Source organism: Mycobacterium sp. 852002-53434_SCH5985345 (assembly GCF_001667155.1).
In the GTDB taxonomy this organism is placed as follows: Bacteria; Actinomycetota; Actinomycetes; order Mycobacteriales; family Mycobacteriaceae; genus Mycobacterium.
The window spans coordinates 1-55,592 of sequence record NZ_LZIE01000080.1; the positions used below are offsets into that span (position 1 = coordinate 1).

At 67.1% G+C, this 55,592-nt stretch carries 58 protein-coding genes and 2 pseudogenes (1 of these 60 running past the window's edge); 33 read left to right on the forward strand and 27 right to left on the reverse strand.

The window, feature by feature from the left end; translation table 11 throughout:
• A pseudogene (locus A5756_RS26305) lies at positions 1-111 on the forward strand (cutinase family protein); the annotation flags it as partial.
• Positions 112-123: 12 nt separating this feature from the next.
• Here the strand turns inward: A5756_RS26305 and A5756_RS20515 are convergent.
• The 3 genes from A5756_RS20515 to A5756_RS20525 form a co-directional block, all read right to left on the reverse strand.
• Positions 124-807 (reverse strand): Rv3717 family N-acetylmuramoyl-L-alanine amidase, encoded by a 684-nt coding sequence (locus A5756_RS20515; RefSeq protein ID WP_082960067.1) that lies wholly within the window; start codon positions 805-807, stop codon positions 124-126.
• Positions 808-895: 88 nt separating this feature from the next.
• Entirely contained in the window at positions 896-1,552 is a 657-nt protein-coding gene (locus A5756_RS20520) for an enoyl-CoA hydratase-related protein (RefSeq protein WP_066956745.1), read from the reverse strand.
• Positions 1,549-2,175: a TetR/AcrR family transcriptional regulator gene (locus A5756_RS20525; protein ID WP_066956748.1), complete on the reverse strand. Its 627-nt coding sequence runs from the start codon at positions 2,173-2,175 to the stop codon at positions 1,549-1,551. The genes A5756_RS20520 and A5756_RS20525 overlap by 4 nt, the downstream gene beginning before the upstream one ends.
• 119 nt (positions 2,176-2,294) lie before the next feature.
• Between A5756_RS20525 and A5756_RS20530 the strand changes: the two genes are divergently transcribed.
• The 3 genes from A5756_RS20530 to A5756_RS20540 all read left to right on the forward strand — a co-directional run bounded on the left by A5756_RS20530 (position 2,295) and on the right by A5756_RS20540 (position 4,220).
• Positions 2,295-2,504: a three-helix bundle dimerization domain-containing protein gene (locus A5756_RS20530; protein WP_231989216.1), complete on the forward strand. Its 210-nt coding sequence runs from the start codon at positions 2,295-2,297 to the stop codon at positions 2,502-2,504.
• A gap of 69 nt (positions 2,505-2,573) precedes the next feature.
• Positions 2,574-2,990, forward strand: coding sequence for a DUF6636 domain-containing protein (locus A5756_RS20535; RefSeq protein WP_066956751.1), 417 nt, complete (start codon positions 2,574-2,576; stop codon positions 2,988-2,990).
• A 60-nt stretch (positions 2,991-3,050) separates the two neighbouring features.
• A complete protein-coding gene (locus A5756_RS20540) occupies positions 3,051-4,220 on the forward strand; it encodes an acyl-CoA dehydrogenase (RefSeq protein WP_066956754.1) in 1,170 nt (389 codons plus the stop codon).
• On the opposite strand, the gene A5756_RS20545 is transcribed toward A5756_RS20540, so the two are convergent.
• The gene (locus A5756_RS20545; RefSeq protein ID WP_066956757.1) at positions 4,217-4,774 is read right to left on the reverse strand and encodes a TetR/AcrR family transcriptional regulator; all 558 of its coding nucleotides are present in this window, start codon (positions 4,772-4,774) and stop codon (positions 4,217-4,219) included. The genes A5756_RS20540 and A5756_RS20545 overlap by 4 nt on opposite strands.
• Before the next feature lie 203 nt (positions 4,775-4,977).
• Between A5756_RS20545 and A5756_RS20550 the strand changes: the two genes are divergently transcribed.
• Both A5756_RS20550 and A5756_RS20555 read left to right on the forward strand, forming a co-directional pair.
• Positions 4,978-6,243, forward strand: a complete 1,266-nt coding sequence (locus A5756_RS20550; RefSeq protein WP_232005373.1) for a hypothetical protein — start codon at positions 4,978-4,980, stop codon at positions 6,241-6,243.
• 46 nt (positions 6,244-6,289) lie between these two features.
• The gene (locus A5756_RS20555; RefSeq protein WP_066956760.1) at positions 6,290-7,138 is read left to right on the forward strand and encodes an SDR family NAD(P)-dependent oxidoreductase; all 849 of its coding nucleotides are present in this window, start codon (positions 6,290-6,292) and stop codon (positions 7,136-7,138) included.
• On the opposite strand, the gene A5756_RS20560 is transcribed toward A5756_RS20555, so the two are convergent.
• Complete coding sequence (locus tag A5756_RS20560) at positions 7,135-8,187, reverse strand: SMP-30/gluconolactonase/LRE family protein (protein ID WP_082960065.1); 1,053 nt, start codon at positions 8,185-8,187, stop codon at positions 7,135-7,137. The two genes, A5756_RS20555 and A5756_RS20560, sit on opposite strands and share 4 nt — an antisense overlap.
• Before the next feature lie 102 nt (positions 8,188-8,289).
• Between A5756_RS20560 and A5756_RS20565 the strand changes: the two genes are divergently transcribed.
• Entirely contained in the window at positions 8,290-8,751 is a 462-nt protein-coding gene (locus A5756_RS20565; protein WP_369828709.1) for an FIST N-terminal domain-containing protein, read from the forward strand.
• Between the two features lie 1,135 nt (positions 8,752-9,886).
• Positions 9,887-11,296, forward strand: coding sequence for a serine/threonine-protein kinase (locus A5756_RS26740; RefSeq protein ID WP_369828710.1), 1,410 nt, complete (start codon positions 9,887-9,889; stop codon positions 11,294-11,296).
• A 359-nt stretch (positions 11,297-11,655) separates the two neighbouring features.
• On the opposite strand, the gene A5756_RS20575 is transcribed toward A5756_RS26740, so the two are convergent.
• Positions 11,656-12,108, reverse strand: a complete 453-nt coding sequence (locus A5756_RS20575) for a VOC family protein (RefSeq protein ID WP_066956772.1) — start codon at positions 12,106-12,108, stop codon at positions 11,656-11,658.
• A gap of 84 nt (positions 12,109-12,192) precedes the next feature.
• Here A5756_RS20575 and A5756_RS20580 point away from each other — a divergent pair, with 84 nt between their 5' ends.
• From A5756_RS20580 to A5756_RS20590, 3 genes are read left to right on the forward strand one after another with little or no spacing between them, the layout of a single operon-like run.
• Positions 12,193-13,446, forward strand: a complete 1,254-nt coding sequence (locus tag A5756_RS20580; protein WP_066956775.1) for a cytochrome P450 — start codon at positions 12,193-12,195, stop codon at positions 13,444-13,446.
• Positions 13,447-14,607, forward strand: a complete 1,161-nt coding sequence (locus A5756_RS20585) for a S9 family peptidase (protein WP_066956778.1) — start codon at positions 13,447-13,449, stop codon at positions 14,605-14,607. It begins immediately after the preceding gene.
• Positions 14,604-15,605 carry a tocopherol cyclase family protein gene (locus A5756_RS20590; protein ID WP_066956781.1) on the forward strand — a complete coding sequence of 334 codons (1,002 nt, stop codon included), beginning with the start codon at positions 14,604-14,606 and terminating at the stop codon, positions 15,603-15,605. Before A5756_RS20585 ends, A5756_RS20590 begins: the two co-directional genes overlap by 4 nt.
• On the opposite strand, the gene A5756_RS20595 is transcribed toward A5756_RS20590, so the two are convergent.
• From A5756_RS20595 to A5756_RS20630, 8 genes are all read right to left on the reverse strand, one after another.
• Complete coding sequence (locus A5756_RS20595; protein ID WP_066956784.1) at positions 15,606-17,039, reverse strand: serine/threonine-protein kinase; 1,434 nt, start codon at positions 17,037-17,039, stop codon at positions 15,606-15,608.
• A 78-nt stretch (positions 17,040-17,117) separates the two neighbouring features.
• A complete protein-coding gene (locus tag A5756_RS20600; protein ID WP_066956788.1) occupies positions 17,118-17,465 on the reverse strand; it encodes a hypothetical protein in 348 nt (115 codons plus the stop codon).
• 120 nt (positions 17,466-17,585) lie between these two features.
• Positions 17,586-17,999: a hypothetical protein gene (locus tag A5756_RS20605; RefSeq protein ID WP_156659729.1), complete on the reverse strand. Its 414-nt coding sequence runs from the start codon at positions 17,997-17,999 to the stop codon at positions 17,586-17,588.
• Between the two features lie 45 nt (positions 18,000-18,044).
• Complete coding sequence (locus A5756_RS26540) at positions 18,045-19,262, reverse strand: hypothetical protein (protein ID WP_232001954.1); 1,218 nt, start codon at positions 19,260-19,262, stop codon at positions 18,045-18,047.
• Between the two features lie 2 nt (positions 19,263-19,264).
• Positions 19,265-19,561 carry a hypothetical protein gene (locus tag A5756_RS20615; RefSeq protein WP_231989219.1) on the reverse strand — a complete coding sequence of 99 codons (297 nt, stop codon included), beginning with the start codon at positions 19,559-19,561 and terminating at the stop codon, positions 19,265-19,267.
• Positions 19,562-19,680: 119 nt separating this feature from the next.
• Positions 19,681-20,817: a serine/threonine-protein kinase gene (locus A5756_RS20620; RefSeq protein ID WP_066956794.1), complete on the reverse strand. Its 1,137-nt coding sequence runs from the start codon at positions 20,815-20,817 to the stop codon at positions 19,681-19,683.
• Between the two features lie 141 nt (positions 20,818-20,958).
• On the reverse strand, positions 20,959-22,788 hold the full coding sequence (locus tag A5756_RS20625) for an alpha/beta fold hydrolase (protein ID WP_232005377.1): 1,830 nt from the start codon (positions 22,786-22,788) through the stop codon (positions 20,959-20,961).
• Positions 22,788-23,411 carry a TetR/AcrR family transcriptional regulator gene (locus A5756_RS20630; RefSeq protein ID WP_066956797.1) on the reverse strand — a complete coding sequence of 208 codons (624 nt, stop codon included), beginning with the start codon at positions 23,409-23,411 and terminating at the stop codon, positions 22,788-22,790. The genes A5756_RS20625 and A5756_RS20630 overlap by 1 nt, the downstream gene beginning before the upstream one ends.
• 84 nt (positions 23,412-23,495) lie before the next feature.
• On the opposite strand from A5756_RS20630, the gene A5756_RS20635 reads away from it, so the two are divergent.
• Positions 23,496-24,146 carry a polysaccharide deacetylase family protein gene (locus tag A5756_RS20635; protein ID WP_066956984.1) on the forward strand — a complete coding sequence of 217 codons (651 nt, stop codon included), beginning with the start codon at positions 23,496-23,498 and terminating at the stop codon, positions 24,144-24,146.
• A gap of 16 nt (positions 24,147-24,162) precedes the next feature.
• Positions 24,163-25,587: an FAD-binding oxidoreductase gene (locus A5756_RS20640; protein WP_066956800.1), complete on the forward strand. Its 1,425-nt coding sequence runs from the start codon at positions 24,163-24,165 to the stop codon at positions 25,585-25,587.
• Here the strand turns inward: A5756_RS20640 and A5756_RS20645 are convergent.
• Entirely contained in the window at positions 25,544-26,359 is an 816-nt protein-coding gene (locus tag A5756_RS20645; RefSeq protein WP_066956802.1) for a 1-acyl-sn-glycerol-3-phosphate acyltransferase, read from the reverse strand. The two genes, A5756_RS20640 and A5756_RS20645, sit on opposite strands and share 44 nt — an antisense overlap.
• 460 nt (positions 26,360-26,819) lie before the next feature.
• Positions 26,820-27,455: a TIGR03085 family metal-binding protein gene (locus A5756_RS20650; RefSeq protein WP_066956987.1), complete on the reverse strand. Its 636-nt coding sequence runs from the start codon at positions 27,453-27,455 to the stop codon at positions 26,820-26,822.
• Positions 27,456-27,697: 242 nt separating this feature from the next.
• On the opposite strand from A5756_RS20650, the gene A5756_RS20655 reads away from it, so the two are divergent.
• From A5756_RS20655 to A5756_RS20665, 3 genes are read left to right on the forward strand one after another with little or no spacing between them, the layout of a single operon-like run.
• Complete coding sequence (locus A5756_RS20655; protein WP_066956804.1) at positions 27,698-29,365, forward strand: nitrite/sulfite reductase; 1,668 nt, start codon at positions 27,698-27,700, stop codon at positions 29,363-29,365.
• 17 nt (positions 29,366-29,382) lie between these two features.
• On the forward strand, positions 29,383-30,120 hold the full coding sequence (locus tag A5756_RS20660; protein WP_066956808.1) for a phosphoadenylyl-sulfate reductase: 738 nt from the start codon (positions 29,383-29,385) through the stop codon (positions 30,118-30,120).
• Entirely contained in the window at positions 30,117-30,833 is a 717-nt protein-coding gene (locus A5756_RS20665) for a sirohydrochlorin chelatase (protein WP_066956810.1), read from the forward strand. Before A5756_RS20660 ends, A5756_RS20665 begins: the two co-directional genes overlap by 4 nt.
• Here A5756_RS20665 and A5756_RS20670 read toward each other — a convergent pair.
• Entirely contained in the window at positions 30,830-31,762 is a 933-nt protein-coding gene (locus A5756_RS20670) for a LysR family transcriptional regulator (protein WP_066956813.1), read from the reverse strand. The two genes, A5756_RS20665 and A5756_RS20670, sit on opposite strands and share 4 nt — an antisense overlap.
• A 103-nt stretch (positions 31,763-31,865) precedes the next feature.
• Here A5756_RS20670 and fdxA point away from each other — a divergent pair.
• Together fdxA and A5756_RS20680 are read left to right on the forward strand one after the other, a co-directional pair.
• A pseudogene (fdxA, locus tag A5756_RS20675) lies at positions 31,866-32,191 on the forward strand (ferredoxin).
• Positions 32,192-32,212: 21 nt separating this feature from the next.
• Complete coding sequence (locus A5756_RS20680) at positions 32,213-33,487, forward strand: alpha/beta hydrolase (RefSeq protein WP_066956817.1); 1,275 nt, start codon at positions 32,213-32,215, stop codon at positions 33,485-33,487.
• On the opposite strand, the gene A5756_RS20685 is transcribed toward A5756_RS20680, so the two are convergent.
• Positions 33,484-34,098, reverse strand: a complete 615-nt coding sequence (locus tag A5756_RS20685) for a TetR/AcrR family transcriptional regulator (RefSeq protein WP_066956820.1) — start codon at positions 34,096-34,098, stop codon at positions 33,484-33,486. The two genes, A5756_RS20680 and A5756_RS20685, sit on opposite strands and share 4 nt — an antisense overlap.
• A gap of 61 nt (positions 34,099-34,159) precedes the next feature.
• On the opposite strand from A5756_RS20685, the gene A5756_RS20690 reads away from it, so the two are divergent.
• Together A5756_RS20690 and A5756_RS20695 are read left to right on the forward strand one after the other, a co-directional pair.
• Positions 34,160-34,588: a DUF1707 domain-containing protein gene (locus tag A5756_RS20690; protein ID WP_066956823.1), complete on the forward strand. Its 429-nt coding sequence runs from the start codon at positions 34,160-34,162 to the stop codon at positions 34,586-34,588.
• Between the two features lie 10 nt (positions 34,589-34,598).
• Positions 34,599-35,360: an SDR family oxidoreductase gene (locus A5756_RS20695; RefSeq protein WP_066956826.1), complete on the forward strand. Its 762-nt coding sequence runs from the start codon at positions 34,599-34,601 to the stop codon at positions 35,358-35,360.
• Positions 35,361-35,381: 21 nt separating this feature from the next.
• Here the strand turns inward: A5756_RS20695 and A5756_RS20700 are convergent, their stop codons facing one another.
• The 4 genes from A5756_RS20700 to A5756_RS20715 form a co-directional block, all read right to left on the reverse strand.
• Positions 35,382-35,861: a hypothetical protein gene (locus tag A5756_RS20700; RefSeq protein ID WP_066956830.1), complete on the reverse strand. Its 480-nt coding sequence runs from the start codon at positions 35,859-35,861 to the stop codon at positions 35,382-35,384.
• A gap of 54 nt (positions 35,862-35,915) precedes the next feature.
• The gene (locus A5756_RS20705) at positions 35,916-36,350 is read right to left on the reverse strand and encodes a protease inhibitor I42 family protein (RefSeq protein ID WP_066956990.1); all 435 of its coding nucleotides are present in this window, start codon (positions 36,348-36,350) and stop codon (positions 35,916-35,918) included.
• A 189-nt stretch (positions 36,351-36,539) separates the two neighbouring features.
• Positions 36,540-37,349 carry an SDR family oxidoreductase gene (locus A5756_RS20710; protein WP_066956833.1) on the reverse strand — a complete coding sequence of 270 codons (810 nt, stop codon included), beginning with the start codon at positions 37,347-37,349 and terminating at the stop codon, positions 36,540-36,542.
• A 4-nt stretch (positions 37,350-37,353) separates the two neighbouring features.
• Positions 37,354-38,262, reverse strand: coding sequence for an RNA polymerase sigma-70 factor (locus tag A5756_RS20715; protein ID WP_066956836.1), 909 nt, complete (start codon positions 38,260-38,262; stop codon positions 37,354-37,356).
• 59 nt (positions 38,263-38,321) lie between these two features.
• On the opposite strand from A5756_RS20715, the gene A5756_RS20720 reads away from it, so the two are divergent.
• From A5756_RS20720 to A5756_RS20730, 3 genes are all read left to right on the forward strand, one after another.
• Positions 38,322-39,371 (forward strand): DUF5685 family protein, encoded by a 1,050-nt coding sequence (locus A5756_RS20720; RefSeq protein ID WP_066956839.1) that lies wholly within the window; start codon positions 38,322-38,324, stop codon positions 39,369-39,371.
• A 161-nt stretch (positions 39,372-39,532) separates the two neighbouring features.
• Entirely contained in the window at positions 39,533-41,125 is a 1,593-nt protein-coding gene (locus A5756_RS20725; protein WP_066956842.1) for a Na+/H+ antiporter, read from the forward strand.
• Between the two features lie 33 nt (positions 41,126-41,158).
• Positions 41,159-42,316, forward strand: coding sequence for an AAA family ATPase (locus tag A5756_RS20730; RefSeq protein WP_066956845.1), 1,158 nt, complete (start codon positions 41,159-41,161; stop codon positions 42,314-42,316).
• Positions 42,317-42,334: 18 nt separating this feature from the next.
• Here the strand turns inward: A5756_RS20730 and A5756_RS20735 are convergent, their stop codons facing one another.
• Complete coding sequence (locus A5756_RS20735) at positions 42,335-42,748, reverse strand: VOC family protein (RefSeq protein ID WP_066956993.1); 414 nt, start codon at positions 42,746-42,748, stop codon at positions 42,335-42,337.
• Between the two features lie 140 nt (positions 42,749-42,888).
• Between A5756_RS20735 and A5756_RS20740 the strand changes: the two genes are divergently transcribed.
• Positions 42,889-43,536 (forward strand): TetR/AcrR family transcriptional regulator, encoded by a 648-nt coding sequence (locus A5756_RS20740; protein WP_066956851.1) that lies wholly within the window; start codon positions 42,889-42,891, stop codon positions 43,534-43,536.
• On the forward strand, positions 43,529-45,052 hold the full coding sequence (locus tag A5756_RS20745; protein WP_066956854.1) for an FAD-dependent monooxygenase: 1,524 nt from the start codon (positions 43,529-43,531) through the stop codon (positions 45,050-45,052). Before A5756_RS20740 ends, A5756_RS20745 begins: the two co-directional genes overlap by 8 nt.
• Here A5756_RS20745 and A5756_RS20750 read toward each other — a convergent pair.
• Positions 45,049-45,678, reverse strand: a complete 630-nt coding sequence (locus A5756_RS20750) for a TetR/AcrR family transcriptional regulator (protein ID WP_066956859.1) — start codon at positions 45,676-45,678, stop codon at positions 45,049-45,051. The two genes, A5756_RS20745 and A5756_RS20750, sit on opposite strands and share 4 nt — an antisense overlap.
• A gap of 38 nt (positions 45,679-45,716) precedes the next feature.
• Positions 45,717-46,898: an SRPBCC family protein gene (locus A5756_RS20755; RefSeq protein WP_066956862.1), complete on the reverse strand. Its 1,182-nt coding sequence runs from the start codon at positions 46,896-46,898 to the stop codon at positions 45,717-45,719.
• Between the two features lie 289 nt (positions 46,899-47,187).
• Here A5756_RS20755 and A5756_RS20760 point away from each other — a divergent pair, with 289 nt between their 5' ends.
• The gene (locus A5756_RS20760) at positions 47,188-48,330 is read left to right on the forward strand and encodes a glycosyltransferase (RefSeq protein ID WP_066956865.1); all 1,143 of its coding nucleotides are present in this window, start codon (positions 47,188-47,190) and stop codon (positions 48,328-48,330) included.
• 55 nt (positions 48,331-48,385) lie between these two features.
• Here A5756_RS20760 and A5756_RS20765 read toward each other — a convergent pair whose 3' ends face one another.
• The gene (locus tag A5756_RS20765) at positions 48,386-48,865 is read right to left on the reverse strand and encodes a hypothetical protein (protein WP_231989222.1); all 480 of its coding nucleotides are present in this window, start codon (positions 48,863-48,865) and stop codon (positions 48,386-48,388) included.
• A 98-nt stretch (positions 48,866-48,963) separates the two neighbouring features.
• Between A5756_RS20765 and A5756_RS20770 the strand changes: the two genes are divergently transcribed.
• Positions 48,964-49,818, forward strand: a complete 855-nt coding sequence (locus A5756_RS20770) for a sulfurtransferase (RefSeq protein ID WP_066956869.1) — start codon at positions 48,964-48,966, stop codon at positions 49,816-49,818.
• Positions 49,819-49,821: 3 nt separating this feature from the next.
• Here the strand turns inward: A5756_RS20770 and A5756_RS25625 are convergent, their stop codons facing one another.
• Positions 49,822-50,700 carry a hypothetical protein gene (locus A5756_RS25625; RefSeq protein ID WP_082960066.1) on the reverse strand — a complete coding sequence of 293 codons (879 nt, stop codon included), beginning with the start codon at positions 50,698-50,700 and terminating at the stop codon, positions 49,822-49,824.
• A 139-nt stretch (positions 50,701-50,839) separates the two neighbouring features.
• Here A5756_RS25625 and A5756_RS20780 point away from each other — a divergent pair, with 139 nt between their 5' ends.
• The 6 genes from A5756_RS20780 to A5756_RS20805 all read left to right on the forward strand — a co-directional run.
• Positions 50,840-51,637: an alpha/beta hydrolase gene (locus A5756_RS20780; RefSeq protein WP_066956872.1), complete on the forward strand. Its 798-nt coding sequence runs from the start codon at positions 50,840-50,842 to the stop codon at positions 51,635-51,637.
• Between the two features lie 7 nt (positions 51,638-51,644).
• Entirely contained in the window at positions 51,645-52,427 is a 783-nt protein-coding gene (locus A5756_RS20785; RefSeq protein WP_066956875.1) for an SDR family NAD(P)-dependent oxidoreductase, read from the forward strand.
• Positions 52,424-53,296 (forward strand): LLM class F420-dependent oxidoreductase, encoded by an 873-nt coding sequence (locus A5756_RS20790; protein ID WP_066956878.1) that lies wholly within the window; start codon positions 52,424-52,426, stop codon positions 53,294-53,296. Before A5756_RS20785 ends, A5756_RS20790 begins: the two co-directional genes overlap by 4 nt.
• Complete coding sequence (locus tag A5756_RS20795) at positions 53,296-54,027, forward strand: hypothetical protein (protein ID WP_066957001.1); 732 nt, start codon at positions 53,296-53,298, stop codon at positions 54,025-54,027. Before A5756_RS20790 ends, A5756_RS20795 begins: the two co-directional genes overlap by 1 nt.
• Before the next feature lie 84 nt (positions 54,028-54,111).
• Complete coding sequence (locus tag A5756_RS20800) at positions 54,112-54,606, forward strand: lipoprotein LpqH (RefSeq protein ID WP_066956881.1); 495 nt, start codon at positions 54,112-54,114, stop codon at positions 54,604-54,606.
• 55 nt (positions 54,607-54,661) lie between these two features.
• On the forward strand, positions 54,662-55,592 hold the 5' portion of the coding sequence (locus A5756_RS20805) for an alpha/beta fold hydrolase (protein ID WP_066956884.1). Its footprint extends 59 nt past the window's final position; the window shows 931 of its 990 coding nt (coding positions 1-931); it begins with the start codon at positions 54,662-54,664; the stop codon falls past the right edge of the window.

The window sequence follows — 55,592 nt, forward strand, 5'->3', positions numbered from 1 at the left end:
ACCTACGCCGACGACGGCGCCATGATCGACAAGGGCGTCGCCTTCGCCTCCAGCCACCTCGACGCGGGAACCGCTGGGGCGCCTGCGGTCCGGGGCTTCTCTGGCGGCTGAGCGACCGCTCGGCTACTGTTGGCCGGCTTTGGCGTTCAGGTAGCCGACGATCCCCTGCGTGACCGCGGCGGCATACCTCGCCCGGCCGTCGGGGCTTTGCATCCGCGCGGCGTCGTCGGCGTTCTTCATGTTGCCGAGTTCGACGAGCACAGCCGGGTACTGGGCGAGGTTCAGGCCCGCGAGGTCGTCCCGCCCGTACAGTCCGCCCGAGCCGATGTAGTTGGCCGGCTGGAAACCGGCCTGCACCAAGGCGTCCCGCATCGCGTTGGCCAGCTGGACGGCGGGACCGGCCTGCACCTCGTTCAGCGGCGGGCTCGAATAGTTGACGTGGAATCCGCTGCCGGACGCGGGTCCGCCGTCGGCGTGGATGCTCACGATCGCGTCGGGGCGCATCGCGTTGGCCGCCGCGGCGCGCTGGTCTACACAGGGGCCGACCGAACTGTCGTCGCCCCGCGACAGTTGGGTGCGGACGCCCATTCCGTTGAGCGAATCGTTGATCAGCGCCACGACCGCCCAGGTGAAGGCGTGCTCGGCATAGCCGTCGTTGGTGGCGGCGCCCGACGTCTGGCACGCCTTGGTTCCGCCGCGGCCGTTGGGCACCTGCTGGCTGATGGACGCGTCGTTCACGGCGTTGTGGCCCGGGTCGAGGAAGACGGCCGACCCGGCGACGCCGGCGGCGGCGCGGGGAGCGGTCATGAGCCCGGCGCCGAGCAGCGCCGGCGCCAATCTCAGCACGTCGCGCCGTGAGACGAATCCCGGGTCACTCACCGCGCGATGGTAACAATCAGACGTCGGTCAACGCCCGGGCCGCTTCGCGGAACATGGTCTGCTTGATCGCACCGAGGGTGCCGGGGTCCTTGCCGCCCAGCGGGCGCAGCAGGTCGGTCGCCGCCGCGGTCACCTCGCCCTCGGCGGCGGTCGCATCGACGATGCCGAATTCGGCTGCCTCTTCCCCGCCGAACCGCCGCCCCGTCGTCATCGAGGCCACCGCGGCGCGCGGCGTGAGCTTGGCCTGAATCAGCGCGGCCATGCCGTCGGTGAACGGAATCCGGATGTCGACCTCGGGGAAGCAGAAGAATCCGCGGTCGCCGCGCATCACCCGCACGTCGTGGGCCATGGCGAGCATGGCGCCGGCGCCGAAGGCGTGCCCGGTCACCGCGGCGGCGGTCGGCATCGGGAAGGTGAGGACGCGGGCAAGCAGGGCCTGCACCCCGGCGACGTAGCTCTGGGTCTGGTCGGAGTGGGCGCCCAGCCAGTCCAGGTCCAGCCCGTTGGTGTAGAACTTGCCGACCGCGGTGGTGACCAGGCCCTGGGCGCCGGCCTGCTGGATTTCGTCGAGCTGCTCGTTGATCGCGTCGAGAAACTCCGGGGAGAACCGGTTCTCGTTCTCGCCGAGGTGGAGCACCGCGATCTTGTCGTCCCAGGTGTACGTCGGTGTCATGGCGTGTCCTTCTCTCTGGTTGTGCGCCGGGGCTCCCCGACCTCGAGCACGGCGCGGACCGCGGCGCGCAGCCGCTCCCGCGCCTCGGGATCTTTGATCCTGTTGCGGCGCAACAGGATCGCGGTCGGCAGATCGACGATGCAGGTGGTGATGACGTCGACTGCCGCGGCGTCCTTGCGGTCCCACAGGCGGCGGGCCAGCCGAATCATGGTCTCCACCAGCAGCCGGTCCAGGTCGCGCAGCTGCGTCGCGATGTCGGGCGGCGTCTCCGGGCCCAGCAGCTCGTCGCGGCGCACGGTCAGCAGTAACCGCGACGACTCCGGGTAGCTGTCGGCGAACACCACCGGCGCCTCGGCCGCCGCCACCACGGCGGCGACGCCATCCCCCGCGGGCGCCGCGTCGATCAATCCGCTTTGCGCGCTGAGGAATCGGTGCCCGGCCCGCAACCAGGCGCGCCCGACGAGTCCCGCCCGTGAACCGAACGTGTGGTACAGCGCGCCGTTGGAGACCCCGGTCGCGTCGCCGACGGCTCTGATCGTGACCGATGCCGGCCCGGACCGCACCGCCAACCGTTCGACGGCATCCAGGATCTGGTCCTGGTCGTGGACACGGGGCCGGGGCACTCCGGCATAGTAACAGAGCAGTCGCTCTGTTATAGGCGCGCGGCCAGTTCACGCGATCGCACCACCGCCTTAACGCGAAATCCGTTTGACGGCGAACGCCGATCGGGAACCCCCCGCTCATGGGTAAGGTCACGCAGGTCAACGAAGAGATGCTGTTGGCGGACATCGAGCGGCAACTGGTCGACGAGTTCCCGCAAGTCCCATCGGAGGTCGTCGACGCCCTCGTCCGCGAAGAGCATGCCCGCTTCACGCACAGCCGCGTCCGCGATTTCGTTCCGCTGTTCGTCGAGAAACACACGCGCGAGCAACTGCGGATCCGGTCCAACTGAGGAAACGCCTACCGGCAAGATTCTCGGCTTTCCGCCCCGAGCGAGCGGATCAGCGCCTAGGCTCAGCAAATGATTCGGCAGGCGCTCGTCATCGGCGCGATGGTTGCGGCGGCCACCGGTGCGCCCGCGATCGCACGCGCCGACACCCTGAACTTTCAATCTCCGTCCGGGAACATCTACTGCGTGCTGGACAGCGCCTTTGTCGCCTGCGACATCAGCGACTTCGACTACCAGCCACCGCCACCCCCGGAGTGCGGCAAACACCTCGCCTGGGGTAACCGCTTCGTCCTTACCCAGGGTCAACCGGCCGCCATCCACTGTCACGGCGACACCCTGCGCGTCGCCGGCGAGCCGACACTCGACTACGGCCAGACCAAGTCCGCCGGGACGATCAGTTGCGACAGCGAGCCGTCGGGCATGACATGCACCGACAGCAGCACCGGGCATTACTTCCGTGTGTCCCGGGATTCCTACGATCTGGGCTGAGAGCCGTTCTCCTCGAACCTCTTACGTGACCGTACAAAATAGTATGGTACGGTCGGCGCCATGTCTGCGGTCGACACTCGCCCGACGTACGGGATCACCGACGACTTCGTCGCCCGGCTCGCCGAGCGCGCCGACGAGGCCGAGCGGCTGCGCCGGCTGCCCGCGGCGACGGTCGCCGAGTTCCGGGATACCGAGCTGTTCCGGCTGTTGCTCCCCTCTCGCTTCGGGGGCATCCAGGCGTCGTTTCCCGAACTGCTGGAACCGATTCGGCGCATGGCGCACGGGTGCGCGTCCAGCGCCTGGACGCTCGGCTTCTACGCCCTGCACAACTGGATGCTGTCGCTGTTCGACATGCGGGTCCAGGAGGAGGTGTTCGCCTCCGGGCCGGTGCTCGCGCCCGCTCCCCTGGCCCCGACCGGGCGCGGTACCCCGGCCGACGGCGGGGTGCGCCTGACGGGCCGCTGGTCGTGGGCCACGGGCGCGATGGACGCGGATTGGGTGATGGTCGGGGCGCTGATCGAGCGGCCGGACCGGATCGATCCCGCACTCGTGCTGGTGCCCGCCGACCAGGTCGAGGTCGTCGACACCTGGCAGACCGCCGGGATGCGGGGCACCGGCTCCCACGACGTCGTCGTCACCGACATCTTCGTTCCGGAACATCGCACGGTCGCGGTGGCCGACATCTATGGCGGAACGGCGCCGGGGGCGAACGCGCATGGGGTGCCGACGTACCGCTGGCCGATGGTCCCCGCGCTCGCGCTGGTGGCGTCCATGCCGGTGCTCGGTGCCGCCGAGCGGGTGACCGAGCTGTTCGCCGAACGGCTGGGCGGGCGCGTCCTGGCGTACAGCGGTGCGGCGCAAAAGGATCAGCCCGCCGCCCAGATCCGGCTGGCGAGTGCGCGGGTGCGGTTGCGGGCTCTCAGGGCGCTGGTCGACGAGACGGCCGGCGGCATCGACCGGATGGTGGCCGCCGGCGAGCGGGTGCACCGATCGGCACGGGCGGAAGCGCGGCTGGCGGCGGCCCACACGGTCCACGAAAGCCGGGCTGTTATCGCCGATTTGCTGAATGCCTCCGGGGCGAGCGCCCAGTTCCTGTCGAACCCGCTGCAGCGCTTCAAGCGCGACGTGGACATCGCGGCCGGGCATGTGGTGTTCGACTACGACGTGAGCCGAGAGTTGGCCGGGGCGTTGGCGATTGGCGCCAAGATCTCCCCGATCGCGATGGTCTAGTCCTTGAGCATCAGCTCGAGGAACCGCTCCCGCTGGGCGATCTTCTGCGCCTGCTGGGCCGAGCCGGCCAGGTGCAGCAGCCCGATGCCGGCGGCGAAGGTCAGCTCGGCGCGCAGCTTGGCGTCGTCGGGGCTGAAGCCGTAGTCGCTGTAGGCCTTGGTGACGGAGCGCAGCAGGCGCCGGTCCGCCGCGCGGATGTTGGCGGCGGCGGCCGGGTCGGTGCGGGCCCATTCGCGCATCGCGCGTTCCAGCGTCCAATGCTCGGGGCTGGTCAGGGCGGTCATCATGGCGGACAGGCGTTCTCGCGGGGGCAGCGCGTCGAGTTCGGCCAGCGACTGGCGGTCCTTTTCCAGGAAGGTGTTCCACGAGTCGACCAGCGCGGCCCGGTAGCTGTCCATGTCCTGGAAGTGCCAGTAGAAGCTCCCCCGGGTGACGCCCGCCTGCTGGCAGAGCCGCTCGATCTTCAGCGCGCGCACCCCCTGCTCGGCGAGCAGCGTGTAGCCGGCCTGCAGCCAGTCCTCGACGGACAGGCGCGGGGGCTTGCGCGCGGTCACAGGTGAAGGTTACGGGGGACGCTTCCGGGCGCGAATCCGTCCGTCATGAGGCCCCTGCGTTGGCCCGGGTGAACTCCTACCCAACACATGGCAAAGCGGAGCGGTCGGCCGGACACATGGGTGTAATGTCCGGGTTTGCTAGCCGACAAATTCCTGTTAACTCTTGGCACGCTTGCTGGGGTGCCGAAGGATCAGGGGGTGCCGTGACCGAGGTGTCCGACGCGTCGGCGACGGTCGACAGCGACGAGGTCGTGGTGTCGTTCCAGGACGAATCCCTGCTGCTGGGCGGGGACCCCGCCGCCGTCGAGTCCTATCTGACGCGGCTGCGCGCGACCGCCGGCCACGCCATGCGCGTCGCCGGCATCGACAGCGCCTCGCTCGCGAACGCGGCGATCGCCGGGCTGGCTTCGTTTCTGGCCGACTCCGGCAAATACGTGCAGTTGCATCGCGACACCGTGGAGGCGTTGAAGGAAGGCAACCTCGTTCCCCTCGGCGAGGGCTTCTTCCGGCTGACGACGGGCGTCGACGCCGGGGAGCTCCTGGCGCAGCTGCAGTGGCAACCGGCGGTGCTCGGCGCGGAAGCGATGATGTCAGCGCAGATGATCGCGGTCCAGGTGGCGCTGAAGTCGGCGGTCGCTGAGGTGGAGGACGCCGTCCGCCGCGTGGAGGACAAGGTCGAAGCGGTGCTCGACGTCGCCCGCGCTCAGCGCGCCGGTGATGTCCTGGGCACGAGCCTGACGATCTCGCGGATGGTCGACTCTTTGGACAAATTCGGGTCGCTGCCCGATGCGTACTGGGATTCGGTCGCCATGCTGGGGCCGGCCCTGAACGTCACCGTCGAGCAGCTGCGCAACCACGTGAGCCGCATCCTGACGTCTTTCGATCACACCCTGGGTGTGCAGCAGCGCGCCGGGAAGCTGCGAAATGCCATCAGCGAGAACCGGCTTGGCGACACGCTGAGCCTGCTGGTGATCGCCGAAGAGGCGCTGCACAAGTGGCAGCGGCTGAATCTCGCCCGCATCGAGGCGAAGGAGCCCGAGCAGCTGTTGCGGGCGATCGACGAAGCTCGCGAGCTCGTGGACCACCACCTGCGCGAAGACCTCGACATCTACCGGAGCGCGAAGGAAGTCCTCGACCGGTTCGGCAAGACCGCGGCCATCGACGGCTTCCGCTTCTGGGCGGTGCGCGAGCTGGCCAAGCAACGCGGCGCCCTGCGCGACGAGCTCGACCGCTTCGCCGCGGCCCGTCAGCACCAGGTCGAGACCTGGGAGGACTTCCACATCCCGAGTGTTTTGGATGCTGCCGTCGCCACGTTGGGAGCCGTCGGAAGCGTTACGGGCCGGGTGTTCGTGACCGTCGGTCGTGGGGTCGTTTACTTGGGCGGGCAGGTCGTCGGGCCGTTCCGGGGACGTGGCGATGAAGGCTCTCAGGCCAGCTCTGGGCTCGAGGAACACCAGCCGGCGTGCTGATTGGGCGGTGGCGCCGCGGACTGGTTGTGGCGCAACGGAGGTCGGCGTGATCGATTTGGGACTGTCGGGCAAGCGTGCGGTGGTGTCGGGCGCGGGCTACATCCCCGAGCGCGCGGGCCACGGCTGGTTCACGTCACTTGCGCTTGCCGAAGCGGGCGCCTCGGTGGCCTGCATCGACATCGACGAGCAGCGCGCGGAGCAAATCGCCGGCGAGATCGTCGGCCGGGGCGGCACTGCCGTCCCGATCGTCGCCGATATGACCGACCCCGTGCAGGTCGGGCGGGCGATCGATGACGCCGTCGCGGCGCTTGGCGGTGTGGATGTGTGCGTCGACATCATTGGTGGGGCGACCTGGTCGAAGGTCGAGGACTTCACCACCGAATTATGGGACACGGCAATCCATTACAACCTGACCCAGGTGTTCTACCTCTTTCAGGCCGCGGCCAGGTACATGATCGGCCAGGGCAGCGGTGGATCGCTGGTGGCGATCGCGTCGGTCGACGGCATCGCGTCGGCGACCTACCACGCCGCCTACGGGGCCGCCAAGGCCGGCGTCATCTCGCTGGTCAAGACCTTCGCGGATGAACTGGGCCGGTACGGGATTCGCGCCAATGCGGTCGCGCCGGGCAATGTGGGCTCCGGCAACGAAGACCAGCCGCCGAACGAGTACAACGTCAACGGCATCAATCCACTGGCGGCGCCCCGGGCGCACGACATCGCCAACGCCGCGTTGTTCCTGTCCTCCGAGCTGGCGGCCCGCATCACCGGTCAGACGCTCGTCGTCGACGGTGGTGCCACCATCCGCCAGTTGTGGGGATTGCCCGAATCGATGATCCCCGCGGACCCGGAGGAGGCGCTGCCGGACTTCATGAAACCCGGGCCCTCGGCGGGCTAGCGCTGATGGATTAGCGGCAGGCCGGGCACTGAGCTTCTGCCCTTGAGCACGTACGGGGTGCTGATTGAGCCGATGTAGATGTCGCGCATGTCCTGACCGCCCCAGGCGATGCTGGTCGGGCTATTTAGTGACGCGCCGTCGGGGTCTTCGATCACTACCGTGGCTCGGCCGTCTGGGCTGACCGCCACGATCTTGTTGGCGAGAACCAGTGTGACCCAAAGGTTTCCCTCCGCGTCGAACGCGCACCCGTCGGCCATCCCCCAGCGACGGCTTGTTTCTGGGTCGGCCAGGAAACGGCCGTGGTCGGGGCCGAACTCGTCGGGGCGACGGCCACCCAGCGGCGGGCCGAATCGTTCTTGTGGCCCGAGTGTTTCGCCTTCGATTGGAAACCGCACCACGTCGGCGGTCAACGTGCGGACCACATAGAGGTAATCCTCGTCGCGGTCCAGCGCCATGCAGTTGGGGAAGTTCACGCCTTCGGCCACTACGTGCGCCGATTGACGATCCGGCGCGCCGCGAAAGATGAACCCGTCAGCGGTGCCGTGCGCGATGGTATTCATGAGATCGTCCGCCACCGTGCTCACCGAACACCACAGCGCGCCGACCGAATCCACGCACACAAAGTTCAGCCATCGCAGCGGACGTCCGTCGAGTTGTCCGCGCAGCACCGCCGTGATCTCGCCTGTTTCCGGGTCGAGATCCTGCAGCACACCCAAGCCCCAGTTGGCGATCAGAAAGTGGCCGTCGCGATCCAGAGCGATCCCATTCGGCTCGCCGCCGGCCTGGCCTATGTGCCGAATAGTGTGCTCATCGATGAGTTCTGCGACAGCAGAAGCCCTGTCGGAGGCGAACACCCGGCCCTCACCAGCCACCACAACATGTTCCGGGCGTTGCACACCGCGCCCGATGGCGTGCAAGCCGGTGACCTCTATCCGGGTCTCGCCCGTTGTGGCCATCGATACCCCTCGTGGATTTGTAGCAGCCAGATGTGAGGCTAGTCGAGGCGGCGTGATGCGGATCGGAGCGAGGGTTTCCATCGCACCCGCCACATGTGGGCCGCGTGGAGGCAGCAGCGCACGCGCAACGAGCTTGCGGGTGAGGCGTTGCCGCTCGCCGTGCTACTCGGATGCCGATCACACAACGATGAGGCTGTGGACGCCCTGGACGGGGTACAGCGGATGGTCGAGGCACCCGTGCTGATCTGTTGCATCGCGCAGGCAATCCTCGCCGCCCGCCAGGGGATAGAGGCCGAGCCCGTAGTGGCAATGTGGCTGGCGTCGCGCCTGGCCGCCGAGACGTTCGCGCTCGACTTGGTCCCCACTAGCTCTGGAGGCCCGATCACTGGTTACCGGTTCGATCGGGCCGCGCACGATCTGCACCTGTTGCTGCCGGATCCGTACACATTCCAGTCGAGCCTGCTCATCGAGCACGTCAACTCCGAGCTGCCGGGAACGACCGTGGTGGGCGGCGTGGTCCGCGGTGCGCGCCGACGGATTTACAGTCCGCTTTTCCCGGCGTTTGTTGGTTCCAGCCGTGTTGGGCATGTTGGGAAGGTGCTGTTCAGAAAGTTTGTTCTGTTGATCGATGAGAGTGGTTGTCAGCTCTACTGCTGACGGTCTGCGGACGGACTGCCGACTGTCGTGCGCAGAGACCGCTCGTCGCGTGGCCGAGCCTCTGACTGATCAGATTGAGGACTCTATGGGAGCCTCTGAGCTCCTACACGGCAAACGTGTCGGACTGAAAAATGATGTCCGAAAACGTCGCATGCCAGGGTTTCTGGGCTTCTACGCTGAGCCCATGGAGGAAGAGACCGGGGTGTGGTCTGAGGATGGGGCCGGGGTAATGAAACTGAACAGCTTGCGCCTCCTACCGAAGTGAGATCCGCAGCTTGGTCTGACGAGCAGCAGGAGGACCAGCCGGTTCGGGAGGGCCAGTCTTGGAAGCAGGTCGGGCTGATCGCGGCGGCGATCTTCGTCCCCCTCACCGCGCTCGTTGTAATCCTCGGTTTCTGGTTGCAGCAGCCTCGCAAGCCGCTCGTGCCAGAGCCCTCAGCGGTCCCTCATACAACGACTCCTATAGCCACGCCGCCGCCGGTCACCGTGACAGCACCTCCTCCCGCGACCATCACGCAAGCAGCCCCGCCACCAGTGACGGGGGCAGCTCCCCCTCCGGTGGCAGCTCCCCCGACTCAAGGGACATTCCTTGTCTGCCCTGATGGGCACTCGGGAGTTGCTACAGGCGTGACCTCTTGTCAGTTTGCAATGAATGTGCGCGGCAGCTACCTCAGCAACGGTGGTCCCGAAGTGATTGCATACAGCCCGATTACCGGGCAGAGCTACGACATGGAATGCGTTGCTGGTTACACAGCTCACCTAAGCACTGGCAGGACCGTTGACGCTGTTCGTTGTGTAGGTGGCAACGATGCCGTCGTCATCCTGTGGTGAGGTAGTCATTTCCAGGGCCAGCTACGCTGTCGCTTGGCCACCAAGGCAGCCTAGGTGTTCAGAGCCCAGCCCCATGCCGGCGAAGACGGCAATAGGTACACCACGCCGAGTACGCCCTGCTTCACAGACCTACGGACGGCTGCAGCTCTACGTGACCTACCAGCCTGTGAGCTCGTAGCCCTCAACAGCGGCTGTGAATGCATCAACTTCCTGCCCACGTGCTGTAGCAGAGTCTTATTGTGTCCTGACTGAGTTGCCGGGGGAGGCTCAAGTGGAGGGGACGCCGTTCGGGCGATACCGCCTGGTGGAGTTGCTGGGCCGTGGCGGCATGGGCGAGGTCTGGCGGGCCTTCGACACTGTGACCGAGCGGACTGTAGCAATCAAGGTCTTGCCGACACATCTCGCTGACGACAATGTGTTTCAGCAGAGGTTCCGGCGGGAGGCCAGGGCGGCGGCCGGGCTCGACGAGCCCCACGTAGTGCCCATCTTTGATTTCGGCGAAATCGAAGGTCGCCTGTACGTGGCTATGCGTTTGATCCAGGGACAGGACTTGCAAGGTCTGCTAAGCGAAGGTCCGTTCCAACCCGCCTATGCGGTTCGCATAATCGAGCAGATCGCAACCGCACTGCACGCCGCTCACCGAATCGGTTTGGTGCATCGCGACGTCAAGCCGTCCAACATTCTGATTACCGAAGACGACTTCGCCTACCTGATTGATTTCGGGATCGCACGGGCCGCCGGAGAGACGTCCTTGACTAGCAGCAACATCACCCTCGGCACCTGGGCCTATATGGCCCCAGAGCGTTTCAAGGGTATTGCCGATGCCCGTGCCGATGTCTATGCACTGGCGTGTGTGCTCTACCAGTCGCTTACCAGCAAACAACCCTTCCCGGGCGAGAGTCTTGAGCAACTCGCCACCGCCCACATGTTTGAGCCGCCCCCGCAACCATCCATGGTTCAAGGCGGCGTCCCTCGGGCGATGGACAAAGTCATAGCGAAAGGAATGGCCAAAGACCCCGAGCAGCGGTACCGAACGGCGAGAGACCTGGCAGAGGCTGCACGGACAACACTAACCACTGGGGAGCAATCCGAGGCTGACACCATGATGGCTGACACCCAGGCGGCCCCTACCGGCCCGACAGGAGCGCCGCCGCAAGCTGACTCAGGTGACACGAAGTCAACAAAGGCTCGTGTGATTGCCGTTGCCGTAAGCCTCGTGCTGGTCGGAGGATTAGCCTTCCTCGGCATCAAGCTTTCTCCGAAGCCTGAGAGCCCACCGACTACGGGAACAGCATCGGCCAAACCGACGTCCGCTACCACCCTTACTCCTCAGACCCCGCCTCCTTCGCCAACTGCCGCGGCCACTGTTCCGCCTCCGCCTGCGACCACGCCGACAGTCACAATGTCGTCCGCATATGCCGAACCAACCGAAACGGGAGTCAGTGGAAGTTCTTGCAGCGATCTGGGCAAACTCGCTCGTGACGTCAACACCGGTAAAGAACTGTATTGCGCGATGTTCTCCCAAGACCACTGGATGTGGTTGGAAACTCCCACGAATGTGAACGGGGTCCATATCACAAATACATCGTGTGATCCCCGAGTAGAGGTAATGGCGAGATCGCCTGACGGATACCTGATTACTTGCCAAGCCCCTTCCGGGGCGATCTCTCCTTACAAGACAACGTGGCAACACTTCATGAGCATGCTCGAATAACGAGTGCTCTTATCACCTAACTGCGGCCACCGGCCAGGCGTAGCGTCTCACTCCTGGTCGCACCCAGTGAAGCCCTTCTTGATTCGATTGAGATTAGTTTCGCTTGGTGTGCCCGCCAAGGGCCGCCGACGTTGTCTTGAAACAGACGACATCTAAGACACCGGGGCGGGCGGTCCGAACCCGCCGCTTTCGTCGAGCTCGTGCTGTCTCAAAAGTTCGTCTCGGAAATAACTTTCTCGAATCCGCGATTCCAGTACTTATGAGTCACGGCTGACATACCCGGCGAGTAGCCAGTGAGCGTAACGAAGCCCATGTCGGCTGTCGCAATAGCCGACTCAAAAACAGCATCGCAACACTGACTAAGGCCGCGCCGGCAACGCCGAGAGCCACCCATCCGAAAGCAGTTCCAACAACTGCCCATCCGGATCCCGAACCATCGCCATCGCCTCGGTCACCGTCGCGTCAACCACCGCTCCCCCGAACTCCTCGACCTTCTCCAACGCCCCGGCAAGATCGGACACCGAGAACGAAATGTGCGTCAGCCCAATCTGATCCATGACGCGTTCCGCCCCGGAGTGCACCTGGCGCTTCGAGTAGTCCATCAGTTCGAGCACAAAGCCGTCGCGCACCAAGTAGGTCGCATGCACCCCGAGCGGCTCGGGAAGCTGGACCAGCTTGGAGGTCGGGCCGTCAGGCGGATCGAGCTCCCACCAGAACTGAAACCCGAGCACATTTTCGTAGAACCGCCGCGACCGCTGCCGATCGGAGACGCACAATCCGACATGGTTGAAGGTCGTCCGGTGACTACTCATCGTGGCCTTTCTCGGCAGAACCAGGCGCGTAATAATGCAAAGATAGTGTAAAAAGCACCTCGGCCGCGGTGGAGGACCAACCAGATGGCAACACGTCCCGACGTCAGCGACGACGCCATCGTCGACTTCGACCATCACTCCGACGCGTTCAACCTCAACGAGTTGGCCATCAACGCCGAGCTGAGGCAACGCTGCCCGGTCGCCTGGAATGAGAACTACGGCGGATTCTGGTTCCTCAGCAGCTACGACGCGGTCAGCCACACGGCCAGAGACGGCGACACCTTCGCCCACAAGTACGAGCCCAACGCCGAAGACGGCGTCGACTATCAAGGAGAGATGGGCGTCCCGCGCCCCGAAGGTCAACCGGCGCTGGGCATCGGCGAAGTCGACGGCCCCTACCACCTAGCCCTACGGCACGCGCTAGCCCCGTTCCTCTCCCCCGGCGCCTTACAGAGACTCAAGCCTTTCATGGAACAAAAGGCGCATGAGTTCCTGGACCAGAAGATCGAAGACGGCCGCATGGACCTCGTTCTCGACTACGCCAGCCCGGTCCCGGCCATCCTCACCATGAAGCTGATGGGCCTGCCGCACGACAACTGGCACCTCTACGCCAACCTGTTCCACTCCGTCATGGCCGTCCCGCAGGACAGCCCGGAGTACCTCGACGCCGTCGCCAAAGTCCCCGCCATGATGCAAGAAGTCCTCGAGTACGCGGCCAGCAGACGAGCCGAACCGGAAGACGACCTGACCAGCTTCCTCATCCAGTTCGAGTTCGACGGCCAGCGCCTCACCGACGAACAGCTGCTCAACATCCTCTGGAACCTCATCGGCGGCGGTGTCGACACCACCACCTCCCAGACCGCGCTCACGCTCCAATACCTAGGCAACCACCCGGCCATGAGACAACAACTCATCGACCACCCGGAGCTCTACCGCACCGCCACCGACGAGTTTCTGCGCTACTTCTCGGTCAACCAAACCCTCAGCCGCACAGTCACTCACGACGTTGAACTCAGCGGCCAACACCTCCGCAAGAACGATAGGGTCGTGATCAGCTGGCTGTCCGCCAACCACGACGAAAAAGAATTCAAAAACCCCGACGAGATCATCATGGACCGAACGCCCAACCGTCACCTCGCCTTCGGGCTCGGCCCGCACCGCTGCATCGGCTCGCACCTGGCGCGGCTGATGGCCGAGGTGATGGTCAAGGCCGTCCTCGACCGCATCCCCGACTACGAAGTCGACGTGCAAAACGTCCAGCAATACCTGGGAAACCCGAGCATGACCGGCCTGGGCACGCTGCCGGTCACCTTCACTCCCGGAGCGAAGCGAGGCTAGATGCCCACCAACCCGATCACGCAAATGCTCGGTCCGTTCACCCGGACCGGCGGCTTCTACGCCCGCTCGTGGGGCACCTACCTGGATCGCCAGCCCGACGAGCTACCGGTGGCCCGCCCCACCGTTGCGCTCGCGGCACAGGCATTCCGCGACGAAATCCTGCTGGCCGGCTTCAGCCTGCTGCGTCGAGCTCCCGACGCGAAAACCCTCGAACGGATCGACAGCGAAGTGCTTGCTGCACAAGAGTTCTACGGAGACAAGGGCTGGCTCGACAATGCCGAGGGGTTCTTTGCCCCGCCCCCACCCCCCACCGACGTGACGGTCAAGCGCGTCAGCAGCATGGGACGCAACTACGAGCGGCTGTCCTTCGCCAGCGAGTACGAGCCCCATGAAGGCGAACCGGGCCGCGAACGGTGGTGCAGCTACACCGGCAACAACCGCGAATACGCCCTGATGTTCCGGCACCGCCGGCCGCGGCCCTGGCTGATCTGCATCCACGGCGCCGAGATGGGACGGGCCGCGCTCGACCCCATGCTGTTTCACGCCTGGCACCTGTATCGGGATTTCGGCCTCAACGTCGCGCTTCCCGTGCTTCCCATGCATGGCCCCCGAGCAAGCGGCGGCCCGAAATTCCCCAGCGAGGACGTGCTCGACGACGTCCACGGCGCCGCCCAGGCGGTCTGGGACATCAGGCGACTCACGGCCTGGATCCGCGCGCAACAGCCCGACGCGGCAATCGGGGTCAACGGCATCTCGCTCGGCGGTCTGATCTCGTCGCTGGTCGCCAGCCTCGACGACGGCCTCGCCTGCGCGATCCTGGGCGTGCCGGCCGTCGACCTGGTGAACCTGGTCGGCCGCCACGCCGGCCTCAGCGGCCACGCCGCCCTGCGCCACACGATGAACTCGGCCAAACCCCTCGGCCGGATGATCTCTCCGCTGGCACTGACCCCGCGCGTGCCGAAAAAAGGCCGCTTCATCTACGCCGGCCTCGCCGACCGCCTGGTGCACCCGCGCGACCAGGTCACCCGGCTTTGGGAGCACTGGGGCAAGCCCGAAATCCAGTGGTACCCAGGCGGTCACACCGGATTCTTCCGTTCGCGGCCGGTGCAGCGCTTCATCGACGACGCGCTCGTGCAGTCGGGGCTGGCCGACAAGAGATGACCACCTCCTACCTGCGATGGATAGCGGCGAGCGCGACCAACCCACTGGTCCATGCCTATCGGCGCACCGGTGCCGACGTGCCCTTCGGAGATCCGGTTCCCTCACACGGGACAGAAATGGAGGGCTGGTTCTGGCGCCTGACTGATGCCGCCTCGGGTCGCGTGGTCGTCGCGCTGTGCAGCGTGAACCGGAATCCGGACGGGGACTGGGCGACCGTCGCGGTCGCGCTGCATCCCGGCGACGTGGTGCGCTCGGCGGCCCTGGACGGCGCCCACGCCGAATCGTCCACCTTCTCCGTGCACGCCGGGACCGCTCCCGACTGCCGCCTGGCGGCGAGCACCGATCGGCTCACGATCGACCTCGACAGCATCCACTTCGACTTGCATTTCACCGATCCGTTCAACTGGCCCAAGGCCTTTGGCGGAGGCGGCGTCTTCTCTTCGGTCCCCTTTCTCAACCAATACTGGCATCCCTACCGACTCGGCGGAAAAGCCACCGGCACAGTCAAATTCCGTGACCGCACGTGGTCGTTCACTGACGCCCGGCTCTACACCGAACGCAACTGGGGCGCGGGCTTCCCCGAGCGCTGGTGGTGGGGTCAGGCACACGATTTCGGCGACGCCGACGTCTCGGTGGCGTTCTCAGGAGGGCTGCTCCAGCTCGGCCCGATCCGCAGGGACGTCACCGGAATCGTCGTGCGACTCGGCGACCGCGTCATCCGGGTCACCCCGCCGGCGCCCGTGCGCTCGGATGTCGGCGACGGACGCTGGACCGTGTCAGCTCGCACACCCCGCTACCGCATAGAGCTGGACGGAGACGGCACCCGCGCGGAACCGCACGTCTTGCCGGTGCCGCTGCCCGCGCAGCGGCGCAACATCGACACCGACTTCGAGCACCTCGCGGGCCGATTGCATTGCAGGGTGCGGGAGTTCGGCCGCGTAATCTTCGACGGCACCTGCGAGCTGGCCGGCCTGGAGATCGGCAGCCGGCCGGCGTGATTACGATGCCGTCGCGTACTGCAGCACCGGCTCCGACGAATCGACGTGGCTGCCGCTGATGATCCGGAGCCGATTCGGGCGCACCTCGTAGACGACGCCGTCGACCGGGTTGGTGACGTCGAACCCGTCCCCCACGCGCTCCGCGTTGGACAGCTCGATGTGCGCGCCGTCGCGGATGCGTTCGCCGCGGTAGTAGTAACTGCCGCTGAGGTTTTGGCACACCACGGCCAGCGACTTGGCGGTCCGCACCACCGCCGCCGGCGGGTTCCCCGGGTCGCAGCGGGCCGTCTCGCCGACGAACCCTAACCCGTCGGCACCTCGCACCGGAGCAGACAGCGTCGGCGTCTTCGGCGGCGGTGGGCTAGACGGCGGGGGCGAAGGCTTCGAAGCGGCCGGCGGCGGCGAGCCGCCGCTCGTCAACGCAGATACCAGCGCCACGACCAGCCCGACGATCACCAGCACCACCGCCGCCCCGATCCCCACCAGCGGCGCCCGGCCACCCAACAAGGGTCGACGCGGCGCCGGCGGCGAAGGCTCAACGGGCGGATACGGGCTGAAGCCGGTGTCCTCCGGATTCGGATAGACCGCCTCAAACGGCCGGGTGCGCAGGGGCCCGGCTTCGGCACCGACCGCGACCGGCTCGTATGCCGCGTTCACCGCCTCGCTGGCCGCCCGGGCCAATTCACCCGCGGACGCGAACCGCGCCTCACGCTGTTTCGCCATGCCGCGGGCGATGACGTCGTCGAAAGCCCGGCCGACGCCGCGCCGCATGATGCTGGGTCGCGGCGCCGGCGACAACATGTGAGCACTCTTCAGCTCGGCCGGGTCCGTGGCCTCGAACGGCGGATGCCCGGTGAGGCACTCGTAGAGCAGGCAGGCCAGCGAGTACACGTCGGTCTGCGGTCCCACCCGGCCGGTCGTGAACCGCTCGGGCGCCATATACACGCACGAACCGTCGGCATGCCCGATGCCGAAGTCGACGAGACTCGCGAAGTGATCGGGGGTCAGCAGCACGTGTTCCGGCCGGACACCCAGGTGCACCAGCCCGGCGGCGTGCGCGGCGTCCAGCGCCCGTGCCACCTGCGCCACGATCGACGCGGCGCGCGGCGCTTCCAGCGGGCCCCGCTCGCGCAGCAGGTCCTTGAGGCTGCCGCCCTCGACCAGCTGCATGTCGACGTAATAAACGCCATGAATCGAACCGAAGTCGTGCACCGGGATGACGTGGGGCTCCTGCAACCGCGCGGCAACAGCGCACTCCCGCCGAAAGCGTTGCTGGAAGCCGGGTTCGGCGGCCATCTCGGCAGGCAACAGCTTGACCGCGACCGTCCGGTCCCTGACCGTGTCGTGCGCCCGGTAGACCTCGCCCGTCGCGCCCTCACCGATCAGCGATCGCAGCTCGTAGGGCCCGAACCGGGTGCCAAGCCGCGAGGTCAATGGGCAGTCCTTTCGCTAGGTCGTAAAGGTCCAGCCGTGCGGGTTCCCGAATTGGGCGCCGACCTAACGTGCGGCGGCTCACGCGTGCGGCGGCACCGGGCACCAGAATAGGCCGCAGTTGAAGTTGGGCGGGCCGGCCGGCGCCCGCGGGGTGGCGGTGATCGGGCCGCTCGGCCACCCGTAGACGGCGCCGGTGTCGGCGTCGACGACGCCGCGGTAGTCGTAGTAATAGAGGTGGCACACGCCCATGTCCCAGCTGATGAAGTTGTCCGGGACGCGCTCGCCCGGGCACCACCTGCCGCACGTGTGCCCGGCCGGGCAGTTCCCGCCGACGTGGCCATACGGGTCGGCCTGCGCGACGCCCACGGCCAGCCCCGCGCCGATGCCGGCGGTCAGCAGCGCGCCGGCCATCCACTTCTTCCTCATGCCGTAAGCACACAACGGCCGGCCAGCTACCGATCCCATATCGACCTCAGCCGCCGTGCCCGCCTTTGTGTTTGTTGCCCGGGTACGGCGCGGACAGCGCTGACCGCGCTAACGGTCGAACTACTGCCCGCCTTTCAGCGACTCGGCCACTTTTTCGCCGTCGGGTGTCAATTGGAACCAGACCGCCAGATCCCACAGCGTGGGCTCGTCGTAGTGGCCGACGAAAAGATCGCGAAGGCGCTTCATGGCGGCATCGATCGAGAGATCCCAGGGCACCACTCGTTCATCGGAAGCGCCGAGTATGTCTCCGATCTTCATGAGGCCGTCGTCGAGCAGGGATCGAATCGTGCGCAGCACCAAGTTTTGCTCATCCTCGACGGTATCGGCGAGGTGGTGACGTCTCATGACGGATGTGACCTGCGCCATCGGGACACACATTGCCAGCCCGTCGAGCAGCAGCTCCTTACGCAGGAACTCTTCGGCGTTAATTCCCGGCTTGTTGTGCCCTAGATGCCGGTCATCAGGCTGGATCATCATTTTCTCCGACGTAGCAGTTCTTTGGGTTGTTAGCTTCGGTCATCATTCTTGTGGGCCTTCGAATTCTTCGGGAATCTCGCCGAGAAGCGGCCATTTGTGGTCCAAAGTATGCGGAATATGGATGGGGTGCGGGCCCGTCGCAGGGGAGTTTGGGGGCAGCCCGCCGAAACCTGGCATTGCGCCCCCACCCTCTGGGGTGCCTGGGGCGGGTTTAACAGCGGGCGGAGCTTCGACGGGCGCACGGACCGGTGCCTGCGGGGTGACAGCAGGTTCTCCGGACGCAGGCGGGCCAGCAGGACGCGGCGGGGAGAGCGCTATTTCTGGTACCCCACCTCTCGGATTGATGTGAACTTTTGTATAGCCACCGTGACCGGGAATGTTGATGTCAACAACTGGTTTTCCGTTGGACTCGGCGGTCCAGCGCTGCCCGATCGTCGTGCCGTCAGGTAGCCGGTATCGAATCCCTTTGCCGGGGTCGCCGTAGCCGTTCGGCATTTCGACTCCGTGCTGTTTGGCCCATTTCCACAAGTTCTCGAGATCTTGCGGAGAACGCACTTCCCTGACGTCTGGTCGATCGCCAACAGGCAGTCTCTCAAGCACCCGACGGATATCGTCACCGCTGGGGCCGCCGGTAGGCCCGGGATTCGGTCCGCCGTTGCCGTCTTGTTTCCAGACGCGGTCGACGGCGTAGACATGGCGATTTTGGGCCGGCGGAGGAGCGATAGAGGCGGGAGGTTGCGGGAACGTGTCGCGGATTCCGGCCACCGCGGCGGTGATTTTGCTGGCGACTTGCTGATCCAGGCCAACCAGTTGCGTGGCGCTTTGGCGGATTTCGCCGGCGAACGCCTGTGCTGCGGCGCGCCGCGCGGCCCGCTCCGCGGCTGACCCGCCACCCATGCGGTCGGTGACCGAAAGGTCCTCGCCCACTTCGAATCCCGCTGAACGAGCATCATCTACCGCGTAGCGAACTCGGGATCGGGCCGCATACAAATCCGACGCCCCGCTGCGAGCGACCCGGGTTGCCGCCTGTAGCTGGTCGACTGCTGCGCTCGTGGCTTGCAGGTCGGCATGCATCGCACGACGCAACGCGTCGGCGGCTTCGCCGCGCCAATCGACCGAGGCGGCGTCTCGCCAAACCTGATGGGCGACAACATAGCTACGCTCACCAACGGCGTCCCAGTGAGCGGCCGCCTCGGTGAGATGGTCGGTGGGCCAGGCTAACAGTGCCGACAGATTAGGAGCCCCGCCAACCGCCGCCATCGCTACACGCTGGTCACCGGCGGAGCTACCGCAGCGAGGTCGGTGGCAGATTCAGCTTCATTGGCAATGTAGCGCGCATCGGCTTGACCGACGCCGATGGCGCGTGCACGCACCCGACCGGCCAGCCCTGCGGTGAACACCGCGACATCAACGTGGGCACCGTTGACGGCGGCCGCGCTGGGCTGATAGGACAACAGCCCCGTTGGCGCGGCCGTGCCGTCCAGACCATCCACCAATGCACCCCAGCGGGCCGCCATAGCCCCGACACCGGCGCTGTCCACACGCATCGTTTGCCGCACAGCGCGAGCGTAGGCTGCACGTCACGCGCCTGCCAGTCACTCAGATGCCCCTGTTGCCAGGCAAAATCAAGCCGCCCAAACGTCGGGGTTACCCCGCCGTTGAGTGAAGAGTTTTCAAGTCAGCCGCCGTGCCCGCCTTTGGGCTTTTTGCCGGGGTGACCGGGTGGGGGCGGTGGCGCCGGTTCCGCGGTGCTGCTGGGCGTGGTGGTGGCGGTGGTCGTCGGCGGCGTCGGCGTGGTGGTGGTCGTGGTCGGCGTCGGCGGTGGCGCCGAGAACGGCGGATCGATGGCCAACAGGAGCAGCGCCAACAAGAACGCGGCAACGATCGCCGCGATCCACCACTTGCGCCGCGGAGCGTCCGGCTCCGGGGTCGCACCGGCGGGTGTATAGGTCAGCACGGCGGCCGGCGGCGCCTCCATCACCCGGGTGCCAGTGGGCATCGCTGCTGGGGCAGTGCCGGCGAGCGCGGCTCGCATCGCGCCGGCGTGGTCGAACCGCCATGCCGGGTCGCGCGCCATCGCGCGTTCGATCGCGGCGGCCAGGGGCGGTGGAACGTCCGGGCGCAGCGCGACCAGCGGCGGCGGTGACGTGTGCAGGATTGCGCGTGCCAGCGCGCCCAGGTCCTCCTGCGGGAACGGGCGCCGCCCGGTCAGCGCCTCGTAACCCACCACGCCCGCGGCATACAGGTCGTCGAACGCCGTGGCCGGCTTGGACGTCAGCCGCTCGGGACTCAGATACGCCATGCTGCCGACGACTTCACCCGCCCTGGTGTAGGCGGCGCCGGACGTCTTGGCGATGCCGAAATCGGCGAGCTTGGGTTCGCCCGCTGCGTTGAACAAGATGTTGCCCGGCTTGACGTCGCGGTGCAGGATGCCGGCGCTATGCGCCTCGGCAAGGGCGTCGAGAACACCGTCGAGCACGACGTGCACGAACGCCGGTGGCAGCGGCCCGCGGGCGATGTGGTCGGCCAGCGACACGCCGGGTAGCCGCTCCATGACGATGAACGGCAACTCGTCGTGCTCGCCGATGTCGTGGACCACCACGACGTGGCGGCCGGTCAGCCGCGCCGCCGCGTGCGCCTCCGTTTCGAACCTCAACCGGCTGTCCGGCCGGTCGGCCACCCCGGGATAGAGCAGCTTGATGGCGACGGGCCGGTTCAGCTTCCGGTCCCATCCCTCACGCACCTCGGCCATCGCGCCGCGGCCCAGGACGCCGCGCAGTTCGTACCGACCGTCGCCAAGAAGCCCGCCCGGCACCAGAGGCACTCCGTTACTGCTCTGGCCGCGGTAAGACTGGGTTCCTTGGAGGTCCGTGTCGATCTCCTGTCGGAAAGCTGACTCCCTGCTGGTTCGGGATAACCACGCAATCCGAAATCGAAACCCGCTACTCGACAGGCGTTAAACAGCGGTGTTCTGCCGCGGTTTGTGGACCGCCCCCGCGTACTCGCCGACGAAGCCGCTCCCCAGCCACCACCTGGGCTCGGTGTGCTCGAAGATTTCCTCGCCGAGGGCCCGAGTGCGCACCGACCTCTTGACGGGAAACGGATTCATCCCCGACTTGTATTCGACCCCGACCATGGCGGGGACGGCCGGCCGGTCGCGCCGCGGCAGCAGCTCGAAACCGGCGTCCTGGAGCATCGCGTTCAACTCGGCCGGGCGCGGGAATCGCCGAAAGTCGTGGTTCGGCTTGTGCAGGCCGAACACGAACAGCGGCCCGATCGTGACGAAACACAGCCACGTGCACAGGTTGCGATCCGGGGCGACATAGAACATCCGGCCGCCCGGCTTCAGCGCGCGAAACACGCTGTCCATCAGGCGGCGGTGCTCGGTGCAGTGGTCAAGGACCCCGTGCAGGTAAACGAGGTCGAACCGATTGGCGCCCAACACCTCCGGGTTACGGGCGTCGCCGACGACGAAGGTCACACCGGTCTTGCCGGCAAAGCGCTTGCGGGCCGCGTCGATCGACTTGTAGTCGACGTCGATGCCGACGACGTCCCATTCACCCAGCTCCGGATATCGTTCGAGCAACCCCGCGATCGCCCCGCCGCTACCGCAGCCGACCACGGCCATCGCCGGGCGTTGACCATTCGCCGGCGGCAGGTAGTCACGGAGGAAGTCCCATGCGGCGTAGTCGATTTCGCCGACGAGATCGGCGGTGAAGCGCCACTGCTCGCTCACTTCGGCGTTGGAGAAGTAACGGACCCCGCGCTCGATCGTGCCGTTACTGATCCGCATCAGCGCGCGATCGATGATCGAATAGTGGTATTCGGGCTCACCCGCCGCGTCGTTGGCCCGTTCACGGTCCAGGAATTCGAAGTAGCTCCGCTCCTCGGGTTCGACTGGTGCCTGCCATGATTGGGCCCCGCCGAGCACACGCTGCCGAATCCACGAGTCGATCACGCGGCTGTAGACGCCGGTGTCGAACAACATGAGCTGATGGCCCCCACCGGGCATCACGAAGAAGTCCTTGGTCCCGCCGATCCGCTCGAAGCAGGCTCGGCAGTGCTCGACACCGACAATCTCATCGTGCTCGCCGCAGGCGATCAGGACGGGTTTCGTGTTGGCGGCGGCGGGTTTCGGCGGCACATAGTTGAACACCGAGTGGTAGCTCTTGAACCCGTACGACCAGACGTAAAGCGGGTCGTTCTTCTTGGTGTCCAGCAGTCCGGGGTCTTCTTGGTAGGCGGCCTTGAAGTCGATGAACCGCCGCAGCGGGACGCGCAGCCGATCGCCCACCTTCTCCGCCGCGAATTTCGCCAGCGGCGACCGGAAGAGCCGGATCGGCAGGCTCATTGGCGCCTCGTGGTTCAACAGGATGTTCATGCACACACCGGCCGTCACGGCCGGGCACGCGTCGAGCGCGTGGAAGGCGACCTCCCCGCCTTGGCTGGCGCCGTGCACGACGACGGGCAGGGACGTGCGTCGTGCGGCGTAATCGGTGACCGCCCTGGTGTCTTCGAGGAAGGCTTCGAAACTGAACACACCCGGCTTGCCCTCGGTGCGGCCATGCCCGGTCAGGTCGAAGGAATAGACCGCCGCACGGTAGTGGCGGCGCATGTGCTCGGCGAACGCGTCGTAACTCTCGCTGTTGCCCGCGGTGCCATGCACCAGCACCAAGACATAGTCGGCCTTGTCGTTGTCGTAGCGGCGCACGAAGATTCGTTTGCCGCCGGATCCGGTCACTGCGTCTTCGACCATCGGCGGCACTGCCTGAATGGTGGTGTTCATCAGCTCGTCGAATCCAATCTCTCGGTGAAGCGGGCGGCGATCATCTCGGCGAAGGCGTCGAAGTCGGCGCGGAAGCCTGAAGTGTCGGCGACGAACGGGCGCTGCATCGACATGCCGAGCAGCACGATTTCGCAGAGACGCACCGCCTCGTCGATCGACCGCTGCGGCGCCTGGTCACCGGCGATGGTGCGCAGCAGCTCACCCAACTGCCGCCGCTGGGTATCGCGATAGTCGACATACGCGGTCCGCAGGAACTCGTTGTGGTTGGCCGCCGCGGCGAACTCGACCATGAACGTGACCGCGTCGATGTCGTCGATGAACAGCGTGTACAGCAGGCCGGCCGCCTCGCCGAGGCCATCCCGCACGGGCGGTCCCTGCGACAACCGGGCCGCCGCCGCGGCGAACATATTCTTGGCCATGTCGTCGATGGCCGCCTGGAAGAGCTTTTCCTTGGTCTCGAAGTGGTAGTGCAGCAGGGTCTGCGAAACGCCGGCCTTCGCCGAGATCAGCTTCATCGAGGACTTCTCGTAGCCGTACGCACAGAAGCAGCGCATCGTCGTCTGCAGGATGCGCTGCCGGGTGTCACCGGCGGTTTCCCCAGTCTTCGAAATCGCTTCGGTCAACCTCGACTCGTCTCGTCGCTTCCGAATAAAGTTACTGCCTGATCGATCAGTCAGGCAAGGACCAGCGCGATACTCTTTGAAGTGATGCGACCAAAAATCACGTTGACCTTCGACAACGGCCCGACCCCCGGTGTCACGGATCGGGTCCTCGATGCCCTCGCTCAGCGTCAGATGTCCGCCATCTTCTTCGTCGTCGGTGAGAGGGTTTGCTCGCCGACGGGACGCCGGCTGATCGAGCGCGCGGTGAGCGAGGGCCACCGGATCGGCAATCACTCCTTCACCCACGGCCGACCCCTTGGCGAGCTCTCCGCGGCGGAGACCCTTCACGAAATCGGCAGCACGCAAGAGATTTTGGACGAGTTCAACGATGCCGATCGCTACTTCAGGCCGTGGGGAACCGAGGGCGCGCTCGAACGACGCTGCCTGAACCAGACGGCGGTCGACTACCTCATCGCGGAGAAGTACACCTGCGTCCTGTGGAACAGCGTCCCGCGCGACTGGGACGACCCCAGCGGATGGGTCGACCGGGCGCTCGCCGATACCCGTAACCATGAGCACACCGCGGTCGTACTGCACGACCTGCCCACCGGCGCGATGGAGCGACTACCGAGATTCCTCGATGAGCTCGGCGATTCCGGCGTAGAGGTCACCACCGACCTCCCCGACGGCTGCGTGCCGATCGTGCGCGGCCGGATGCGAACCCCCATCGATCACCTCACGGCGGCGATAAGGTGAACCGGAGGGAGGCCCAATGAGCGACATGACGGCGCGGTTCTCCGAGATCGTCGGCGAGCACAACCTGCTGACCGGCGACGCGATCCCCGAGGACTACTGGCACGACGAGGTGTTGACCAAGCCGCCGCAACGGCCGGCATATGTGGCCAAACCCGCTTCAGCGGAAGCAGTTTCGCAATTGTTGAAGGCCGCCTCGGACAACGGCGTTCCGGTGACGGCCCGCGGATCCGGCACCGGCCTGTCGGGCGCGGCCATCCCCCGCGCCGACGGACTGGTGATCTCCTTCGAGCGCATGAACGCCGTCCTCGAGGTCGACACCACCAACCAGGTCGCCGTCGTCCAACCCGGCGTCACGCTGACCGAACTGGACGTCGCGACCGCCGACAGCGGCCTGCGCTACATGGTCCACCCGGGCGAGCTGTCGTCCAGCGTCGGCGGAAACGTCGGCACCAACGCCGGCGGCATGAACGCGGTGAAGTACGGGATCGCGCGGAACAACGTGGTCGGGTTGCAGGCGGCGCTGCCGACCGGCGGACTCATCCGCACCGGCGGCAAGATCGCCAAGATCTCCACCGGCTACGACCTGACCCAGCTCATCGTCGGATCCGAGGGCACCCTGGCCCTGGCCACCGAGGTGACCGTCAAGCTGCATCCGCGGCTCGACCACAACGCCGCCGTGCTCGCCCCGTTCGCCGACTTTGACCAGATCATGGCCGCGGTGCCCAAGGTGGTGGGAAGCGGCCTCGCGCCCTACATCCTGGAGTACATCGACAACGTGACGATGGCGGCGCTCGTCCACACCCAGAACCTGGAGCTTGGTGTCCCCGACAACGTCCGCGACAGCTGCGACGCCTACCTCGTTGTGGCCCTTGAGAACCGGACCGCCGGGCGGCTGGACGAGGACGTCGAGACGGCCGGCGAGCTGCTGGCCGAGCTGGGCGCCGTGGATGCCTATGTGCTGGAAGGGGGTTCGGCGCGCAAGCTGATCGAGGCGCGGGAGAAGGCGTTCTGGACGCTGAAGGCCGTCGGGGCCGACGACCTCATCGACACCGTGGTGCCCCGCAGCGCGATGCCGAAGTTCCTGTCCGCCGCGCGCGGCATGGCGGTGGCCGCCGGCGGCGCCGCGGCGGGCTGCGGGCACGCCGGTGACGGCAACGTGCACCTGGCGATCTTCTGTAAGGACCCCGACACGCGCAAGCAACTCATGACCGACATCTTCGCGCTCGCAATGGAATTGGGTGGCGCCATCTCCGGCGAACACGGCCTGGGCCGCGCCAAGACCCCGTACTTCCTCGAACTGGAAGACCCGGTCAAGGTCGACCTGATGCGCCGCATCAAGCACAGCTTCGACCCCGCGGGCATTCTCAATCCGGACGTGGTCTTCGCCACTGAAGCGCTCAGCCGACAACCGGAAAGTGGCGTTGAGCGGCAAGAGCTTTGAGCCCCTTCTGCATCACCCCGCGCACATGCGCGTCGAGCCTGTTGATGTCGGACGCATCAGCGAATTTGGCAATGTCGATGGGAGACAACACCTCGGTGACGATCTTGGTGGGCAGCGGCAAGTTCACCGGCGCGACCACGCTGAGCCCGAACGGGAAACCGATGGTGATCGGCAAGATGTCCGTTCGGAACAGCTTGCGCTCCAGCTTGGTGAGCCGAAGCGCTCGTACCAGCCATCTGCCACGGCTCAAGAAGAACTGGCTTTCCTGTCCGCCGATGGAGACGGCGGGAACGATCGGGACATTCGCCTCGATGGCCGTGGTGACGTAACCGGTTCGTCCGTCGAAGTCGATGGTGTTCTTCCGCAGCGTCGGCCGGTAGACATCGAAGTCGCCGCCCGGATAGACCAACACGATGGCACCGGCGGCCAATGCCTCGGCGGCGTTCTCCCGCGTCGCCCGGATCACCCCGGTGCGCCGCAGAAAGTCACCGGCCGGTCCGGCGAAGATGGTGTCGAAACCAAGAGAGTAGAGCGGGCGGTCGTAGCCGTACTTGTCGTAATAGTCGACGGCGAACACCGGCAGGTCGAACGTCGTGAGCCCGCCGGAATGGTTGCCCACCACGAGCGCCGGTCCCGACGGGATGTTGTCCAGGCCGCGCACTTCGGAACGGAAATACCGTTTGACGATCGGGCGGGTCAGCGCGACGACGTGCTCGGTCAGACCGGGGTCCCATTTATCGACGTCGGTCGAGGCGTTGGGGTTGTGACTCATGTCTATGGCCTCAGATGAGCTGATGCTACGCCCGCCGATCTGAGCCGACATCGTTTCGCCGCCCGGCTCTCCGCCGCCGAATTGCGGGGATATGCCGATGTGCCCGCCTCTAAGCGACAACGGCGGGGCTCGGCGCCCAGCGCCGCGAGTTGTCGCTATGAGGCGGGCCCTTCGGGTGCCGCTTTTTCCAGAGGCGCCTGTGGCTCCTGTGACTTAGGTGCCCACGGAAAGCGCCTGTCAGCGTTCAAGTGTGAATACGACGTCGTAGAGGAGCGATTGGGAAGCGACGCAAGCCTCGTCGACCACAAGCCGGCGATTCAGAAGGATATGCCAATGTGCCCGCCTCTAAGCGACAACGGCGGCCTCGGCGCCCAGCGCCGCGAGTTGTCGCTATGAGGCGGGCACTTTGGGTGCCGCTTTTTCCAGAGGCGCCTGTGGCTCCTGTGACTTAGGCGACGGCTCACATCCCGAAGTGCGCGCACCGCACCGCCGCAACGGCTTCCGGCGGCCCGGTCACTTCGACGTCCGCCGCGCCTTGCCTGCCAAAGAGATACAGCAGCAGCTCCCCCGGTTCGCCGCGAAGCAGCGCCACCGCCGAACCAGGCCGCACCGTCACTCGCGAGCCGGCCCACTCCACGGCGAGCCCGCTACCAGAAAGCCGCCGACTCAGAAAACGCCCGCCGCGGCATACGTTGCGCCACAACGCCGCGTCCATGTCGGACGCCAAACAACGCGGCCCCAATCCCTGAGCCCTGCGCACGTCCTCGTGGTGCACGAAGAACTCGTTGAGATTGGCCAGCGCGCGTACCCATCCGATGCGGAAGAGCCCGACGGGCGGGCCGGACCGGATCCGCGCGACGAGCCACCCGAAATCGTGGCGGGCCATCGCGACCCGGCGCCGCTCGGCGAACCGTTGGAAGGGGCCCGACAGGACGAGGCAAGGTCCCGCCACGACATCGCGCTCTCGCAGCACCAGATGGGCGGCGAGATCGCGACACGTCCAGCCCTCGATCAGCGTGCGGGCGGACGGCCCGAGCTCGGCGAAAAGGTCACACAGCGCGGACCGCTCCCGCGCGTCCAGCGTCGGCCCAGACACCACCGCAGGCTACTGCAATCCCGCTGCGCGCCAGACCAATAAACGTGAACGGGCACACACAACCAACGGTTGTGTCCTCACAACGGCGCGACCTCTACCAGCCGCCGCCTAGCCACGGCACTATGAAGCCATGAGACGTGGGCGCAACGGAGCGCCTGCGCTCACCTCTGACTGACAACATCATCGCGTCGATGCCCTGGCCAGCAGCCCTGCAGCCCACGCACCGCGAAGGAGCACACCACATGACCACAGCACGTCCCGCCAAGACCCGCAGCGAGGGCCAGTGGGCGCTGGGTGATCGCGAACCGCTCAACGACACCGAGAAGATCAAGAATGACGACGCGCCGCTGAACGTGCGCGACCGCATCGTCAACGTCTACGCCAACCAGGGCTTCGACAGCATCGATCACTCCGATCTGCGCGGGCGCTTCCGCTGGATGGGCCTGTACACGCAACGCGAACAGGGCTACGACGGCAGCTGGACCGGCGACGACAACACCGACAAGATCGAAGCCAAGTACTTCATGATGCGGGTCCGCACCGACGGCAAACCGCTCACGGCGCACTCGATGCGCACCCTGGGTCAGATCTCGACCGAATTCGCCCGCGACACCGCCGACATCAGCGACCGGGAAAACGTGCAACTGCACTGGATCCGCATCGAGGACGTTCCCGAAATCTGGCGGCGGCTCGACTCGGTCGGCCTGCAGACCACCGAGGCGTGCGGCGACTGCCCGCGTGGCATCCACGGTTCGCCGCTGGCCGGCGACTCGCTCGACGAGGTGCTCGATCCCTCCCCCGCGATCGACGAGATCGTCCGGCGCTCCATGGGCAATCCCGAGTACGCGAACCTGCCGCGCAAGTACAAGACCGCGGTCTCGGGCCTGCAGGATGTCTCCCACGAAACTCACGACGTCGCGTTCGTCGGCGTCAACCACCCCGAGCACGGCCCCGGCCTGGATCTGTGGGTGGGCGGCGGATTGTCGACCAACCCGATGCTGGCCCAGCGGGTCGGAGTGTGGATTCCCCTCGACGAGGTGCCCGACGTCTGGGAGGCCGTCACCCAGGTGTTCCGCGACTACGGCTACCGGCGGATGCGCGCCAAGGCGCGGCTGAAGTTCCTGATCAAGGATTGGGGCGTCGAAAAGTTCCGCGAGGTCCTCGAAACCGAGTACCTGAACCGTCGGCTCATCGACGGCCCGGCCCCCGCGCCGGTCAAGCAGACCATCGACCACGTCGGCGTGCAGAAGATCAAGAACGGGCTCAACGCGATTGGCGTCGCCCCGATCGCCGGACGCGTCTCCGGCGCCACCCTGTCGGCCGTCGCCGACCTGATGGAAAAGGTCGGCTCCGACCGGGCCCGACTGACCCCGTTCCAGAAACTGGTCATCCTCGACGTCCCCGACGCCTTGGTCGACGAGACCGTCGTCGCGCTCGACGCCCTGGGCCTGCCGTCGCGGCCGTCGTCGTGGCGCAAGAACACCATGGCCTGCACCGGCATCGAGTTCTGCAAGCTGTCCTTCGCCGAAACCCGCGTGCGCACACAGACTTTGGTGCCCGAACTGGAGCAGCGGCTGGCCGACGTCAACTCAGAGCTCGACGTGCCGATCAGCGTCCACCTCAACGGCTGCCCGAACTCGTGCGCGCGAATTCAGGTCGCCGACATCGGCTTCAAGGGCCAGTGGATCGACGACGGCGAAGGCAATTCCGTCGAGGGCTTCCAGGTCCACCTGGGCGGCGGCCTGGGCGAGGCCAGCGGGTTCGGCCGAAAGCTGCGCCAGCACAAGGTGACCAGCGACGAGCTCGGCGACTACATCGACCGGGTGACCCGCAAATTCCTCGAAGGCCGCGACGGCGGCGAAACTTTCGCGTCCTGGGCGCTGCGCGCCGACGAGGCCGACCTGCGATAGGAGTTGAGGACCCCGCCATGGTGGCGATGAACTTCACCAAGGAGCAGCTGCGTGAGCTGGCCGAGCGCGGTGCTTCCGAGATGGAGGGCGCCGGCGCCGTCGACATCCTGCGCTGGACCGACGAGCATTTCGGCGGCGTCGACGGTCCCCGCGGCTGGGCCAACTGCAAGTACGTGGTGGCCGCCAACATGCAAGACGCGGTGATGGTTTCGCTCGCCTCGGACGTGCGACCGGGCGTGCCGGTGCTGTTCCTGGACACCGGCTACCACTTCGCCGAAACCATCGGCACCCGCGACGCGGTCGAGTCCGTCTACGACATCCACCTGCTCAACGTCGAACCCGAACACACCGTCGCCGAGCAGGACGAGCTGCTGGGCAAGGACCTGTTCGCCCGCGACCCCAACGAATGCTGCCGGCTGCGCAAGGTCATCCCCCTGCGCCGCGCGCTGCGCGGTTACGCGGCGTGGGTCAGCGGGTTGCGCCGGGTGGAGGCCGCCACCCGCGCCACCGCCCCGCTGATCAGCTTCGACGAGTCGTTCGAACTGATCAAGGTCAACCCCATCGCGGCCTGGACCGACGACGACGTCCAGGACTACATCGAGCGGAACAACGTCCTGGTCAATCCGCTTGTCGAGGAGGGCTACCCGTCCATCGGCTGTGCCCCCTGCACCGCCAAGCCGGCCGAGGGTGACGATCCTCGCAGCGGCCGCTGGCGGGGACGAAACAAGGTCGAATGCGGGTTGCACGCATCATGAGCACACTCGTACTCACCGCCCACGGCAGCCGGGACCCACGGTCGGGCGCCAACGCGCAGGCCGTCGCCAACCGGCTGGCCGGCATGCGCCCCGACCTCGACGTGCGGCTGGCGTTCCTGGAGCTCAACGAGCCGAACTTCGCCGACGTGCTGGCCGGCCTGCCGGACAGCCGCCGCGCGGTGGTGGCCCCCTTCCTGCTGGCCAGCGCCTACCACGCGCGCCTGGACATCCCGAAGCAGATCGCGAAAGCCGGAGCCCACGGCATCCGCCAGGCCGACGTGCTCGGCGAGGACGACCGGCTGGTGTCGGTACTGCGCGAACGCCTGGCCGAGGTCGGGGTCTCCCCGGACGACGACGACCTCGGCGTGATGGTGGTCGCGATCGGCTCGTCCAACGCCGCGGCGAACGCGCGCACATCGAAGGTGGCGTCCCGGTTGGCCGTCGGAACCCGATGGGCCGCTGCGACGACGGCGTTTGCCACCCGGCCCGAGGCCTCGGTGCAACGCGCCGCCGGCCACCTGCGCCGCCGCGGCGCGCGCCGACTCGTCATCGCGCCCTGGTTCCTGGCGCCGGGGCTGCTCACCGACGGCGTCTCAACCTATGCGCGGGACAACGGTATTCCGATGGGCGCGCCGCTGGGCGCCCACCCGCTGGTGGCCGAGACCCTGCTCGACCGCTACGACGAGGCGTTGGAAGCCGACGCGGCAGCCTAGCGGCTGTTGATGTGGCTCAACAGATCTCGAACCGCCCCGGCCGGCGGCGTGCGCCCGCCCACCCAGATCGCGCGAAACTTGCGCCTTAAGTCCAGTTTCGGAATAGTGACCGCGCTCAGCCGCCCGACCACCAGGTCGTCGGCCACCGCCAACTTGCTCATGGCCGCCGGTCCCGCACCGGCGAGCACGGCCGCGCGCATCGCCGCCGCCGACGTCAGCTCCAATACCGGCGGCGCTTGCTCCATGTCGTCGCCCAGCACCTGACGCAACGCCACCGTCAGCGAATCGCGGATGCCCGAATGGGGTTCGCGGGCAACCAGCGGCGTCTCCGCGAGTTCGCGAGCGGTCACCCCCCGCGCCCGTCGCGTCCACTTATGGCCCGGCGGCACCACGATCACCAGTTCGTCCTGACCCACCACACAAGTGCCCAACCTCTTTGGTGTGCCCGGGTTTTCGACAAACCCGAGATCCGCGCTGCCGTCGCGGACCGCGGCGATCGCGTGCTCGCTATTGGTCGCGGTCAAACTCACCTGCGGGGCAACGACGCCGCGCCGCGTCGCCTCGGTCTGTAGGGACAGCAGCCAATGCGGCATCAGCTGCTCGGAGATCGTCTGGCTGGCCGCAACCCGGATCCGCTCGCGGCCCTCCTTGCGCAGCGATCCCATGCCCGCGTCAAGCTCGGTGGCGACCTCCAGCAACCGCCTCGCCCAGTCCGCGACGATCAGGCCCGCCGGCGTCAGCTGCGAGCCGCGCGTCGTTCGCACCGCCAGCGTCACACCGATCTGGGCCTCCATCGACGCGAGCCGTCGCGAGATGGCCTGCTGGGTCAGCCCGAGTTCGCGCGCGGCGCGGCCCAGGCTGCCGGTCTCGGCGATCGCCAAGAACACCTCGAACGAGGCGAGCTCGGGCATTCGCGGGCTGAGCGGCATGGCTGATCACATCACAATCAATTCGTGTGACACAACGATAGCTTGTGACTCCACAACGCCGGGACCTCTACTCGCGCCGGGTTGCGGCGAGAACCATGGGCTTATGGCCTACGTGATCGCCGAGCCCTGCGTCGACATCAAAGACAAGGCGTGCATCGAGGAATGTCCCGTCGACTGCATCTACGAGGGCACGCGGATGCTCTACATCCACCCCGACGAGTGCGTCGACTGCGGCGCGTGTGAGCCGGTGTGCCCGTTGAGTCCATCTACTACGAGGACGACCTGCCCGGCGAATACGGCGAGTACACCCAGATCAACGCCGACTTCTTCACCGAGCTCGGCTCGCCCGGCGGCGCGTCGAAGATCGGACTGACCGAGAACGATCCCGCCGCGGTCAAGAACCTCGAGAGCCGGGCAGAAGCCACGTAGGGCATTTCGTAAGGTGAGCGGATGCGGACAGCTCGAATCATCCACGTCATCCGGCAGATAGGGTCGCTGATCGTCACGGCGGTGACCGCGGTGTCCACGCTCAACGCCTACCGGCCGCTGGCGCGCAGCGGCTACCTATCGCTCTTCTCGTTTATGTTCGGGCTGGTCGTCACCGAGTTGCCGTTGCAGACCCTGGTCAGCCAGCTCGGCGGTCTGGCGTTGACCGCTCGCCGACTCACGCCCCCGGTGCGCATCGCGGCGTGGGCGGTGGCAACCGTGTCCGCGATGGGCTTGCTGAACTTCAGCCGCGCCGGGCATAAGGCCAACGTGCCGCTGACCCAGGCGTTGGACGAGGGCCTGGGCGCCGCTCGTCGCACCGAGTCGGGGGACCTGTGGCGCCGGCCGGCCGGCGGCGGGACCGCCAAGACGCCGGGGCTGCTGCGGATGATGCGGATTTATCGCGACTACGCCCATGACTCCAACATCAGCTACGGCGAATTCGGCAGCGCCAATTACCTGGACATCTGGCGCCGTCCGGATCTCGACCCGATGGGCAAGGCGCCGGTGCTCTTCCAGATCCCGGGTGGCGCCTGGACGACGGGAAACAAACGCGGACAAGCCCATCCGCTGATGAGCCACCTCGCGGAGTTGGGCTGGGTCTGTGTGGCGATCAACTACCGGCACAGCCCGCGCAACACCTGGCCCGACCACATCATCGACGTCAAGCGCGCCCTGGCGTGGGTCAAGGCGCACATCGCCGAGTACGGCGGCGACCCCGAATTCATCGCCATCACCGGCGGTTCGGCCGGCGGCCACCTGTCTTCGCTGGCCGCTCTCACTCCCAATGACCCGCAATTCCAGCCCGGCTTCGAAGACGCCGACACCCGAGTGCAGGCGGCCGTGCCGTTCTACGGCGTCTACGACTTCACGCGATTCAACGACGCGATGCACCCGATGATGCCCGCCCTGCTCGTCAAATCGGTTGTCAAGCAACGGCCTTCGACGAACATGCAGCCCTTCATCGCCGCGTCGCCGGTCAACCACGTTTCGGCGGACGCTCCCCCGTTCTTCGTCTTGCACGGCCGCAACGACTCGCTGGTTCCCGTCGAGCAGGCGCGTGGATTCGTCGAGCGGCTGCGGCAGGCGAGCAACCAGCCCGTCGTGTACGCCGAATTGCCGTTCACCCAGCACGCTTTCGACATCTTCGGTTCGGCGCGCGCGGTGCACAGCGCGGTCGCCGTCGAACAGTTCCTGGCCGAGGTCTATGCGACGCGCCGCCAGGCCAACGTGGCCTAACCGCCCAGCATTTGGGCCACCACGCCGGCGATGATGGCCTCCGGGTCCTGCTCGATGCCCACGCTGAGCAACTCGCCACCGATCGCGAGCGACGCGACGCCGTGCACCAGCGACCACAGCGGCGCGGCGAGTTCACGCGGGTCTTGACCGCCGGCGATGCCCGCCTGTTGGCACGTCACGATCGCGTCGAGCAGGTCGCCGAACGCCTGCTCGCCGGCGACGGCCAGGTCGGGATGGTCGGCCTTGGAGAGCTCGGCGCCGAACATCACCCGGTAGTGATCCGGGTGGGCGACGGCCCAGCGCACATACGCGCGGCCGAGTTCGACCACCCGGTCCTTCGGGTCGGGCGCGACGTCGGCGGCCGCGGCCAGTTCGGCGTGGAGGTCGCGAAAGCCCTGTTCGGCCACGGTCGCTAGCAGCGCGGCCTTGTCGGCGAAGTGCCGGTACGGGGCGGCGGCGCTGACGCCCGCGCGTCGTGCCGCCTCGGTCAGCGTGAAGCCCTTCGGCCCCTTCTCGGCCACCAGCGACAAAGCGGCGCTGCTCAGGGCGCGTTTGAGGTCGCCATGGTGATAGCTGTCCCGACGCGCCACAACTTTCCGCTCCCGTGCCATGTTGACGATATTAACATTAGGGACTATGTTAAAGCCATTCACATCTTTGGAAGGGGATGAAATGGACCAGCAACTCATGACCCCCCGCGCCGGCGACCGCGACCGGGAGAGGGCGGCAGAACGCCTCGGCCAGGCATTCGCGCAGGGCTACCTGCAACTGGATGAATACGAGCAACGGCTGCAGGCCGTGTTCGGCACGCACACCACCGAGAAACTCACCCAGCTCCTCGCCGACCTGCCGCTCGAGCGGATCCGGCGCGCGGACCCGCGCCGCCGCGCCGCCCGCGTCAAGGCCGCCCGCCGTGGCGTGCGCCTTCACCTCGCGGCCTACCTGGCGATGACCGTCATCGTGCTCGCCGTGTGGGCGGCCGTCGCCGCGACCACCGGCGCCACCTACTTCTGGCCGATCTGGCCCATCCTCGGCGCCGGCATCGGCCTTGTCAGCCACGCCCTGGGCATTCACCCCGCCGTCAAAACTCCTGCGAAGTAAGGGGTCAGCCATGTCATGGGCAGTCATCACCGGCGCCAGCTCCGGGCTGGGCGCAATTTTCGCCGACCAGCTGGCGCAGCGGGGCATGTCGTTACTGCTCGCCGGGCGTGACGAAGCACGGCTGAGTGCGGTGGCCCAGCGGGTCGACCAGCAAGTCGAACTGGCAGTCGGCGATCTTGGCACACAGGCCGGCGTCGATGCCCTCGTCGCCCGCCTGGACGGACGGGAGGTCGCCGTGCTGGTCAACAACGCCGGCTTCGGCACCTACGGTCCGTTCGCCGAGCTCGACGCCGAGCGTGAGCGCGAGCTGGTCGCAGTCAACGTCGACGCGCTGGTGCGGCTGAGCCACGCGGTGCTTCCCGGCATGCTGGCCCGCGGCCGGGGCGGCATCTTGAATGTCGCGTCCACCATCGCGTTTCAGCCCGGGCCGTATCAGGCCACCTATGGCGCGACCAAGGCGTTCGTGTTGTCACTGAGCCAAGCGCTGTGGGCGGAGACTCGCGGTTCGGGGGTCACCGTCACGGCGTTGTGCCCCGGACCCACCCGGACTGGGTTCGTCGATGCGCTGGGATCGGACGTCTCGCACACCGCGATCTATCGCCGACTCGCGGCGCCCGAGCCCGTCGTGGCCGCCGGGCTGCGCGCCCTGGACCGGGGCCGCGCCGTCGTCGTGCCCGGGTGGCGCTATCGGCTGATGACGACGAGCACACGATTGATGCCCGGGTGGGTCTCGTCGCTTGTCAGCGCACGGATGCTGCGGCCGGCCGCGTGACGGAAACCCTTGTGCCGCAGGCTATGTCTTGGGACGCACGCCGGCCGCGCGGTACACGAAAACCGGCTGGACCGGATAACGCAGCGTCGTCGTTGGCAGTGTCTCCAGCACCTCGTCGGGGATGGTCTTCTTGTAGTTGAGGCTCATCGACCCGCTGAAGGCGGGGTCGACACCGTGCAGGTCGATTTCCAGCTTCAGCCCTTTGCCGGTGATGGTGGCCCGGGCCGGCCCCTTGCCGCTGTCCCAGGTGCAGTCGATCGATCGCAGGTTGGCGTCCCCGCGCGCGGGAAGAGTGGCGACGATCCGGGCGGACGTGAACGCGAAGGCGCCCGTGTAGCGGGATACGCCGGAAGCCGAATAGACCCCCGGCACGTGGCCGCCGAAGTGCCGGCTCACCCCGACCTTCCCGGCGCTGAAGATGATGCCCTCGGCTTCGAGCTCGTCGCGCAGCGCCGCGGGCAGTTTGCCGATTTCGGACAAATTACGGAGAAAGCCGAACACGCACCAGACCGTAGCGCGACGTCTGACCGGTGCGCACTCGTTTGCCAGAGAGCTTTACTGCACCGTGACGTCGGCCGTATAGGTGCACGCCGGTTTGGAATCCTTTTCGACGAAGCTGGTGTAGGACGTGCCGATCGTCGTGGTCCCCGGCTTCAACGCGGTGAACTTCCACACCTCGGTGCCGGGCGCCCCCAACGCATCGGAACTCGGCGGCACGAACTCGTGGCTGGTTTGCTTGAGGATTCCCGGATCGCCGACCTTCATCTCCGGCGCCCACCGGTACGGGGTCGTGTAATTCGAGCCCAACTTCACGATCAGCGTGTTGCCGGCAGTCAAGGTCATGCTCTGCTTGATGACGTCCTGGGTGAGCACGTCGGTCATGGGCACCTGGAGCGTCTTGGTCGACGGCGGGTTTCTGGATGCGAAGTGGCAGCCCACCACCGTTGACGAAACGAGCACGGCGACTGCTATCAGCAGCCTCATCCTCACAAGATTCATCGCCTCCATTATGGCGGGAAGCCTGATGCCGAGATCGGTCCGTACGGCCGGAAGCTTGATGCCCAGGTCGGAGTGCCAAGCGAAGCCAGGCCGGCCGACTCGCGACGAGTCCGACCACTGCCTCCACGAACGTAAGAAACCACGGTCCGGCCCGAAGGGCGGAGCCGGTCAGCCGGGCAGTCATCGCGACGCTTTGCGCGGACGGTGCGGCAGGTAAGCGCGGATCGCGTCGTGGTAGGGCAATTGGCCCGCGTCGACCTGTTCTTGGAGGTACTGCTCGAAAGTGATCGCGCCAGCTTCGTGCTCCGGGGTCAGCAGGGCGCCGGCGCGCAACCCACCAAAAACCTTGCCGGGCAACCGGATCGGGACGATGCGTCGACGTTTACCCACGATCGCCAGGTAGCTGCGGGCAAGGTCTTGGAGTGCACGCGCCTGCGGGCCGCCGAAATCCGGCGCACGTCCGATCGGCTCGCCGAGCGCCAACCGGGCCAACCGCTCGCCCACGTCGCGCACGTCGACCGGTTGGAACTTCAAGTCCGACGGCAGGAGCACGACCGGCGGTTTCGCGAGCATGCGCAGTATGACGGCGATCAGATCGTGGAACTGGGTCGCCCGCTGCACCGTCCACGGCAGGCCCGACTCAGCGATCGTGCGTTCGTTGGCGAGCATCATGCGGTACAGGGCGAATGGGACGCGGTCGATTCCGACGATGGAGACGTAAACCAGATGCGGTGCGCCCGCCCGTTTCGCTGCAGCGACCAGGTGCTCGGTGGGATAGACGCAGTGCACGATCGTGTCGACGCCGTCGACGGCCGCGTCGAGCCCGTCGCCGGTTCGCACGTCGCCCACGACATGCTCGACGTCGGTGCGCTGGTGCCGCCGTCGTCCGCGGCTCAGAACGCGGACGTCCTTGCCGGCGGCCGTCAGGTGGTCGACGACGATGCGACCCACGGTGCCGGTGCCGCCTGTGATCAGTACTCGGTTGGTCATACCTTTATGAACCGGGCAGACCCGCCGGATGTGACAACTGCTCGGCGAGGAACCGCAATTTGTCGGGGTTTGCCATCGCCCGCAGGGCTGCGATCTGGTCGCCGATGATCTCGAAAGACAGCACCCCGGTCAGCGTTTCGCCGTCGAACGCCAGGATCGCCGGCTCGCCGTTGACGTCGGCGACGTCGAGGCGCAGCCCCAGCCGCGGGACGTTCCTGCCGAACCCGCGGGCCACATAGGACGCCACGCGGTCGCGGCCCGAGATCACCCGCCGCGCGGCCGCCACCTTGCCGCCCCCGTCGGCCGTCGAGGTCACGTTGTCGGTGAGGATCTCGACGAGTCCGGCGACGTCGCCGGCACTTGCGGCGCTGAAGAAGCGGTCGACCAGGCGTCGCCACTGTGCCCGATCGGGTTGGAAACGCGGCCGCGGTTCGCCGAGGCGCTGCCGCGCTCGCCGGTACAGCTGGCGTGCGTTGGCCTCCGACGTCTGCAAGATCTCGGCGATCTCGAAGTGGCTGTAGGCGAATGCTTCTCGGAGTACGAACGCCGCGCGCTCGGTAGGGCTGAGGTGCTCCATCAGGCTCAGCAGCGCGATCGAAACGGACTCGCGTTGTTCGGCGGTATCCAACGGGCCGAGTGTGCGGTCGTCGGTGAGGACCGGCTCCGGGAGCCACGGCCCCGGATAGACCTCTCGACGGGCGCGCGCCGAAGTGAGCCGGTTGAGACAGAGGTTCGTGACTGCCTTGGTGAGCCACGCCGGCAGCGACTCGATCGCCTCCGCATCCGCGGTGTGCAGTCGCAGGTAAGCATCCTGGACCGCGTCTTCGGCCTCGCTCGCCGAACCCAGCAGCCGATACGCCAACCAGAACAGGCGCGGCCGCTGAGACTCGAAGGCCTCCGCGACGTCGCTCACGCCACCAACACTGCCACGTTTCGGGGGTGCGTTTGCTGCGGGTCCGGTAGCTTCTGGGCATGTTTGGCATCATCCGGCCCTGTCGTCATCGGCTCGGCGGCGAGCTGGCGGCAGCCTGGACAGCCCAGTTGTGCGGATTGTGTCTGGCGCTTCGGGACGATTACGGCCAGACCGCGCGCATCGCCACCAACTACGACGGGTTGGTGGTTTCGTTGCTGGTCGAGGCGCAGTCGGCGGGGCCGCCGGCCCGCCGCACGGCTGGGCGCTGCCCGTTGCGCGGGATGCGCCGCGCCGACGTCGCCACCGGTGACTGTGTGCGGCTGGCGGCCGTCGTGTCGTTGGCGCTGGCCGCGGCGCGGGTCCGTGACCACGTCGACGACCGCGAGGGCCTGGTCGGCGCGGCCGGTGTGCGGCCGGCGGCGCGCCGCATCGCCGAACGCTGGGTGCGCCAGGGCACCGGCGCCGGTCACACCCTGGGCTTCGACACCGGCGTGCTCGTCGCCGCCATGGACCGGCAAGCCGACCTCGAATCTCAGGCCCGCCCGGGTAGCTCGCTGTTGCTGGTGACCGAGCCCACCGAGACCGCCGTGGCCGAAGCGTTCGCGCACACCGCCGTGCTGGCCGGCCGCCCCGACAACGGGGGGCCGCTGCGCGAGGTCGGCCGGCTGTTCGGCCGGGTCGCGCACCTGCTCGATGCGGTCGAGGACTACCACGACGACGTCGCGCGAGGAAAGTGGAACCCGTTGGCCGCCACCGCTACTCCCGTGGGGGCGGCGCGCACCCTGTGCGACGACGCGGTGTTGGGCATCGAGCTGGCGCTTGCCGACGTCTCGTTTGCCGACGGGCGGCTGGTCCATCGGCTGTTGACCGGCGAGGTGCGCCGGTCGATCAAGCGCACCTTCGCCCAGGCTGGTTTCAGCGCACAAAGCGGAACACCACACGGCCAGCAGGAGCCCATCAACTTTGGCGACCAGCCGGCCCAGCCCGCTGCCGAAGGTGAGACACCCGGACGCAAGAAGCGCGGCGGCGACGGCACCGGATGCTGGTGCTGCTGCGATGGCTGCGATTGCTGCTGTGACTGCGACGACTGCTGCTGCGACTGCTCATGAGTTCGCAAGCATCACCCGACTCTCGGTTTTGATATCGCGGGCGCTATCGAGTTCGAGAGTCGCATAGTGCCCCGGAATCGGGGCCGAAGTGACAGATGTGACGGCGCTTTCCGCCCGAGCCCCGATCGGCGCGAAGCGCGCATGTCCGGCAGGATGGGCTGGTGTTTGGCCTCGTCCTGATCGTTGCGCTCGTCTCCACCGTTATCGTCGGGACGGTCCTCGGCCGGCGCTATCGCGTTGGTCCCCCGGTACTGCTCATCGTGCTCGGCACGTTGCTGGGCCTGATCCCCAGCTTGGCTCACGTGCACGTCAACGGGGAGATCGTGCTGTTGCTGTTCCTCCCGGCGATCCTCTACTGGGAGGGACTGAACACCAGCTTCCGGGAGATCCGAGCGAACGCGCGCATCATCGTGTTCCTCAGCGTCGCCCTGGTGATCGCGACGGCGGTGGCCGTGTCGTGGACGGCGCGGGCGCTGGGCATGGACTCCCACGCGGCGGCCGTGTTGGGCGCCGTGCTGTCCCCCACCGACGCCGCCGCCGTGGCCGGCTTGGCCAAGAAGTTGCCACGCCGATCGGTCACCGTGCTCAAGGCCGAGAGTCTCATCAACGACGGCACGGCCCTGGTCCTGTTTGCCGTCACGGTCCACGTCGCGATCGGCGGAGCGCAGATCACCCCGATCGACCTGGTTGGTCGTTTCGTCGGCTCCTACCTTGGCGGCATCGCCGCCGGACTTCTGGTCGGCGGAGCGGTCACGCTGCTGCGCAAGAGGCTTGACGCGCCCCAGGAGGAAGGGGCGCTCAGCCTGCTGACGCCGTTTGCCGCGTTCTTGCTGGCGCAGAGCATGGATTGCAGCGGGGTGGTCGCGGTCATGGTCGCGGCGTTGATGCTCGCCTACGCCGGGCCGGTGGTGATCCGCGCGCGATCCCGGCTGCAGGCCTACGCGTTCTGGGACAGCGCGACCTTCTTGCTCAACGGCTCGTTGTGGGTGTTCGTCGGCGTCCAGATACCGGGGGCGCTGCGCGGCATAGCCGGCGTGGACGGCGGGATTCGCCACGCCTTGTTCATCGCGCTCGCCGTCACCGCCGTGGTGATCCTGTCGCGCATCTTCTGGGGCGAGATCACCGTGTGGCTGATCCGGCTGATCGACCGCCGGGAAGCCCAGCGGGAACGGCGCGTCGACTGGCGTCAGCGTTTCGTCACCGCCTGGGCGGGGTTCCGCGGGGCGGTGTCGCTCGCCGCGGCGCTGGCGGTCCCGACGACCACACTCAGTGGCGCGCCATTCCCCGACCGCAGCCTGCTCATCTTCATCGTGGTCGTCGTCATCCTCGTGACGGTCCTCGTCCAGGGCACCACGCTGCCCGCGGTGGTGCGCTGGGCGAAGATGCCCGAAGACGTGGCCCACGCCGAGGAATTGCAACTGGCCCGCACCCGTGGCGCTCGAGCCGCCCTCGACTCCTTGCCGACGGTTGCCGACGAGGTCGGCATCAGCGACGACCTCCGCCGGCGGCTGCAGAAGGAATACGAAGAGAAGGCCGCGCTGGCCCTCGCCACCGAAAACGACTCGACGAACAGCCACCTCGTCAAGAAGAAGGATCTCGTCCGCCGGGTTCGGCTGGGCATGCTCGAACGCAAGCGCCGCGAGATCACCGCGCTGCGCAACGAGAACCTCATCGACGACATCGTCCTGCGCGAGCTGCAGAACGAGATGGACCTCGAGGAAGTGCAGCTGCTCGACGCCGCCGACGACGAGTAGGGCCCGTCGGTCGTCGACCGTACAGTCGGCTCCATGTTGCAGACGGTCGCGATCCGCGGCTATCGCTCGCTGCGTGAGGTCATCCTGCCGCTGAGTCGGCTGTCGGTGGTCACCGGCGCCAACGGCGCCGGCAAGTCCTCGCTGTACCGCGCGTTGCGGTTGCTGGCCGATTGCGGCCGCGGCGAGGTGATCGCCTCGCTCGCCCGCGAGGGTGGGCTGCAGTCCGCGCTGTGGGCCGGGCCCGAGGAGCTGAAGGGCGCCCGCCGGACCGGCAAGGTCGAGGGCACCGTGCGCACCCGGCCGGTATCGCTCGAATTAGGCTTCGCGTCAGACGATTTCGGCTATCTGGTCGACCTCGGCATGCCGCAGATGGCCGGGCCCAAGTCGGCCTTCGGCCGCGATCCCGAGATCAAGCGGGAAGCCTTGTTCGCCGGGCCGGTGCTGCGGGCCAGCGCGACGCTCGTGCGCCGAACCCGCGATTTCGCCGAGGTGAGCGCGGATTCGGGCCGCGGGTTCGACGAGTTGTCCCGCTCGTTGCCGACGTACCGCAGCGTGCTGGCCGAGTACGCCCACCCGCACGCGCTGCCCGAGCTTGCGGCCGTGCGTGAGCGGCTGCGTGGGTGGCGGTTCTACGACGGCTTCCGCGTCGACGCCGGGGCGCCGGCCCGGCACCCGCAGGTAGGGACGCGCACCCCGGTGCTCTCCGACGACGGCGGTGATTTGGCCGCGGCGATCCAGACGATCATCGAGGCGGGCTTCGACGACCTGAGCCGCGCCGTCGCCGACGCCTTCGACGGCGCCACGGTGTCGGTAGCCGTTCATGACGGGCTTTTCGATCTGCAGCTGCGGCAGCGCGGCATGCTGCGCCCGCTGCGATCCGCCGAATTGTCCGACGGCACACTGCGATTCCTGCTGTGGGCCGCCGCGTTATTGAGCCCGCAGGCGCCGTCGCTGATGGTGCTCAACGAGCCGGAGACCTCACTGCATCCCGACCTGGTGCGTCCGCTCGCGGGCCTGATTCGCACCGCCGCCACGAGGACGCAGGTCCTGGTGGTGACCCATTCCCGCGCGCTGCTGGAAGCCACCGGCGACGACACCGTCGAGATCGAGCTCTACAAGGAGTGGGGCGAGACGCGGGTCGTCGGGCAGGACCTGCTGACGACGCCGCCGTGGGACTGGGGCAAACGCTGACGACCAACAAGCGCGTGTTTACGAATGCATCGCGGGCGCGTAAGAGATTCCGATGATCGTGCCCTCGATGGACTGCAGTCGAGCGACAGTTTGTCCCCACGGCTCGGTATGTGCGTCGTGCAGCAGAGTAAAACCCTTCTGCGTCAACTCGTTCGCCGCGGCCTGGACGGTGTCGGCGTCCGCGACCTCGAATTCGACGCTGGCCTGCGGCACAGGCCGCTCGACTGGCCAGTCAGGCGTGCCAAAGCAGGCTTGCGCAGCCTGAGCCAGCGGCCAAACCCCGAAGGACTTGCAGCCGTCGATGTCTTCACTGTGGAGATAGCCGTCGGCTTCCGCGGTCAGGGGCAGGCCAAGTGTGTCCACGTACAACCTTCGACTGACCGCCGGCTCGGGGGTGATCACTGCAACGCTCGTGACGAATTGCACTTCCATGGCTTCACCTTCCAACGCGAATTCGGCTGACCCATCCGATCGTGGCATCCGGTGCCCACACCCCGCTGGAGATGCATACCTCAAATATTGCCTGACAGGCAATATTGCCCGCCGGGCAAGTTTTGCGTACGTTGGTGCCCATGACCGAACAGCCGCGCGGGTTGCGGGAGCGCAAGAAGGCCGACACCCGCCGTGCCCTCAGCGACGCCGCGCTCAATCTCGCCTTCGAACGCGGGCTGGACAACGTGACGCGCGAGGACATCGCCAACCTCGCGGGAGTTTCGTTGCGCACGTTCAACAACTACTTCGGCGGCAAGTACGAGGCACTCGCCTACCGACAGACCGAGCGCATGCGCCGCAGCATTGCCGCGTTACGGCAACGCCCGGCCGACGAGCCACTGTGGACATCGATCGCACACGTGGTGCTCGAGCCCCTGGAAGCCGACTTCGGTGAGGTGTACGGCGAGGAACACCAGGTGCCCAGCCGCCACGAACTCGTCGAGGTCCGCAAAATGCTGATGAACCCCCAGATCCGTAACGCATTGCCGCAGGACCTATTCGATGAGTGGCTCGCGGTGATCGCCGAACGCACCGGCACCGATCCCGAGCACGACCTCTACCCGCGCCTGGTGGTGGCGATCGTGCGCGCCGTCGGCGACGCCGCAGCGGAGGCCTACGTACGAGCCGACCCGCCCGTCCCGATCACCGACCTGATCCGTTCCGGCTTTGCCGCCGTCAGCGCCGGCCTACCCCAACCCACCAAACGCACGAAGGAAACACATGACTGACGAACACGCCGACATCGTCATCTCCGGCGCCGGCCCTAATGGACTCCTGCTGGCCTGCGAGCTCGCGCTGGCCGGCATCCGGCCCGTCGTGCTGGACGCCCTGCCCGGACCCAGCCCGGAGCCGAAGGCGAACGGCCTTGTGGGACAGGTGGTTCGGACGCTCGACATGCGCGGCCTGTATCAGGCGTTCACCCGCGACCCCGAACCGCCCCAGCCGACCTACGGGTGGATCTTCGCAGCCATGACCCTGAACTTCTCCGGCCTGCCCGAAAACCCGATGTACGCGCTGCCCATCCAACAGCCCCGGCTGGTGCGGCTACTGGAGAAGCGTGCCCGCGATCTTGGCGTGGATCTGCGCTGGGGACACGAACTGACGGGTTTGCATCAGGAGCCGGAAGCCGTTGGAGCGCTGGTGTCTTCGGCCGAACGTGATTATCGCATCGACGCTGACTACCTGGTGGGCGCCGATGGCGGTCGCAGCCTGGTGCGCAAGACGGTGGGCATCGACTTCCCCGGCACCACCACGGACATCGTGGGTCGGCTCGCCCACGTGCACGTCCCCGACGAGTACCGCCGCGCCGACGGCGGGCTCGACATTCCCGGGTTCGGCCGGGTCGCCTTCGGTCACACGCGATTGGACCGGGGCGGACTGATCTACGCCGAGTTCGAGCCCGGTCGATCGCTCTTCGGGACCTTCGAATTCGGGCCGCCGGTCGAGGACAAACCGATGAGCGTGGCCGAGCTGCTCGCAAGCGCCCGCCGCGTACTGGGCGTCGACGTTCCCTTTGAGGAGCCGAAAGACCCTGGGCCGCACGCGCTTCGCCGGATCAACGGACAGAATACCCGCCATGCCGAGCACTATCGCGACGGCCGGGTCCTGTTGCTCGGCGACGCCGCCCACGTGCACAGCGCCATGGGCGGCCCCGGACTGAACCTGGGCCTGCAAGACGCCATGAACCTCGGCTGGAAGCTGGCCGCCCACCTCAACGGCTGGGCCCCAACCGGACTGCTCGACACCTACGAATCCGAACGCCATCCCGTCGGCGAGCGCGTGATGATGCACTCGCAGGCTCAGACCGCGCTCATGTTGCCCGGTCCCGAAGTCGCGGCGCTCCGCACCCTGCTGGGCGAACTTTTCAGCCTCCCCGACGTCGCCAAGCACATGGCCGCGCTGTTGGCCGGCACCGACGTGCGCTACGACGTGGGTGACGACCACCCACTGGCGGGTTGGCCCTTGCCCGAGCTGACCCTCGCGGACGGCCGACGGATCACCGAGTTGCTCCACGGCGCGAGACCGGTGCTCCTCGACTTCGACGGCGGCGTCGGGACCGCGGCGTCGGCCTGGGCCGATCGGGTGGAGATCGTGACCGCTACGCTCGACGACCCGCCCGCCGCGGCTCTGCTGATCCGGCCCGACGGATACGTCGCCTGGACGGCTGACGAATTCGGGCCGGCCCAGCAAGCCGGCCTGCACGCGGCGCTGCGGCGCTGGTTCGGGCCCGAGTCCAGCGGTTAGGGCGCGGGCCGCGCGGCTCCAGGGACGGGCCCGAAATGGGTGATGGCGGGCGCCACCCACTGGCGCAAGTAGTCCCGCAGCTCGCTGCCCGTCCGTGGCGGCCGTCCGGGGTCGACGATGAAGGATTGCAAGACCCTGAGCATGAATTCGACCAGGTCGTCGCGCCTGTCGTCGGTGATGCCGGCGCTGTTCCAGTCCACGTTGAAGCGATCGATGATGGAGCGCCCCAGCGCAAGCGCAACATCGGAAGTGACGCTGGCCGAGTAGGCCGCCGCCTTGTCGGAGGTCAGGAGCAACCCGAGGTATTTGTCCTGAGGGAGCAATTCCAAAGTGTGGGCGATGCCCTCGACCACCGCCTCGGCCGGGTCGTGAATGGGCTCCACGTGGGCCGCCAACCGGTCGAGGGCGGGGCCCACTTCCGACAACGCGGTCGCGGCCAACAGCGCGTCGGCGCTCGGGAAATACCGGTACACGGTCTGACGAGTGACGCCCAGATCGCGCGCGATGTCGCTGATTTTGATGTCCGGGCCTGACTGATCTATCGCGCGGCTCGCCGCGGAAATGATCCGCGCAATGGCTTCGTCGTCGCTCGACGGCAACGCGCCTGCCCAGCCGTGTCTGCGCATCTACCGTGCCCTCACGGTGAGTATGGTCGCATGAGAACCTAACTCAGCGCGACGCCTATCTCCTCGGCAAACACTCTGACCATGTGTTGCACGCCGATCTCGTTGCGGCCGATCACCATATGGTCGTGTTGGCCCTGGCGCACACCCTCGCCGCACTGCGGCAGCATCGCGAAGTCCTCGTCGCGCACCGCCGCGTGCACGGCGTCGTAGATCATGTCGTAGCCGTGCCGCTGGTCGTCGGTGGTCGCCGGGATGCGCGCCAACCAACTGTGCCGCACGGTGCAGCGGGTGGGGGCGCCGGCGGGCAGGATGTCGATGACTTCCACGCCCACGTTGCTGTTGGCCAGAATCAGGTTCGGGTAGATCCAATAGATCAGGCCCATGTTGTCCCGCACGTCCCACGATCCAGTTGGATCGGTGTCGAGGTTGGCGATCCAGTTGAACGGAAAGCCGAGCCGGTGATGCTTGCCGTACTCGTCGTAGATCGCCACGTTGGGCAGGGCGTTCTGGCCAATCAGGCTCTCGCCGTGGACAAATGGGAAGTGGTATCCCTCCGCGAACGCTTCCAGTGCCCCCTTCCACGACACCTCGGAGGTGAACTCGCGGTGCGTGTGATACCCGAACGATCCGTAGTCGAGTTCGGCTAACTGTGAACGCAGCGGACCCAGATGCGCGTCGACGTCGAGGGAACCGTCGGCGGTCAGCACCGCCCAGATGAAGCCGTACGCTTCCTGACTGGGCAACTCCACGAGCCCGTAATCGTGGGTATCGACCCCCGTGAAGCCGGATTTGCCTGGGACGCTGAACAACTCCCCGGTGTTCTTGTACGTCCACGCGTGATACGGGCAGGTGAAGCGAGAGGCGTTGCCCGCACCGCATGCGGGCATAGCGCCGCGGTGCCGGCAGTAGTTGAGAAACACATGACTGGCTCCCGAGCGGTCCCGGGTCACCAGCAGCGAATTGCCGAGCACCGAGCGGACTTCGAAGTCGTTTGGATTGGGCAGCTGCACACTCGGCAAGATCGCCAGTGGGGTCCGCCGCAGAATCTGTGACTCCTCGATGTCGGCGACTTTGGCGTCCCGGTAGTAGTGCAGCGGCACTCGCAGCACGTCCGCGGCCAGGTCGGTCGTCTTGTTCAACACGAGCCGCAACGCTCGCCGCGTCAGATCGTCGTTAAGTTCAACCGGACGCACGCTCTCGATCGTCACGACTCGGACCATACACTGGAGCACCTATGGATGGTCAAGCCCCCGCGACCTCGTCGTATCGCGGACGTGTCGGGCACGGTGGTCGGATTCCGCACCCGGTCAGTGGGACCTCGCAACTGCATTGAGCCTCCCGATTTCGGGCGACTTCCTCGGCGCGCGGGTATCCGGCGCCGACGTCGGCGAACGGATCAACGAAGCCGAGGGCCCCAAGGGCTAGCCGGTCGGCGGAATTCATGGACTGTTCAGGCCAGCGCCAAGTCCACATTGTTGAATGCACACGCGCACCGCGTGTCCTCACGTTATGCGCGTTGTACAGGTCGCCAACTTCTATGGCCCTCGCTCCGGCGGCCTTCGCACCGCGGTGGACCGGCTGGGCGCCGAATATTGCGCCGGCGGGCACGAGGTGTTCCTGATCGTTCCCGGGCAGCGTGCCGAGCGCAGCCGGCTGCACACCGGCGTGGTGCGAATCACCCTGCCCGCCCGGCTGATTCCCCTCACCGGCGGCTACCGCGCCGTACTGCCCGGGCCGGTCAAGGCGCTGTTGGAGGCGTTGCGGCCCGACGCCCTGGAGGTCTCCGACCGGCTGACCCTGCGATCACTGGGCCGGTGGGGACGCGACCATGGCGCCACAACGGTCATGATTTCCCACGAGCGGCTGGATCGGCTTGTGGGACAGATCCTTCCGCGCCGCGCCGCGGTGAAATTCGCCGATCTGGCCAACGCGCGCACCGCGGCCGACTACGACACGGTGGTATGCACCACCGGTTTCGCGCGCGAGGAATTCGACCGCATCGGCGCGACGAACACCGTGACCGTCCCGCTGGGCGTGGATCTGCAGACCTTCCACCCGCGCCGGCACTCGTACCTGGTGCGGCGGCGCTGGGCGACGCCGACCCAGCTGCTGGTGGTTCATTGCGGCCGGCTGTCGGTGGAAAAACGGGTCGACCGCAGCATCGACGCGATCGGCGAGTTGCGCCATGCCGGGGTCGATGCCCGGCTCGTCGTAGTGGGCGAGGGTCCGTTGCGGGCCAGGCTGGAGCGACAGGCCGCCCGCCTACCAGTCGACTTCACCGGGTTCGTCTCCGATCGGCGCATGGTGGCCGGGCTGCTGGCCTCGGCCGACGTGACCCTGGCACCCGGACCGCACGAGACTTTCGGGCTCGCCGCCCTGGAGTCGCTGGCCTGCGGGACACCGGCCGTGGTCTCGCGCACCTCGGCGTTGACCGAGATCATCACCGCGGACAGCGGTGCTTCGGCGGACAACCACCCGGCCGCCATCGCGCGGGCGGTCAGCGCCGTCACCAGCCGCCCCGAGCACCACCGACGCGTCTCGGCGCGACGCCGTGCCGAGGACTTCACCTGGCACCGGGCGGCAACGGGCATGCTGGCCACGTTGGGGGCGCCGGCGCAAGACGATCACCCCGGCGCCGAGCACACGGCTTAGCCCCATAAATCCAGGCCCACATGGGATTTGCCTTGACCTCGGACCGCGGAACTCCCTAAAAGTCGGAGGCTGCCCACGATCCGGGCGGATACGGCGGAACCACGCCGGCGAAGGCGCCATCGGTGAGCCTGCACAGGGTGTCGGAAATCGTTCCGGCGTTGGCCAATACCTTCGCTTCGCTGCCCGGCGCGACGCGCGCGACCACCGCCTGCCAGAAGTAGCCGACGCCGCCGTGTTCGTACCAGACGAACCAGTCGGTGTCGCGATTGCCGGCACGAATCAGCCGGCGGAACGGCAACGTCGGATCGCTGACCGCGTCGGTCGCGTTGAACGGCGCGCCGATGTCGGCGATGGGCGGCAGCAGCTTGGTCAGCTCCGGCGGCAATTGGGATAAGTGCTGCACTTCCCGCACGGGTGTCGTCAACGCGCACTGGGTGTTTGGCAACGCTTCCGCGGGGACCGCCGTCACCAGTGCCAACGTGGCGGCAAGACAACCGCTGATTCCATAGCTGATGCGCGCCACGATCTGCTCCATCTGGTCTACCGCTCACCAGGACGCTACGCCACCCTTTGCTGAACGGCGCCGCTTTCGCGGCCGCTAGGCTCATTGCTGACGATCAGGGAGGCGAATCGGTGGGAACCCGAGACCAGGTGTTGATCACCGTCGCAGAGCTGGCTGGCCTCCTCGAGGCCGGCGATCCGGTGACCATCCTCGACGTGCGATGGCGCCTCGACGAGCCCGACGGGCGGCCGGCCTACCTGGACGGGCACGTGCCGGGCGCGGTGTACGCGTCGCTCGAAGACGAACTCAGCGATCACACGATCGCCGGACGTGGCCGCCACCCGCTGCCGGCGGGCAGCGATCTGCAGTCCGCCGCGCGCCGGTGGGGAATCCGGGATGACGTGCCGGTCGTGGTCTATGACGATTGGAATCGCGCCGGTTCGGCGCGCGCCTGGTGGGTGTTGACGGCGGCCGGTCTGTCCGACGTCCGCATCCTCGACGGGGGCCTGGCCGCCTGGCGAGCGGCCGGACGGAGCCTCGAAACGGGGCAGGTGACACCGCAGCCCGGGAATGTGACTGTGCCGCACGATGATCTGTACGCCGGTGGCCGACCGACCCTGACCGCCGAACAAGCCGGCGACGGCGCCGTGACGCTGCTCGACGCGCGAGCGCCCGAACGCTTCCGCGGCGAAATCGAACCGCTCGACCCCGCCGCCGGGCACATCCCCGGCGCCACGAACCTGCCCAGCACCGCGGTCCTGGCGGCCGACGGCACGTTCGTCGGCGACGACGCGTTCAGTCGAATTCTGGCCGAACACGGCGTCGACCACGGCGACCCGTTGGGCGCCTACTGCGGCTCGGGCGTGACCGCCAGCGTCACGGTAGCCGCGCTCGCCGCGCTGGGCCGGGAGGCGGCGCTGTTTCCCGGGTCGTGGTCCGAGTGGTGTTCGGACCCCGCCCGCGCCGTCGCCCGCGGTCCCGAGTAACGGTCACACACCGCCCCAGCTCTGCAGGAACGCGGCGGTCACCCGGGCGGCGTTATTCGCCGCGATCCGCTTGTAGCAGAAGAACTGGAACGGAAAGCCCGGCAGGTGGAGCGGATCGCCGGGCCCGTCCGTGATGCCCCGGATGCCCAGGAAGGGGACACCGTGCGCATCGGCGACGGCCTGCGCCGCCGCGGTCTCCATGTCCGTCGCATCGTAGGCCGGGTCCGACGTCGAGACGATGTTCAGGTTGCTGATGAGCGCGCTTCTGAGCCAGCGGCCCGCCGCCTGCCGGAAATTGCCCGTGTACCGCAGCGAGCGATCGGGCGCGCGGCGGGGCTGGCAGCCGAAAACGTCGCCGCCGTTCGGGATACAGGGAAACGCCACGCCGTTGTTGTTGTCCCAACTACAACCGTCGCCACCGACGACGATTCGCGGCCGGCGCCGCAGATCGATACTGCCGGCGACGCTTTCCAGTGCGACGGAGAGCTTCTTGGCCGTGGCCAGCATGGCGGGATCAACCGGGCGAAACGTCGTGCCGTTGTCCAGTGTCCAGCGCGCCGGTACGGTCACGTCCGCAATGCTGGTGCGCGCCGCCCCGCCGGCGACCCCCGAAAACACCACCGCCCCAATCTCGTTGGACGATCCGCGAGCGAAGCGTGCCAACGCGGCCTCGGTGGTGTCGACGGCGTTCACCAAACCGATGCCCGTCATCGCCACGATCACCTTCTTGCCGGCGATCGCGCCGAGATAGAAATGTCGCCGGTCGACCACGACCACCGGGTCGGAGTCAAGCGTGGTGTGAAACAGCACCGCGTCGGCTTCGGCCGGAAAAGCGGACAGCAGCAACGTGCGCCGTTCACCGCCATCCGCGCCAGCACGCATCGACCCAGTAAACGCCACTACAGCCGAGGGCGGGGCCGACTCCGTCGCGGCTTTGCTGATTTCGGCCCTTCGCGGGGGGCCAGCGGTTAGTCTCAGCGGCGTTGCAGGCAACCCTGGCGCGCCACAGAGGAGCACGTTCATGCTCGAAGTGATCGACAGAACGCCGCGCCGCGAATCCCACAAGCCGCCGGTGCTATTCGTCCACGGCGCATGGCACGGCGCCTGGTGCTGGGACGAGCATTTCCTGGACTTCTTCGCGGACAAGGGCCACCGAGCGTTGGCGCTGAGCCTTCGCGGTCACGGAAAGAGCCCGGCTCTCAAGTCGATGCGGTTGTGTTCGATCGCGGACTTCGTTGTCGACGTCGCCACGGTCGCGGACCGGTTGCCGGAACGACCGGTGATAGTCGGCCACTCCATGGGTGGCTTCGTCGTCCAGAAGTACTTGGAATCGCACGACGCTGCGGCGGCCGTGCTGCTGGCGTCGGTACCCCCGAACGGCATCCGCGGATTCTTGGCGCGCAGGTTCAAGCGGCACCCGTGGTACACCGCCAGCGGGCTGGTCCGGACCAGGTCGCTGTGCGGTGTCGGCGGCACACCGGAATTGGCCCGCGAGACCTTCTTCTCGCGGTCGAACTCCGAAGCCGATGTGGCGCGCTATGCCGCCGAACTCTGCGAGGAGTATGCGCTCAAGATCGCGATCGACATGTTGTGGCTCGACAAACCCAGGCCGCACCTTGTCAGCACGCCGCTGTTGGTGTTGGGGGCCGAAGACGACGTGTGCTTCACGACACGAGAAGTCCGGGCGACCGCGGCCGCCTACGACACCGAAGCGGAAATCTTCCCTAAGATGAGCCACGACATGATGCTTGACCCTGGGTGGCGTGCCGTCGCCGAGAGAATCCACGCTTGGCTCGAAACATGCGTGCCCGCAGGTTGACTGCGCAATGAGCGGCCGGCTTGACGGTAGGGTCGCGATCATCACCGGGGCTAGCACCGGCCTGGGGCCCGTGCTGGGCGCGCTGTTCGTCCGGGAGGGCGCCAGGGTGCTGCTGGCCGCGCGACGCGAAGAGCTGGTACGCGAGGCCGCCCACGCCGCCGGGCCCGGAGCCATCGCGGTGCGCGCGGATGTCACCGACGAGCATGACGTCGCGGCCATGGTGGCGCGAGCCGTGACCGAATTCGGCCACGTGGACATTCTGTGCAACAACGCCGCCGCACCCGGACAGGACCGCTGGATCTGGGAGCAGACCCTGGACAACTGGAACGCCACTCTCGCCATCGACGTCACCGCGGCGATGCTGTGCACCCGGGAAGTGCTCAACCAGTCGATGCTGGCGCGCCGTCGCGGCGTCATCCTCAACTTCTCTTCCACGGCAGGCTATTCCGGCATCGTCCGCAAGACCCACTACGTCACCGCCAAGGCATCCCTGCGGGCGTTCACCAAGACCGTCGCGCTGGAAGTCGGGCCCTACGGCATCCGGTGCAACTGCATTGTGCCCGGGGCCATCGATACCGAGCTGTGGCGGCAATGGGTGCAACGCACGGCCGACGAGCGAGGGGTCGATTTCGCCACCCAGCGCGCCAAAGCCGTCAAAGGCGTTGCCCTGCAAGATATCTCCACGCCCGAAGACGTCGCCAACTTGGCGTTGTTTCTGGCCAGCGACGAAAGCCGCACCATCACCGGCCAATCCATCCCTGTCGACGCCGGAGGGTACATGCAGGGATGAGCGCCCCACGACTCTCGGTGGCCACCCCCGTGGTGACAATGTTTCCGAAGACCAGCGGCGACTGGGAGAAACACGCTTCCATCGACGACCTGGCGCGCATCGCCGAGGCGGCGGATCGGCTCGGCTACCACCACCTAACCTGCAGCGAACACATCGCGCTGCCCGCGGCCGAGACGCACCGCCGCGGTACCCGCTATTGGGATCCGCTGGCCACCTTCGGCTACCTGGCGGCGCGCACCTCACGAATCCGGTTTGCCACCAACGTGCTGGTGCTCGGATACCACCATCCGCTCGAGATCGCCAAACGCTACGGCACGCTGGACAAGGTGAGCGGCGGCCGGCTCATCCTCGGCGTCGGAGTCGGCAGCCTCAAAGAGGAATTCGAGCTCATCGGCGCACCCTTCGACGACCGTGGACCGCGGGGCGACGACGCCCTCAAGGCGCTGCGCGCCTCGCTGTCCGTGCCCGAACCCGCCTACCACGGCGAGTTTTACTCCTTCGGCGGCATGGTCGTGGATCCGTGCGCGGTGCAGGACCGTGTCCCGATCTGGATCGGGGGCCGCACGCTGCGGTCGTTGCGCCGCGCCGCGAACCTGGCCGACGGCTGGGCACCCTTCAACGTGACCCTGCCTCAGGCGCGAGATTGGTTGAGCCGCTTCGATCTTCGATCCGATTTCGAGGTCGTCCTGCCGCCATCGACGGCCCTGGACCCGATCAACGAGCCGGAACAAACCCGAGACGCCGTCGGCCAGGCCGCCGCGCACGGCGCCACCATCGTGCCCGCCGTCTTCCGCCACACCTCGCTGCAGCATTACCTGGACAACCTGCAGGCGCTCGCCGAGCTGCACTCCCCCGGCGGCGCCGCGTGATCCGGATCAGGGCAGGCATATTCAGCCTCACCGCCGCCGCGCCGGCCGACGACGACGGCGGCTACCTGCGCTGGCACCTGCTGGATCACATGCCGGAGCAGTATCAACTTCCAGGCATCGTGCACGGGTTGCGCTGGATCGCCGACGGCGACTATCCCCAGCATCGACTGGCGGCAAACGGCCCGCTGGGTGAGATCGGCAATGCGGTGCACTACCTGGTAGGCGACCCCGTCGAGGAGACATTCGACGACTTCGTCGCCCTCGGCCGCGCGCTGCGCGAGAACGGCCGCTTTCCCGTCGTCCGGCCGTCCCTGCAAGTGGCCGGCCTGCGCTTGCTGCAATGGCACAGCGCCCCGCACGCGCTGGTCTCCGCGGAGGTGGTTCCGTTCCGGCCGCACCGCGGCATCGTGCTGATCGTCGAAGAACCCGTTGACGGCAGCCGACCGGACGGGTGGCTGCAGTGGTTGCATGCCGAGCACCACCCGGCGCTGCTCGGCGTGCCGGGCACGGCCGGCGCCTGGACATTCGGTTCCAGCGCCGGCTGGAGCCACCTGCCGCGGGGCTGGCGAACCGAGCACCAATACATCACCGTCGTCTACCTCGACGACGACCCGCTGACCACGACCAGTGCCCTGGCACCCGTCATCGAAGAGCGATGGCGATCGGACGCGGTACGGCCCATCTTCGCCGGACCGCTGCGCAGCATGGTCAGTTGGGAAGCCTGGCGGTAAACCCCCCGGTTGACTGGTCGCCAGAGAAATGAGACCTTCCCGAAACGAAGGAAACCTATCGTCCTCGCTGACAAGGGAGGTGAGATGACGAATCGGTATGTCCTCGCGGCCGCGGGACTTGTGCTGGTGGCCGGTTTGTCGGGCTGTTCCGGCAAGGGCGGCCAGCCGCCGTCCGCCCCAAGTTCGAGCCGTGTTGCCGTGACCACGACCGTCATGATCGACGGGAACAAACACACCATGACCACGGGGGTCAACTGCGCCAGTTCGGCGGCGCAACCGAACGCGTCGCCACCGGAATCCGGGGACCTGACCACTCGCATCACCGTCCACGACGACACGGCGTCTGTGTCGCTGGCCCTGTCCGACGAGAAGCCGCCGATGGTGGACGGATTCGCGATTTCGCTCACGCTGGCCAACGGTCAGTACCAACTGCCCTACCAGTCGACCAAGTCGGCGACCCAGGTCCAGGCAACCAAGGAGGGCAAGAGCTACACGGTGACCGGGACGGGCGAGGCGACAACGCCCGGCCAAAGCGGCACGCGCCCGGTGACTTTCGGGGTGCACGTCACCTGTCCATAACTGCCGGGCCGCGGAGATGGTTGTCTACCGTCGTCGGCTCTGCGATGCTGGCAGCTTGGACATCTTCGCGGAGTGGCAAACCGGCGGCACTGAACTGCGTTGGCGGTCAACGACCGCCGCCAACGATGCGCACGAAGTCGCGGTGTTCAGTCGCCGCTGCGGCACACCCGGCGCCCCCGCCCTGGTCATCGTGCACGGCTTCCCGACGTCGAGCATCGACTTTTTCGCCCTGGCCGCTGAATTGGGTTCCGAGTTCGACATCTACCTGCTGGACTTCCCGGGTTACGGCCTGTCCGACAAGCCGGCCGAGCCGTATGTGTATTCGCTCTACGACGACGCGCGTCTGCTCGTCTACGCGATCACCCAGGTGTGGAATCTGACCGAATACCGCATGCTCACCCACGACCGCGGCAGCAGCGTCGGCATGATTGCACTGGAAATGCTGGCCGCCCTGGATCCGCCGGCCGCGCCCGTCGACCTCATCGTGACGAACGCCAACATCTACCTGCCGCTGTCCAACCTCACCGCATTCCAGACCGCGCTGCTCGACCCCGCGACCGGCCGGCCCACCGCGAAGGCAACGACGCCGCAGTTGCTGGCGGCCGGCCTGGGAGCCAGCACCTTCATGCCGCGGCGGACAACGGACGACCCCGAGATCGCTACGCTGGCGAAGTGCTTCGCCCACAACGACGGAATCCGCGTGCTGCCCGACACCATCCAATACCTGCACGAGCGTGCCGCGGACGAAACAGGTTGGCTCGAGGCACTTTCCAGGAGCCCGGTCAACACCACCGTGGTGTGGGGGCTGCATGACAACGTCGCGCCGCTACGCGTCCCCAATCATGTCTGGCAGACGTATCTGAAGAACAAGCCCGGCCGCAACCGCTACTGGGTGGTGCCCGGCGCCGACCACTACCTGCAATGCGACGCCCCCGGCCAACTTGCCGAGATCGTTCGGCTCACGGCCCAGGGCGGCGACATTCCGC

Excerpts from the sequence above, each read along its gene's own strand:
- A5756_RS20515 (WP_082960067.1), bottom strand. The coding sequence starts at position 807 with ATGACCGCTCCCCGCGCCGCCGCCGGCGTCGCCGGGTCGGCCGTCTTC.
- A5756_RS20520 (WP_066956745.1), bottom strand. The coding sequence starts at position 1,552 with ATGACACCGACGTACACCTGGGACGACAAGATCGCGGTGCTCCACCTC.
- A5756_RS20530 (WP_231989216.1), top strand. The coding sequence starts at position 2,295 with ATGGGTAAGGTCACGCAGGTCAACGAAGAGATGCTGTTGGCGGACATC.
- A5756_RS20535 (WP_066956751.1), top strand. The coding sequence starts at position 2,574 with ATGATTCGGCAGGCGCTCGTCATCGGCGCGATGGTTGCGGCGGCCACC.
- A5756_RS20540 (WP_066956754.1), top strand. The coding sequence starts at position 3,051 with ATGTCTGCGGTCGACACTCGCCCGACGTACGGGATCACCGACGACTTC.
- A5756_RS20575 (WP_066956772.1), bottom strand. The coding sequence starts at position 12,108 with ATGAGTAGTCACCGGACGACCTTCAACCATGTCGGATTGTGCGTCTCC.
- A5756_RS20580 (WP_066956775.1), top strand. The coding sequence starts at position 12,193 with ATGGCAACACGTCCCGACGTCAGCGACGACGCCATCGTCGACTTCGAC.
- A5756_RS20585 (WP_066956778.1), top strand. The coding sequence starts at position 13,447 with ATGCCCACCAACCCGATCACGCAAATGCTCGGTCCGTTCACCCGGACC.
- A5756_RS20590 (WP_066956781.1), top strand. The coding sequence starts at position 14,604 with ATGACCACCTCCTACCTGCGATGGATAGCGGCGAGCGCGACCAACCCA.
- A5756_RS20600 (WP_066956788.1), bottom strand. The coding sequence starts at position 17,465 with ATGAGGAAGAAGTGGATGGCCGGCGCGCTGCTGACCGCCGGCATCGGC.
- A5756_RS20605 (WP_156659729.1), bottom strand. The coding sequence starts at position 17,999 with ATGATCCAGCCTGATGACCGGCATCTAGGGCACAACAAGCCGGGAATT.
- A5756_RS26540 (WP_232001954.1), bottom strand. The coding sequence starts at position 19,262 with ATGGCGGCGGTTGGCGGGGCTCCTAATCTGTCGGCACTGTTAGCCTGG.
- A5756_RS20625 (WP_232005377.1), bottom strand. The coding sequence starts at position 22,788 with ATGAACACCACCATTCAGGCAGTGCCGCCGATGGTCGAAGACGCAGTG.
- A5756_RS20635 (WP_066956984.1), top strand. The coding sequence starts at position 23,496 with ATGCGACCAAAAATCACGTTGACCTTCGACAACGGCCCGACCCCCGGT.
- A5756_RS20640 (WP_066956800.1), top strand. The coding sequence starts at position 24,163 with ATGAGCGACATGACGGCGCGGTTCTCCGAGATCGTCGGCGAGCACAAC.
- A5756_RS20645 (WP_066956802.1), bottom strand. The coding sequence starts at position 26,359 with ATGAGTCACAACCCCAACGCCTCGACCGACGTCGATAAATGGGACCCC.
- A5756_RS20655 (WP_066956804.1), top strand. The coding sequence starts at position 27,698 with ATGACCACAGCACGTCCCGCCAAGACCCGCAGCGAGGGCCAGTGGGCG.
- A5756_RS20660 (WP_066956808.1), top strand. The coding sequence starts at position 29,383 with ATGGTGGCGATGAACTTCACCAAGGAGCAGCTGCGTGAGCTGGCCGAG.
- A5756_RS20665 (WP_066956810.1), top strand. The coding sequence starts at position 30,117 with ATGAGCACACTCGTACTCACCGCCCACGGCAGCCGGGACCCACGGTCG.
- A5756_RS20670 (WP_066956813.1), bottom strand. The coding sequence starts at position 31,762 with ATGCCGCTCAGCCCGCGAATGCCCGAGCTCGCCTCGTTCGAGGTGTTC.
- A5756_RS20680 (WP_066956817.1), top strand. The coding sequence starts at position 32,213 with ATGCGGACAGCTCGAATCATCCACGTCATCCGGCAGATAGGGTCGCTG.
- A5756_RS20685 (WP_066956820.1), bottom strand. The coding sequence starts at position 34,098 with ATGGCACGGGAGCGGAAAGTTGTGGCGCGTCGGGACAGCTATCACCAT.
- A5756_RS20690 (WP_066956823.1), top strand. The coding sequence starts at position 34,160 with ATGGACCAGCAACTCATGACCCCCCGCGCCGGCGACCGCGACCGGGAG.
- A5756_RS20695 (WP_066956826.1), top strand. The coding sequence starts at position 34,599 with ATGTCATGGGCAGTCATCACCGGCGCCAGCTCCGGGCTGGGCGCAATT.
- A5756_RS20710 (WP_066956833.1), bottom strand. The coding sequence starts at position 37,349 with ATGACCAACCGAGTACTGATCACAGGCGGCACCGGCACCGTGGGTCGC.
- A5756_RS20720 (WP_066956839.1), top strand. The coding sequence starts at position 38,322 with ATGTTTGGCATCATCCGGCCCTGTCGTCATCGGCTCGGCGGCGAGCTG.
- A5756_RS20730 (WP_066956845.1), top strand. The coding sequence starts at position 41,159 with ATGTTGCAGACGGTCGCGATCCGCGGCTATCGCTCGCTGCGTGAGGTC.
- A5756_RS20735 (WP_066956993.1), bottom strand. The coding sequence starts at position 42,748 with ATGGAAGTGCAATTCGTCACGAGCGTTGCAGTGATCACCCCCGAGCCG.
- A5756_RS20740 (WP_066956851.1), top strand. The coding sequence starts at position 42,889 with ATGACCGAACAGCCGCGCGGGTTGCGGGAGCGCAAGAAGGCCGACACC.
- A5756_RS20745 (WP_066956854.1), top strand. The coding sequence starts at position 43,529 with ATGACTGACGAACACGCCGACATCGTCATCTCCGGCGCCGGCCCTAAT.
- A5756_RS20750 (WP_066956859.1), bottom strand. The coding sequence starts at position 45,678 with ATGCGCAGACACGGCTGGGCAGGCGCGTTGCCGTCGAGCGACGACGAA.
- A5756_RS20755 (WP_066956862.1), bottom strand. The coding sequence starts at position 46,898 with ATGGTCCGAGTCGTGACGATCGAGAGCGTGCGTCCGGTTGAACTTAAC.
- A5756_RS20760 (WP_066956865.1), top strand. The coding sequence starts at position 47,188 with ATGCGCGTTGTACAGGTCGCCAACTTCTATGGCCCTCGCTCCGGCGGC.
- A5756_RS20765 (WP_231989222.1), bottom strand. The coding sequence starts at position 48,865 with ATGGAGCAGATCGTGGCGCGCATCAGCTATGGAATCAGCGGTTGTCTT.
- A5756_RS25625 (WP_082960066.1), bottom strand. The coding sequence starts at position 50,700 with ATGCGTGCTGGCGCGGATGGCGGTGAACGGCGCACGTTGCTGCTGTCC.
- A5756_RS20780 (WP_066956872.1), top strand. The coding sequence starts at position 50,840 with ATGCTCGAAGTGATCGACAGAACGCCGCGCCGCGAATCCCACAAGCCG.
- A5756_RS20785 (WP_066956875.1), top strand. The coding sequence starts at position 51,645 with ATGAGCGGCCGGCTTGACGGTAGGGTCGCGATCATCACCGGGGCTAGC.
- A5756_RS20790 (WP_066956878.1), top strand. The coding sequence starts at position 52,424 with ATGAGCGCCCCACGACTCTCGGTGGCCACCCCCGTGGTGACAATGTTT.
- A5756_RS20800 (WP_066956881.1), top strand. The coding sequence starts at position 54,112 with ATGACGAATCGGTATGTCCTCGCGGCCGCGGGACTTGTGCTGGTGGCC.